Origin of the sequence: Pseudomonas chaetocerotis (assembly GCF_015712105.2) — a bacterium.
GTDB lineage: Bacteria > Pseudomonadota > Gammaproteobacteria > Pseudomonadales > Pseudomonadaceae > Aquipseudomonas > Aquipseudomonas chaetocerotis.
In genome coordinates this window covers 1-57,671 of the sequence record NZ_JACFYX020000019.1, presented here as the reverse complement: position 1 = coordinate 57,671, position 57,671 = coordinate 1, and the positions used below count along the sequence as shown (strand labels likewise).

45 protein-coding genes and 2 pseudogenes (1 of these 47 running past the window's edge) are annotated in these 57,671 nt (G+C 55.3%); 14 read left to right on the top strand and 33 right to left on the bottom strand.

The features are described 5' to 3' along the window. A pseudogene (locus tag H3221_RS25990) lies at positions 1–767 on the bottom strand (cache domain-containing protein) (its annotated part extends 58 nt beyond the left edge of the window); the annotation flags it as partial. A 180-nt stretch (positions 768–947) separates the two neighbouring features. Beyond that, entirely contained in the window at positions 948–1,886 is a 939-nt protein-coding gene (locus H3221_RS24605) for an alpha/beta fold hydrolase (protein ID WP_397428115.1), read from the bottom strand. Positions 1,887–1,997: 111 nt separating this feature from the next. Between H3221_RS24605 and H3221_RS24600 the strand changes: the two genes are divergently transcribed. Next, positions 1,998–2,570, top strand: a complete 573-nt coding sequence (locus H3221_RS24600) for a CGNR zinc finger domain-containing protein (protein WP_224490789.1) — start codon at positions 1,998–2,000, stop codon at positions 2,568–2,570. A 2-nt stretch (positions 2,571–2,572) separates the two neighbouring features. Here the strand turns inward: H3221_RS24600 and H3221_RS24595 are convergent, their stop codons facing one another. Continuing rightward, positions 2,573–4,120: an MFS transporter gene (locus H3221_RS24595; RefSeq protein WP_224490787.1), complete on the bottom strand. Its 1,548-nt coding sequence runs from the start codon at positions 4,118–4,120 to the stop codon at positions 2,573–2,575. A gap of 735 nt (positions 4,121–4,855) precedes the next feature. Between H3221_RS24595 and H3221_RS24590 the strand changes: the two are divergent. Both H3221_RS24590 and H3221_RS24585 read left to right on the top strand, forming a co-directional pair. Then, positions 4,856–5,434, top strand: a pseudogene (locus H3221_RS24590) (tyrosine-type recombinase/integrase); the annotation flags it as partial. Positions 5,435–5,741: 307 nt separating this feature from the next. Further along, positions 5,742–7,136 carry a tyrosine-type recombinase/integrase gene (locus H3221_RS24585; RefSeq protein ID WP_196476675.1) on the top strand — a complete coding sequence of 465 codons (1,395 nt, stop codon included), beginning with the start codon at positions 5,742–5,744 and terminating at the stop codon, positions 7,134–7,136. Positions 7,137–7,242: 106 nt separating this feature from the next. On the opposite strand, the gene H3221_RS24580 is transcribed toward H3221_RS24585, so the two are convergent. The 15 genes from H3221_RS24580 to rmuC form a co-directional block, all read right to left on the bottom strand. Continuing rightward, on the bottom strand, positions 7,243–9,387 hold the full coding sequence (locus tag H3221_RS24580; RefSeq protein WP_196476674.1) for a DEAD/DEAH box helicase: 2,145 nt from the start codon (positions 9,385–9,387) through the stop codon (positions 7,243–7,245). 94 nt (positions 9,388–9,481) lie between these two features. Continuing rightward, complete coding sequence (locus H3221_RS24575) at positions 9,482–11,119, bottom strand: HamA C-terminal domain-containing protein (protein WP_196476673.1); 1,638 nt, start codon at positions 11,117–11,119, stop codon at positions 9,482–9,484. A 208-nt stretch (positions 11,120–11,327) separates the two neighbouring features. Beyond that, positions 11,328–13,379: a BREX system Lon protease-like protein BrxL gene (brxL, locus tag H3221_RS24570; protein ID WP_196476672.1), complete on the bottom strand. Its 2,052-nt coding sequence runs from the start codon at positions 13,377–13,379 to the stop codon at positions 11,328–11,330. Beyond that, positions 13,376–15,697 (bottom strand): BREX-1 system phosphatase PglZ type B, encoded by a 2,322-nt coding sequence (gene pglZ, locus H3221_RS24565; protein WP_196476671.1) that lies wholly within the window; start codon positions 15,695–15,697, stop codon positions 13,376–13,378. Before pglZ ends, brxL begins: the two co-directional genes overlap by 4 nt. A gap of 39 nt (positions 15,698–15,736) precedes the next feature. Further along, positions 15,737–17,410 carry a DUF262 domain-containing protein gene (locus H3221_RS24560; protein WP_196476670.1) on the bottom strand — a complete coding sequence of 558 codons (1,674 nt, stop codon included), beginning with the start codon at positions 17,408–17,410 and terminating at the stop codon, positions 15,737–15,739. A gap of 119 nt (positions 17,411–17,529) precedes the next feature. Then, positions 17,530–18,399, bottom strand: a complete 870-nt coding sequence (locus H3221_RS24555; RefSeq protein WP_196476669.1) for a hypothetical protein — start codon at positions 18,397–18,399, stop codon at positions 17,530–17,532. Between the two features lie 4 nt (positions 18,400–18,403). Next, the gene (locus H3221_RS24550; protein ID WP_196476668.1) at positions 18,404–20,011 is read right to left on the bottom strand and encodes a hypothetical protein; all 1,608 of its coding nucleotides are present in this window, start codon (positions 20,009–20,011) and stop codon (positions 18,404–18,406) included. 3 nt (positions 20,012–20,014) lie between these two features. Continuing rightward, a complete protein-coding gene (locus H3221_RS24545) occupies positions 20,015–20,512 on the bottom strand; it encodes an SMI1/KNR4 family protein (protein ID WP_196476667.1) in 498 nt (165 codons plus the stop codon). Between the two features lie 57 nt (positions 20,513–20,569). Then, entirely contained in the window at positions 20,570–23,881 is a 3,312-nt protein-coding gene (locus H3221_RS24540; protein ID WP_196476666.1) for an Eco57I restriction-modification methylase domain-containing protein, read from the bottom strand. Positions 23,882–24,041: 160 nt separating this feature from the next. Continuing rightward, positions 24,042–27,506 (bottom strand): BREX system P-loop protein BrxC, encoded by a 3,465-nt coding sequence (gene brxC / locus H3221_RS24535; protein WP_196476665.1) that lies wholly within the window; start codon positions 27,504–27,506, stop codon positions 24,042–24,044. 23 nt (positions 27,507–27,529) lie between these two features. Further along, on the bottom strand, positions 27,530–28,075 hold the full coding sequence (locus H3221_RS24530; protein WP_196476664.1) for a hypothetical protein: 546 nt from the start codon (positions 28,073–28,075) through the stop codon (positions 27,530–27,532). After that, positions 28,068–28,847, bottom strand: a complete 780-nt coding sequence (locus H3221_RS24525; protein WP_196476663.1) for a hypothetical protein — start codon at positions 28,845–28,847, stop codon at positions 28,068–28,070. Before H3221_RS24525 ends, H3221_RS24530 begins: the two co-directional genes overlap by 8 nt. A 930-nt stretch (positions 28,848–29,777) precedes the next feature. Then, positions 29,778–30,623 (bottom strand): hypothetical protein, encoded by an 846-nt coding sequence (locus H3221_RS24520; RefSeq protein ID WP_196476662.1) that lies wholly within the window; start codon positions 30,621–30,623, stop codon positions 29,778–29,780. Positions 30,624–30,785: 162 nt separating this feature from the next. Beyond that, a complete protein-coding gene (locus tag H3221_RS24515) occupies positions 30,786–31,433 on the bottom strand; it encodes a peptidase M15 (protein ID WP_182367109.1) in 648 nt (215 codons plus the stop codon). A gap of 43 nt (positions 31,434–31,476) precedes the next feature. After that, positions 31,477–33,057: a DNA recombination protein RmuC gene (gene rmuC / locus H3221_RS24510; protein WP_196476661.1), complete on the bottom strand. Its 1,581-nt coding sequence runs from the start codon at positions 33,055–33,057 to the stop codon at positions 31,477–31,479. Positions 33,058–33,186: 129 nt separating this feature from the next. On the opposite strand from rmuC, the gene H3221_RS24505 reads away from it, so the two are divergent. After that, positions 33,187–34,062, top strand: a complete 876-nt coding sequence (locus tag H3221_RS24505; RefSeq protein ID WP_196476660.1) for a WYL domain-containing protein — start codon at positions 33,187–33,189, stop codon at positions 34,060–34,062. Positions 34,063–34,075: 13 nt separating this feature from the next. Then, positions 34,076–34,657, top strand: coding sequence for a plasmid pRiA4b ORF-3 family protein (locus H3221_RS24500; protein ID WP_162500782.1), 582 nt, complete (start codon positions 34,076–34,078; stop codon positions 34,655–34,657). 405 nt (positions 34,658–35,062) lie between these two features. On the opposite strand, the gene H3221_RS24495 is transcribed toward H3221_RS24500, so the two are convergent. The 5 genes from H3221_RS24495 to H3221_RS24475 form a co-directional block, all read right to left on the bottom strand. Further along, entirely contained in the window at positions 35,063–35,344 is a 282-nt protein-coding gene (locus H3221_RS24495) for a type II toxin-antitoxin system RelE family toxin (RefSeq protein WP_025297453.1), read from the bottom strand. Continuing rightward, a complete protein-coding gene (locus tag H3221_RS24490) occupies positions 35,334–35,579 on the bottom strand; it encodes a type II toxin-antitoxin system prevent-host-death family antitoxin (RefSeq protein ID WP_025297454.1) in 246 nt (81 codons plus the stop codon). The genes H3221_RS24495 and H3221_RS24490 overlap by 11 nt, the downstream gene beginning before the upstream one ends. A gap of 157 nt (positions 35,580–35,736) precedes the next feature. Further along, on the bottom strand, positions 35,737–37,824 hold the full coding sequence (locus H3221_RS24485; protein WP_224490784.1) for an NERD domain-containing protein: 2,088 nt from the start codon (positions 37,822–37,824) through the stop codon (positions 35,737–35,739). 140 nt (positions 37,825–37,964) lie between these two features. Beyond that, positions 37,965–39,332, bottom strand: a complete 1,368-nt coding sequence (locus H3221_RS24480; RefSeq protein ID WP_196476658.1) for a hypothetical protein — start codon at positions 39,330–39,332, stop codon at positions 37,965–37,967. Positions 39,333–39,406: 74 nt separating this feature from the next. Then, entirely contained in the window at positions 39,407–40,285 is an 879-nt protein-coding gene (locus H3221_RS24475; protein ID WP_196476657.1) for a tetratricopeptide repeat protein, read from the bottom strand. Positions 40,286–40,368: 83 nt separating this feature from the next. Between H3221_RS24475 and H3221_RS24470 the strand changes: the two genes are divergently transcribed. The 8 genes from H3221_RS24470 (at position 40,369) to radC (ending at position 47,224) form a co-directional block, all read left to right on the top strand. Then, positions 40,369–41,361, top strand: coding sequence for a helix-turn-helix transcriptional regulator (locus H3221_RS24470; protein WP_224490782.1), 993 nt, complete (start codon positions 40,369–40,371; stop codon positions 41,359–41,361). A gap of 198 nt (positions 41,362–41,559) precedes the next feature. After that, on the top strand, positions 41,560–42,390 hold the full coding sequence (locus H3221_RS24465; protein ID WP_196476656.1) for a hypothetical protein: 831 nt from the start codon (positions 41,560–41,562) through the stop codon (positions 42,388–42,390). Positions 42,391–42,507: 117 nt separating this feature from the next. Next, the gene (locus H3221_RS24460; RefSeq protein WP_031692728.1) at positions 42,508–42,837 is read left to right on the top strand and encodes a hypothetical protein; all 330 of its coding nucleotides are present in this window, start codon (positions 42,508–42,510) and stop codon (positions 42,835–42,837) included. Positions 42,838–42,940: 103 nt separating this feature from the next. Continuing rightward, positions 42,941–43,909 (top strand): DUF932 domain-containing protein, encoded by a 969-nt coding sequence (locus H3221_RS24455; protein ID WP_196476655.1) that lies wholly within the window; start codon positions 42,941–42,943, stop codon positions 43,907–43,909. A 104-nt stretch (positions 43,910–44,013) separates the two neighbouring features. After that, on the top strand, positions 44,014–44,634 hold the full coding sequence (locus H3221_RS24450; RefSeq protein ID WP_182367121.1) for a hypothetical protein: 621 nt from the start codon (positions 44,014–44,016) through the stop codon (positions 44,632–44,634). A gap of 82 nt (positions 44,635–44,716) precedes the next feature. After that, on the top strand, positions 44,717–45,721 hold the full coding sequence (locus H3221_RS24445) for a YqaJ viral recombinase family nuclease (protein ID WP_196476654.1): 1,005 nt from the start codon (positions 44,717–44,719) through the stop codon (positions 45,719–45,721). Between the two features lie 89 nt (positions 45,722–45,810). Further along, entirely contained in the window at positions 45,811–46,716 is a 906-nt protein-coding gene (locus H3221_RS24440; RefSeq protein WP_196476653.1) for a recombination directionality factor, read from the top strand. A 10-nt stretch (positions 46,717–46,726) separates the two neighbouring features. Continuing rightward, positions 46,727–47,224 carry a RadC family protein gene (gene radC, locus H3221_RS24435; RefSeq protein ID WP_182367127.1) on the top strand — a complete coding sequence of 166 codons (498 nt, stop codon included), beginning with the start codon at positions 46,727–46,729 and terminating at the stop codon, positions 47,222–47,224. Between the two features lie 323 nt (positions 47,225–47,547). Here radC and H3221_RS24430 read toward each other — a convergent pair whose 3' ends face one another. From H3221_RS24430 to H3221_RS24415, 4 genes are all read right to left on the bottom strand, one after another. After that, complete coding sequence (locus H3221_RS24430; protein WP_061242395.1) at positions 47,548–47,895, bottom strand: helix-turn-helix domain-containing protein; 348 nt, start codon at positions 47,893–47,895, stop codon at positions 47,548–47,550. Positions 47,896–48,432: 537 nt separating this feature from the next. Next, complete coding sequence (locus tag H3221_RS24425) at positions 48,433–48,660, bottom strand: helix-turn-helix transcriptional regulator (protein ID WP_196476652.1); 228 nt, start codon at positions 48,658–48,660, stop codon at positions 48,433–48,435. Positions 48,661–48,695: 35 nt separating this feature from the next. Further along, the gene (locus H3221_RS24420) at positions 48,696–49,373 is read right to left on the bottom strand and encodes an inovirus Gp2 family protein (protein WP_182367129.1); all 678 of its coding nucleotides are present in this window, start codon (positions 49,371–49,373) and stop codon (positions 48,696–48,698) included. 217 nt (positions 49,374–49,590) lie between these two features. Beyond that, positions 49,591–50,739 carry a hypothetical protein gene (locus H3221_RS24415; RefSeq protein ID WP_196476651.1) on the bottom strand — a complete coding sequence of 383 codons (1,149 nt, stop codon included), beginning with the start codon at positions 50,737–50,739 and terminating at the stop codon, positions 49,591–49,593. A gap of 222 nt (positions 50,740–50,961) precedes the next feature. Here H3221_RS24415 and H3221_RS24410 point away from each other — a divergent pair, with 222 nt between their 5' ends. Further along, entirely contained in the window at positions 50,962–51,627 is a 666-nt protein-coding gene (locus H3221_RS24410; protein ID WP_182367133.1) for a hypothetical protein, read from the top strand. Positions 51,628–51,746: 119 nt separating this feature from the next. Here H3221_RS24410 and H3221_RS24405 read toward each other — a convergent pair whose 3' ends face one another. The 6 genes from H3221_RS24405 to H3221_RS24380 form a co-directional block, all read right to left on the bottom strand. Continuing rightward, positions 51,747–52,328 carry a dTMP kinase gene (locus H3221_RS24405; RefSeq protein WP_182367134.1) on the bottom strand — a complete coding sequence of 194 codons (582 nt, stop codon included), beginning with the start codon at positions 52,326–52,328 and terminating at the stop codon, positions 51,747–51,749. A 1-nt stretch (position 52,329) separates the two neighbouring features. Beyond that, complete coding sequence (locus H3221_RS24400) at positions 52,330–53,556, bottom strand: B12-binding domain-containing radical SAM protein (protein WP_182367136.1); 1,227 nt, start codon at positions 53,554–53,556, stop codon at positions 52,330–52,332. Beyond that, positions 53,553–53,792 carry a phosphoribosylglycinamide formyltransferase gene (locus H3221_RS24395; RefSeq protein ID WP_182367138.1) on the bottom strand — a complete coding sequence of 80 codons (240 nt, stop codon included), beginning with the start codon at positions 53,790–53,792 and terminating at the stop codon, positions 53,553–53,555. Before H3221_RS24395 ends, H3221_RS24400 begins: the two co-directional genes overlap by 4 nt. A 97-nt stretch (positions 53,793–53,889) precedes the next feature. Beyond that, on the bottom strand, positions 53,890–56,094 hold the full coding sequence (locus tag H3221_RS24390; RefSeq protein WP_196476650.1) for an ankyrin repeat domain-containing protein: 2,205 nt from the start codon (positions 56,092–56,094) through the stop codon (positions 53,890–53,892). A gap of 523 nt (positions 56,095–56,617) precedes the next feature. After that, the gene (locus H3221_RS24385; protein ID WP_196476649.1) at positions 56,618–57,145 is read right to left on the bottom strand and encodes a DUF2514 family protein; all 528 of its coding nucleotides are present in this window, start codon (positions 57,143–57,145) and stop codon (positions 56,618–56,620) included. After that, positions 57,145–57,582 carry a cell wall hydrolase gene (locus H3221_RS24380; protein WP_196476648.1) on the bottom strand — a complete coding sequence of 146 codons (438 nt, stop codon included), beginning with the start codon at positions 57,580–57,582 and terminating at the stop codon, positions 57,145–57,147. The genes H3221_RS24385 and H3221_RS24380 overlap by 1 nt, the downstream gene beginning before the upstream one ends. Positions 57,583–57,671: the final 89 nt, after the last annotated feature.

Sequence of the window (57,671 nt, the reverse complement as noted above, 5' to 3'; positions counted from 1 at the left end):
GGCAATCGCCGGGTCAAGTCGCCCTCGCCTGCAGCGATATCGTCGAGGTTGGACTTGATCTGTTGCAGCGGGCGCACGAAACCGCCAGCCAACCAGACCGCCAGCGCCACGATGACGATCAGCAGCATCAGGGCCAGTCCAAGCATATCGATGACCAGCGAACTGATGCGCTGGTGCATTTGCTCTTCGAACGCTTGAACCTGCAACTCGATATCGTCCAGGTTCACGGCCGTACCAATGACCAGATCCCACTTCTCCAGATACTGCGCATAGCCGATTTTCGGCACCGGCTCGTCGCGGCCGGGTACCGGGAAGGCATACTCAAGAAAATGCGTCCCGTCTCTGGCAACCCGCACCAGTTCATTGATCACGTAAAGCCCGTTGGCGTCGCGAAAGTCACGGAAACTCTCGCCGATGCGCACGTCCTTGTCCGACCAGAAAACCCGCACGCTCTGCGAGTCGTAACCCCAGAAGTAATCTTCCTTGGCGAAGTTCATCCGTTTGAGCAGCGCTACAGCTTCGTCGCGCGCACGCATGTCACCCGGTGCCGAAGCCTGATAAATGCCTGCAATCGCCGCGTTGGCGATCTGCACGTAGTTCGCCAGCACCGCGCGACGGTCTTCGTGCATACGCTCACGAGCCGCCTCGGTCTGCTCGTCTGCCAGCTTGTTCAGAATGGCGACGGTCAAGCCACTGAGCAATGCGACCAGCAACAACACGGGTATCACACTCAGCAGGAGAATCTTGGTACGAATGGAGAAACGCATGGGGGAAATTCCTTGTTATTAGCGCCCACCTATATAGCGGCTAGATAAAGTAAAACCTTATGAGTGCCCATTGGAAAATCGTCGAATTCCCATGCGTTTGATTCAAGGCTGCCATGCAGCTCCTGCGGTCTTTAAGTGCATTGTTTCACCCAAGCGAGGTGCTGCATGGCGCGGACACCGCTACCTGATGCTCTTGTCCAGGAACTCACGGATGACCGGGATGATTTCATCGCCATGAGTTTCCAGCGCGAAATGACCCGTGTCATAGAAGCGAATATCTGCCTCGGGTATATCGCGCGTCCAGGCTTGAGCGCCTTCCGGCAGGAAGAAGGGATCGTTTTTCCCCCAAACGGCCAACAGCGGCGGCTGATACTCGCGGAAGAACTTCTGGAAGTCGGGGTACATCGCTACGTTGTTTGCGTAATCCAGCACCAGGTCGAGCTGGATTTCGGCATTTCCTGGCCGGGTAATCTGGAGCCCTTCCAGCGTGTAGCCATCCGGAGATACCGAACTCTTATCGGAGACCCCTTCCAGGTACTGCCATTTGATCGACTCAGGTGTTGGGAAGTCTCGCAGCGCCTCTCGGTTCTGTTGAGTAGGCTCACGCCAGTATTTCTGGATAGGCGCCCAACCGTCCCCAAGACCTTCCTCATAGGCGTTGCCGTTCTGGGAAATAATGGCGCTAACCCGCTTGGGGTGAGCAGCAGCCAGGCGCCACCCTACGGGAGCACCGTAGTCATGTACCACGAGAGCGTATTTATCGAGCTTGAGCTGCTCAGTGAACGCTCCGATAGTCTTCGCCAACTGGCTGAAGGTGTAGGAATACTCTTCCCTGCCCGGCGCTTCGGTGAAACCGAACGCGGGCAGGTCTGGCGCAATCACATGGTAGCGGTCGGCCAGCGCAGGAATCAGGTCACGGTACATGAAGGACGACGCCGCGAAACCGTGCAGCATCAGCACTTTTGGCGCGGCCGGATTACCGGCCTCACGGTAGAAGACCTTCACATTGCCCACCTGCTCATAGCGGTAGTGAACCTGTGTCTTTACATCATCGGCGTGCGCGACGCCCATCAGCAAAGCGGCCGCAAGGCCGGCAGCTGCAATGACTCTGGTATACATGATAACGAACCTCCGTAACCCTTAAAAATTGAATTTGAAGGTTACAAACTATTTTAGTAACCTGTAAACAGCCATTTATCAGTTACAGAACCTTTTCCCATGAACGCAACGATGTCCTCCTCTACCGGCGCACTCTTCCTGGCCGACAACCTCGCCCTGGACTTCATCAACAGCGAGTACGGAATGGGCGAACAGCATCAAGACCACCTCGCCGATGACCACAGTGTGATGAGTTGGCTGCAGCAGGCAGGACTCTTACCCGAAGGCAAGCTACCGCCCCCGCCCTCAGGCTTGTTGACACTTGCCCGGCAACTACGGGCATGCGCCAGAACGGTGGTACACGCAGCGATGCAAGGGGCCGAGACAGACCTCCAGGTAATCAACCAGATTCTGGAAACCGGCCGCCCCATCAAAGAGTTGACCTGGGACAAACAGGCGAAGGCGCTGCGAATCACTACCCGTCGCCGCGACCACAGTCCTGCAAGCCTCCTGGAGCCAGTGGCCGACGCGCTGGCGACTCTGGTCACCCACGATAAATTCGAATACGTCCGCCAGTGCGAAGCGCATGACTGCGTCCTGTTGTTCCATGACCTGACCAAGTCACACCGACGCCGGTGGTGCAGCATGGCGACCTGCGGAAACCGCATGAAGGTCGCCGCCTTCCGCTCCCGGAACAAGGTCTGACATCAACGGCGACAGCGGTAGGGTTGCAAGAACGGAGTCACCAGCAACATCAGCGCCCCTACAGCCACCAACAGCCACAGGGCCGACTGGAAGTGCCCCGCGCTGTCGCGCAGATATCCCACGAGCAACGGACCGGCAGCGCCGACCAGATAACTCTGCAACATCACAAAGGCAGTCCAGGCCCCAGCCTCCTCAGGTGTCGAAGCATTGTCCAGCGGCAAGGTCATACCCAAGGTAAAGGCACCTCCGGTACCAAAAGCCGCAATCGCAGCAGTCCCCAGTGGCATGGCATCAGGCGCAACGGCCATCGCCAGGCTGCCCAGCAAGGCGATGCTGGAACTCGCGGCAAGCAACAGACGTCGATCATCGCTGCGGCTGAGCAAGCCAAACACCGGGTTGGCCAGCATGAACCCCAGGGTATAACTGGCCAGGATCAAGCCTGCCGAGGTGGCGCTCTCGCCACGCTCGATATACATCGGTGCCAACCAGGCAATCAGTGCGTAGAACACCAGGTTGTTGCAGGCGAAGAACAGTGCGATCAGCCAGGCCGTGGGATTGCGCAGCGGCATCCTGGGCATCTGGGTCGAAGCGGTAGAGACCGGCGCTCTCAGGCTCCGATGCTCGATGCCCACCCAGGCCATGATCAGCAGCAGCGCACAGATGATCAGTTGCGGCAGAAGCGGTAGAAGAAGCTGGGGTAGTTCTTCGTAGTAGATCAACGACCAATCGGAGCTACCCAGGTGCTTGAGCAGAACCACATGACTGGGAAACCAGCTCGTTCCGACGAGCGTGAAGTTGTCGTGGTCCCACACCTGACGGAATGCCGAGATCAGGCTGGCGGATACGGAACTCCCGAGAACGATGCGGTGCTGCTGATCCAGCAGCACATAATGCCCGGCGGAGGTCGAGTTGAACTCGGCACTGATGTCCGCCGCGAAGATCTCGGCACCCAACCACCCCTTGTTTCCTTCGAGCTCCACACGCGCAAAGAGGTACTGCCGCGACTGGCCGTCTGCCGGATCGGTCAGCCATCGGACATGCTGCTCCTCCTTGTCAGTTCCAGGCTGGCTGAGAAGCGCCATGACACTCGGCGGCACCGCCGCATTCTTGCGGGATGGACCGACCAACCGCCAGGCCTTGAGGTGCTCACCGGCGCAGGCTACGTAAATCAAATTCATGCGCCGCGCTTCCAGCTCCTCGAGGTCCTCGACAGCCAGGGTAAGACGCATGGGAGAGGATGAGTCGCCCAGCGTGAAATGCACCTGCCTGTCGTGCAGCCCTGGCGGCAAGGGGTCAGCCGGCACTGCATAAGCACTGTGCGTGACATCACGACTGATATGCTCAAGCAACAGCTCGCGGGAATTGATATAGGCCTGCGCCTCATACATGGCCGCATTCATCTGCCTGCGCAGCTGCGAGATTTCATGATTGAAAACGGCCGTAAAGAACATCCCACAAGCAAAGACAAGGCACACCACGACCGAGCATGCGAGCAGACGCAGAAGCTTGCGCGCGGCATTCGGCGTCGAGAGGGAGTCTTCATGAAGCATGGTCAATTGCCTGTAGGTCATCCCGTTAGGCTGAGGCAATTTCCCGCATCACACTATGAGAAAACTCTGAAAAGCAGCCTGGTACCACCGCGTCAGCCAACTCGAACTCGTACCCATGACCACGCTGCTGGTGGTGCTCCCGAACAGCCATTCAGGCGAAATGCCGACAGAGACTTACCTGAGGGGCAAGCAACGGCGTGCGGTCTCCCAGGTTCCGGCGAGCGATAACAGCTTTGCTCTGCATCGCCGCTCAAGCCAACTCGAGGCTGCGCCAGCAACCGCAGCTTTCTCGGCATACTGCGTATGAACGGTGCGAGCGTCGGCAGCCTCCGTGAATGTGGATTGATGAATGAGCCGGGCTTGGTCAACAAGCCAACAAGGCGTGCGGGTTCACGAGTGAGCCAAGCGTAAGCGGCCAGACATCACGAGCCGACTAAACCGCGGATTCAATGCCTAATGACCTAGCAAGGTTCGATGCAGCGTCATCACTTACATCCGGGCACAAGGTCGCTGGCATTACTTGACGCGGTGTTGGAACTGCATGCCAGGCGAGTAATCGACTGCTCGTTTTCCGCCCAGCCGGATGCACAGCTGATTATCAAAGCGCTGTATAGACCCGCCAGCAACGAGGTAATGCACCACTACGGCTGTATCAGGCCGCATCAATTCAACGAAGGGCTACTGCCTGCGGTGGCCGAAAAAATAACCTGTTGCCCGGGACTCGTTGACCACTACAACAGCGGCTCACGCGAACAGGAGGTTGTGAAGCTTCGCTGGGATTGGGAGATACCGATTCCTGAGTTCAATGCCAGCGTCTTTCTCATACCGGCGGATTTTGGAGGCCTACACGAAAGCTCCGGGATCAAGAACGGTGACGAACAGCTAGTGGTGCTCAACAACGTAGCCAAGTCGGTCATCGAGTGGCAGCGTGGGCTTGATCCGGTTTGGGTATTTCCTTACGGACAACCCGATCGAAACGGAAAGGCCACTCCAGTTCACCGGATGAACGATTCGGCATGGAAGAAGGCCAGGGTCAGAGCAGCGAAGAAGTTCCAGGAGTGCTTTCTGCGCCCTGCCCCGGCTGGATTTGCTTCGATCCGCATTCACGACCTGAAGCACACCTTCGGTCGAAGACTTCGGGCAGCAGGGATAACGGAGGAAGGCAGGAAGGCTCTGCTGGGCCACAAGAACGGCAGCATCACCAGTCACTACTCGGCCGCCGAGTTGGGCAAGCTGATCGATGAAGCCAACAGGACTTCGGCCACCGATTCGCGCGGGCCGGCCCTGACAATTTTGAGGAGGATGGCAGGATGAAAAAAGTCCCGCAAAAGTCCCTGACACAAAAAAGCCTGGTCATCACTGACCAGGCTCTAATGTAGGGATTTGTTGGTCGGGACGGAGTGACTCTAACACTCTACCCCTTGCACCCCATACGGTTATTTGGTGGATTTCCATGGATCTTCATAGACATCCACAAACAACACAAACCCTAGTAATTACGGGGCTTTCAGGCTAATTTACCTTCCCATAGCGTCCACTCCCGTCCACCACCAGCCAAGCGTTTCGGTGGCACAAAAGTGGCACAAAATTCGAGGCCGAAGAATTTTACTAGGGGTAGAGAGTGGCCAAGCTGACAATCAAGCAACTGGAGTCTTTCACAGCTGAAGACCACGGAAAGGTCTACCGAGAGGATGGTGGGCTGGTGGCCGAGGTACGAGCCGGAATACGCGGAGTCACGGTTCAGTTCAGCTATGAATTCAAACTGGATGGCTCCAGAACCCGAAAGCGACTTGGGAGCTGGCCGAAGAAAAGCTTGGCGCAAATTCGATCTGAGCGAGACGAGTCCCGAGCACTCGTCACGAAAGGCTTGCACCCTACCCTTGCCGCAAAAGCAGCGCGGATCGAGGCACAAGCTGCGATTGCCAACACTATCGCTGAAGCAGAGCGTGAGGCCGCCGAAAACAAAACAGTGGCTGACCTGTTTGACGAATGGATACGCGACGGCGTCTCCCGGCAGGATGGCAATGCCGAACTGGTGCGAAGCTTCAAAAAGGACGTGCTCCCCCTGATTGGAAAGAAGCCGCTGCGCAGTCTGACAGAGAAAGACCTGCTCACCGTTCTACGCTCGGTCAAAGCGCGCGGCCTGAATCGTACCGTCGTAATCCGCAGCAAGGACATCGGCCAAATGCTGCGCTGGGGAGAAAAGCGTAAGCCGTGGCGCACCCTGATGGCTGACGGAAACCCTGCCGACCTGATCGACGTCAATAAGCTGCTCGACCATGACTACGAAGAACAGCGCGACCGACTGCTTTCGCCGGCAGAAATCCGCGAACTACGCGATATCTTCGAACGCCTAGAGCGCGATTACGAGGACTTACCTGCCGGCCAGAAGTACTCCGGCATTCGCCCGGTCAACCTGCGTGTTCAGTGCGCTGTATGGATCTGCTTGAGTACGCTTTGCCGCATCGGCGAGCTACTCAAATCTGAATGGCGGTACGTGGATTTGGATAAAGGCACCTGGTTCATTCCAGCCGAATCGACCAAGGGCCATAAGGGTAAGCGCCAGGATCACCACGTATTTCTTTCAGCCTTTGCCCTTGAGCAGTTCAAACGGCTGCACAAAGAAACCAGCCATACACCGTTCTGCTTCCCCAGCAAGGACGGCGATAGTCATGTCGATACCAAGACGGTAAGCAAGCTGATTGGCGATCGCCAATGCCGATTCAAGAACCGCAGCAAACCTCTGACGGGGCGCCATCACGACGACTCGCTAGTACTGAGCAAAGGTACCAAGGGTGAGTGGACTCCGCATGACCTTCGCCGGACGGGTGCAACCATGATGCAGGAGCTCGGCGTCACGCTGGAGATCATCGATCGCTGCCAGAATCACCTGCTGGGCGGATCCAAGGTTCGACGACACTATTTGCATCATGACTATGCGAAGGAGAAGACCGAGGCTTGGCGGCTTCTCGGAGAGAGGCTGAGTACTATCATGGTCGCACCTTTGGCTGACTAACCAGTTTTCAGGTCAAAAAGCCCCAAAGCACTGCTTGCAATATCCCAGCACCAGCCAACATCGAACATGCTGGACGGTAGGGTTTAAGAATGAGGCCAAAAGAAAACTACATCTCCGCGATAGCCCAGCTCACCAAGCTCTTCTCGAAGTTGCTCAACTGCATCCTTTCTACCTGTGGTGCCAATGCCCGGAGTTTCCGAAGCAAATCATTCAGGTGCTCTGAAGGCAGGATCAGCCCTTTGATCTGGGTGGATACCTGAGTAGGAATGCCATATTCGTCAAGAGCAGTGAGCAATGGGTCAAGGAACAGGTTCTCCAACTGCTCCGCGAAAAAGCTGAAATCCCCGGGTTCGATACCCTTCTGGGTGAATACGTCCGCCTGGATCTTGCTGATGGCCATGATGTCCCGCGGTAGCCGGAAGCAAACCATGTTCCTGATGAACTTCAGCCGCAGGTTGATCGCCTCACTGGGGGTATCATCTGCCCTGCGATTCTCCACAGCGTGCTGTAGGTAGGAGGCCAGATTTTTCTGCGCGCGAAGCTCATTGATGTGCCAGGCCAAGTGGGAGCTTGATGAAATCCCATAGTCCATCAGGTTGCCGCCTTCCAAGCCGTAAACGAGCTCGCAGAGATAGTTGAGCTGATGTGGCTGCTCTGGAATGCCTTTCCAGGTGAGTAGTTGACGGCTTGCTGCTAACTCGCGAACGATAGTATTCGCAACTTCCAGCTGTCGATCGATGGGGATATGCCGATTCTCAATCAGGGTTGCAGCGGACAGTACAGGGTTGGCGTACGCCTCCTGAAGCCGCCCACGCGAGATGTCGGTGAGGTACTCATTCTCCAGCTGCATCAACAGCCCCATTGGAGAACTCTCGCTCTGGTGACCGATGGGGTACTCGACGGTCAGGCCTTTCTCCGCTGGCGGGGCTTCGAGCATGAATACCTTGCCGATGAAGTATTTATTCATTCGGCCAGCGCGGCCGGAAATATTCTTGAACGTGAAGTAGTCGAAATTGGAGCCCTTCAGCCGTCGGTCATAGATGATGACGTTTTCAGCAGAGGTGTTTACCCCTTCGATCATCGTTGACGTGCAGATGATGTACTTAATGACACCTTCGTTGAACAGCTTGACGATGTATTGCTGTAAGGCGCGCGGGACTCCTCCATGGTGAATACCGACGCCCAAGGAAATTGCCTTGGCGACGTTCCACTGAGGGTGGTAATGCTTGGCGATCCATGCAGCAATCTCCTGCGTCTCCGGCACCTCCGACAGCCCAGCCTCCTCGATTAGGTACTGAGCAACTCGATTGGCACTGGGTGGCGCTTGGCAGTAAATCAGCGTTGGGGTATCAAGTGTCTTGACGAGCTCAAGGAGTTTTTCTTTCCGCTCCTCCGAGCGCATGCCCAGGCTGAAGTTCTGTATGTCGACTGCGACCGTACTGAAGTCGGACGGGATGAAGTTGTACTCATAGCTATCAAGCCCGGTGATCCGCTGAATGTGCGGACCAAGCATGTAAAACTGGGCGCGGGTCTTGGCGAGCTTGTGAAAAGCTAAGCTCAAATCGACAGCACGGGTACTCTCGTCCTTGTCGCTGGTCAGGTCGATTTTGTAAAACTCATCGACAACAAAGAATTCAACATCATCTAAATCTTTGCGCTGGATGACTCGTTCTTGGGTCAGCAGGTAGACATTGGTCGTTCCCGCCTCTGCTTCCTGACTGGGATGGGTAATCAGGTTGAACTGCTTGAATCGTTTGACCAGGCGGCGACGGGTTTCGTCGATCAACGCAATGGTTGGAACGATCACAACGACTTTCTTGAAGCAGCGCTGTGCTAGGACAGCATCGACCACGAGGCTTTTCCCAACGCTCGTCGATGCGCTAAGCACCACGTTCCTGCCCTGCATGATGAGGCTGAAGACATGCGCCTGTAGGTGATGGAACACCATCCCCTGTTCGACCCCCTCAACCCGATGCGCCTCGTAAGCTAGACGGTCGGACAGGGCGATGCTGCTTAAATAAGGTGTGATGTAGGGGAATAGGCCTACCGTGCGCACCATATTGAGCAACAACGATTGCTCGACGACATCGAAAAGGTCGAATTTATCGAGAGCGCGGATGACCAGGTCACGCCCCTCCCACTCCGGATCACCTCTGTTGACCAACCTGTTAATAGCCAGTAGCAGATCGACCCTGAATGAGCTGTTCTCGTTGAGATGAGCCAGGTTTTCTTTGGCTGTTTCGTAATTCATGACCGCTTCATTCCTTGGGCCCCACAGGGGGCTACGCTCATAACGTTTCCCATAACCTCTATCCCTTTGGCGCACAGCTACTAGCAGCGAACCGTCAGCTCAGCGTCTGTAAATTTTCAAGTGTTTGGCAGCGGTCGTTGAAGGCTTTAATTAACTTTGCAACGCTCTCCATGGGCACTAGGAAGACTGCAATCTTTACCTGTTCAAGATTTTCAGGGAGTTGTGCCTTCAGGGCACTGTAGTGGTCAACGATCTCACTCTTGAGGTTGTTTACGTAGTCGGCCAGCCAGCCAGAGGCGAGCGCTACGCTGTCGTAGGTCAATAGGATGGGAAAGCACAGGACGTTGAGCATATCGTCCACAGGCGAGTTTCGATGCAACGCCTGATTGAATGTTTCGGCTTTGGGCAGGTGGTGATGAGGTTCGCGTAGCGCAATGATGATCTCGCGCTCAGCGGACAGAGCGGCATCCGAGATGGTAGCGTCCAGGACTTCGCAGATTTGCTTCAGAGTAGAGTCCATGCTGCCGGCCTGAATCAACCGCGCAAGTCCAAGCCACAGTTGGTCGTCTTGGCCAGGTTCCTGGACAATGTGGGCATTGCCGAATTCGGAAAGCTTGCCTGCAGCCTTGTAGAAGACCTTACAGGCAATAGGCTCGCTATTTGCTCGGCCTCGCAGAATGGCGTGGAGAATGAGTTCCGCAACGAGTCTGTCTCGCGGCAGATCATTATCGTTAAAAGCGCAGATCGACCGTGCAATGATGGCCTCGGCATTGTGCGCTTGGATGTTCACAATCTCGCTGGCCTTGAGCGAGAACTCTGGTAACCATTCGATAAGGTGCTTTGCCAGGCCATCACATCGCCATTTCTTCAATGAATAGCGCACGTCGAAAGCGGTGACCGAACGGAGTAACTCCTCTTCAGTACTGGCGTGAAACTCCACCAGAAACGGGTCAGGCCGGGCCTTATAGGGTTTTGAAGTAGAGGTTGCAACCGCATCGGCTTCGTCCAATCGCTGCCTTAGGAGGGCCAACGTAGTCTCGCGATGAATGATTTTGGTCGCGGCATCGGTCTTTACATCGGCAGTCGCGGCCTTGTCAGCTAGCTCCAAGAACTCATCGTAGATGGCTTTTAGCTGGTTGTAGTTGGGCCGATTGCCATAGTGCTCGGCCAGCTTCGCGAGCTTGTTGACGTTGATCGCGGCCAGAGCATCAACTTCGCCGTAGACCTGCCACACGAAATTCTCCGCCCAGTAGGAGAAGTCTCGGTTTTGAGGAGAGCGGGATTTCTTGAACTTCTTGAGAAGTGCCGCACCACGCTCCGTGGTAGCGTCAGGCAAGACTCGCTTTCCCAGCTCTGTTTTGAAGCCTTCCAATATGGTAGCGACGTCCCGCTTAGTCACTATCCGGAAGCGTGCTATGCCTGGTCGAACATCACACTTAAGCGACTTCTGCAACAGGGAGGACTCCGCCTTCTTGCCCTCAAGATCGGTCACCTCTTTCCAATTCCACTTGTGGTTACCCTCAGTGGTTTTGACCTGGATGTACTCGTAGACATTCTGCCCCGAGTACTGGAACACGGCAACGATGTCGTCGGCTGTCTCGCACTCGACCTGTACGTAGGTGCTGTCGCGAAGCATCTTGAAAATGAAGCTGACTGCAACGTGATCTTGATACTTGAAGCCTTGCCTTGCCGCAGGCCCACCCTTGTTGGATGGACTAGATATACGCACCATGACATCCCTGCATAGCTAGAAATACCACTTGAAATCGGGTAGCCGCACAAGCTCTAGCAGGATGGGCATGAGGGGCGGTCCCTGTGAGTTCTGTGACGTTACCACTAAGAGCTATTAGCCGACCATCTACGTCTAGGAAAGTTAACCTTGGCGTTATAAGTGCTGCTCGACGAGTTACACGTATAAGCACCAGGCCAGTGAACTCAATCTACTCAACAATCGCCTTCAAAAACGCATCCCTAGCATCCTGATAAAACTGGATATCAATCTTAGTGGCCATGTCATCAGACAGGTCATAGAGCTGGCGCCGACAGGTGACCGGCATCAGTAGGGCACTAGCCCCCTTCTCTACCGCCAACTCGGCGATGCTCACTGGGTTAAGCACAGGCTCGATAGACCCACCCAGGTTGATCTCTCCCACCACAATCAACCCGCCCCGAGCAGACTTCTTCAGCAGACTGCTGCACATCGCGATAAGCGCCGCTACACCGAGTTTGGAACCGCGCTTGGCGGCGTCAAAAGCACGTAACTGTACAGTGAACTCATGTGCGCGAGGATCGCGATCACCAATCAGCTGGGAGGCGCGAGCGTAGAGATTTTGCTCCGCGTAACGCACCGACTCTTTGAAGGCTGGCGGCACTGGATTATTGAGGATCTTCACCCCAGAACCTGGCCCTTCGTTGACCTCAATCCGGTAAAGCCCCGCGTTATCATCGATCTCTGCCCCACCCTCACTGATTGTCCAGATCTGGCCAGGCTCGAGGGGGTCGTCCCCAATCTCGTTATCAGCACGCAGCTCAGGGGTCGCAACGAATTTCTCGACACCGTCATCACCAATGAAGTAGCTGAAGTGGGTGTTTCGAAACTCAGCAGAACCAATACGCTTCTGCTGCTCTTTGACCCGGCGGCGCACCTCAAGAGCAAGGCGCGCTGCCCACTCAAGGTCTTCATCTGAAATCGTCTGAGATGAATCGGGATAGAGCAGCTTGAGAAGTCCGGAGACCGTCTTGTTCACCGCATTGGTATCTCGGCCGCTCAAAGCGCCGCCGAGATGGACTCGGTTCTGCAGCGCACTGACCCTACTCTCGTAGCGAAGACGGCTCAGGCACTCAGAGAAGAAATCACTCACTAACCCGAAATGATCGGTGGTCAGATCGCGATTCATCTTGGGCACATCCCAGCCAGGTAGGAAGCAGTGAATCCGATCCATCCAGGCGGTGTCATCACGCATTTCCTGAGGCAGCGGCCCAAACAGATGCCCCACTCGCTGCTGGTGCTCAACGTCTACATCGAAATTTCCCACGAAGACCAGCGAACCATCGGCACGGATGCTCTCCTTACCGCGGCTGAATTCGCCAGACTCCATGTACCCTTTCATGATGTTGATGCCTTCCTTCGAGTCGAAGGAAATGCCGCTGATTTCGTCAAAACAGACCACGTCGTACTGGCACACCAGACCTCTCTGGCCGCTGGCGTTATTGACGAACATCTTGGCAATGGTTGCCTTGCCACCTGAGATCAGGTGCGCATAGGGGGAGACCTGCTGAAACAGATGACTCTTACCCGTACCGCGCGGCCCCAGTTCAACCAAGTTGTAGTTCCGTTCAACGAACGGAACCATGCGGAGCAGTAGCGCATCCTTGGCTCGGGCATCCAGTCTCTCAGGCTCGAGGCCGATAGATCTCAGCAAAAAATCCTTCCACTCCTCACTACTGAAAGACTTTCGCGCCTCGCCAAGGGTGTCGAGCACGTCGCGCTTCGACAGCTGAATGGGTCGCAGATCTTGAACGCCAAACGGGTTGCCTCGCTCCTCCGCTATTGCGGGGTCATACTCCAGGGTAATTTCCGCATAGAAACCACCAGTGAGCAGGCGCTCGTTATCGTCCACTAACTTGTCTGCGATGCGAACGTTTGTGAGCTGCACACTAGGTAGGCTTGCAAGGTAACCGTTTTCCTTCTGGCTGAAGCGTGCACTCACAAGGTCAATCAGCTTCACCGTGCCGTTCTTGTATGCACGTGCCTTGAACAGCTCCTCCTCGCCAGCCTTGACGGTCCGGGAGGAGAGCTGACGCTCTACGATCTCGATACCCTCTTCGATCTCATCAGGATCGGTGCTGGCGCAGTATCGACCCAACAAAAACTCGACAACATAGGTCGGCACAGGGAATTGCCTGGCAAACGTCCTAACCAGATCCTTGCGGACGATATATCCCTCAAAGGCTGCCGCGGCTTTCGAGTCAAGAGTATCCAGTTCGATCACGCTTCATCTCCAACCAAGGTCGCCTGCTTAGCAAGCACATTTCCCGCGCTGTCTAGAACAACTACTACGACTGCCTCCCCCTTCCGGTCATCGTCCTCCACCGGCAGGCTGCACTTGCCCGCCTTGAGGCTTTTGGCACGCACAAGCGAGCTTGCCGGATCCGCAGGGCTGCTGCGCAGATCGACAATCAGATCGGTAGCACTGCTTTGTACCTCGACACGACAGGTCAGGCCCAACCAGTACACCTTTGTGATAGCCGCAGCGCTCAGCTTCAGCAACGGCGCAGATGTACTTAGCACTTCAATGATCGGCGTCAAACACTCCTGCAGACTCAAGCCGCCGTGATCATAGTGACGCCCAGCAAGGAAGGCACTGGCCCCAGGTGCAACGGCAATGGTTTGCTCTGGATTCCAGCGCCAATTGACGGTGGGCAGAGTGGTCTGGACGGTGCCCTTGATTTCAGCACAGCGAGCCCAGCGCACTTCTGCAAGATGCTTGGGTAGATCGACTTTAGCCATCGGCTGTGGTGTCAAAAGCCAACCGTGATCCGTGACGATACGGATTTTTCGCCAGCCGGCCTGCAGCAGCTCCTCAACGCGCAGGTATACGTCCTGCAGCAGAGAATCAATCCGGCCTGCCAGACGCAGATTGTCTGTGTGGCCTGCTTCATCGATATTGCCAGTTTGCACCCAGGCCAATCCTTGCGGATCACCATTCTCCTCAGCCCCCAGGACTTGCCAACCGCCCTCTTCCATTAACTTTCGGAAGTAATGAGCACTCAGCGGCTTGTCCTCAGCCTTCAAGCTGGGCTGGAAGTCAGTATCGGTTGTACGCCCCGTTACCTGATGATGAATCGGCATCACGGCAGCTTTAGCCGTGGCCGTCACCGAAGGCAGCGCAGCCCAATTTGTCCGCTGCCTAACATCACCCAAGCTTTGCAGACGAACTGCCAAACGCTGCGCTACGTCATAGCGCAGTCCATCGACAAAGAAAACGACCTCACTGGAGGTTTGATAGGTGGCAACAGCTTCATTGACACCGTCGCTCCCTGGGTAGCCTTTCGCTCTCACCAGCTGCTGGAAGTTCAGCGCCGTCTCGTGCAGCCAGGGCGTATACAGGCTGTTAAGGATATCCCTCACCAACAACTGAACTGACGGCTCTCGGGCCATCGCCAGGGCTCGGAGCTGAGCATCGTCAACGACCCAATAATGGCTCCGATAATGCTCGGCCATTTCCTCGGGGGTAGTGCCGGACAGACCACTGTCAGCAACTGTTTTAGCAATCAGCACCAGCGGCTCGAGCAACTGGGCAATAGGCGCTAACCCCATCTCGGCCCATACCCATGACCGACGCACACCGTGGTGGGCATCAAGGTCAATAAGCCCCTTACGCAGCTCGTTGCTACCGCAAGTGGAAAACGAACGCAGCTGCGCCAGCAGATCGTTTTCCTGCTGCTGGTTATAGCTTGGATAGGTCGAGACATCCGCTGCTAGATCTGGCTGGCAGCGCATCAAGACACTCGGCAACCTTGAAAAAGCAGCGGTGTTCTCAATGAACCGTTCCCAGACGCGTGCCCAGGGCCCCAACCGGGCGCAAAGATTCTCTGCCGCGACCAGATCGCCATCTTTCTCGGGATGAACTAAAAATTCGCTATGGCAGATGCCGACAAAGGCATCCCAACGGGCTCCAGCCCAACTGGCCTGCACAGCCTTGCTGTCACTGAGCCAGGTCAGCACATCTCGTACGCTGTCGGTACTGAGAAGCTGGTTGAAGTCACTGGCCTCCAGTCGGCGCCCATGGAGTTGTGAAGCGTCAGTATCGAGCAATGGTTCAAGCGCACGCAGCATTGCTGTCTGGGTTTTGGCGTCCTGCGCAACATCCAACCCCAAGCCACCAGTGCGCGAAATCAGAAACGCATTGACGGTCCAGTCCTTAGCGTTCACCTGGCTCCACAGCACGCCGCGATACTGCAACTCGGCCAAGGGCTGCAGCTCCACAGGGCATGCTGTGATCGCCCTCAAATCCTGCCGGCTCACCCCTGGCAAATAGATGATCGGGGTCTGGCCAACCGGAAGGGAAATCTCAGGCAACGCATCTGCGATCACACACTTGAGCCATATGGCCGGGCCTTGTCGGTGATCGGGCTTATAGCTTCCGAGTGAAAAAAGCTCCGGAAGCGCGCTTTGGAGTTGACCAAGCACAGGCAACCACTCGCGTTCCTTGTCAGGCCAAAGGATCGCTGTAGGTGCAACCTGGGAACTGGCGTTGTACTGCGCTGCAGTACGAAGGCTCGCAGCCAAAGCCTCAAGTACGTTCATCAATTAGCTCACAATCAAAAACTGAAAATGCCTGAGTAGCTACGCCAAACGCCAGCTATCAGAAAGCGCCTTCAAAAGATCCTTCTGGCGGGCTTCAACCTGCGTTGGTGCCCACTCATGCTGGTGCAGCACTTGGCTCGTCAAAGCATACGGCGTCACACCAGTGCTACCCGCAAAATACGCGGACTTTTTCTTGGCAAAGTCATAGTTCAGGGCCTTGGAATTTCTAGCACGCGTCAGAGGCACCAGGTTCGCCAAGCGATGCAACCATTTCATCCGCACAACGGCGTCCGGCCAAGTGGTTGCCCACTCGCTAGCAGGATCGACAGTTTGAGGCAGGATGTGCTCGATTGTCAGGACATTCGGTGCATAGTTCGCCGCCATCGCGGAGACAAATGAGTCCAAGCGCAGGATCAAATAGTTGCGACGTCGGGCGGTCATCTCATAGACGTTCCCATCCAGAGCTCGCAACATCTCAGCGCACTCACCCGGTGTTAGCTCGACTCGGTCGACGTAAACCCCTTTCAGAATGTCCTCGATGACCAGGGCATAACGCTCAATACGCTGGTTCACATTCTTGGCAGTCAGGTGCAAGAAGGCTGCCAGGCGTTCAAGCCGAGAAATGAAGTCCAACACAGCCGCCGCATCATTGCCTTCTCGCGCCAGGAAGGCTATCGCTACAGGCAGCCAGTCTGAGTTGTCGATCCTGTTCAGCCAGGTGAAAAGCTCATTAATTTTATCGGCCGAGGATGTCGAGACGTACCGGCACTGCTTGGCGATCAAATAGGCCTCGGCATAAGGCGCTACCACCTCATCGACCAGGGCCTCAGAGGATGTCACCTGGCTCAGCACGTGATCCTTGAATTCCTCAAGCAGCATGCGACGAGCCTTAAAGCGGGCATAAATCATCCGGATATGGCCAAAGAGCTCGTTAAAGCCATCGCGGCCGGTCGCGACCTCAAGGTCTTCCCAGCGATCATTGAAAGCTTCACGCTTGTCTTCCGGAAGCTTACCGATGACCTCCGCTTTGATGATATCTGTCGGTAGAAGATCCAAACCTCGATTATTCAAAACCGAGAAGACCCTGAATGCCGATTGCTGACTCGGGGTGGTGACTGTCACCAGAAAGCAACGCATCAGGAGAAATGAGCCGAAGTTCACCAGAGCGGATTCTTCACCTCGAAATTTTTCCTGAAGCCGCTCGATCAACAGGCGAGCATTACCCTGAATGTTTCGCTGCGACTCATTCGCAAGTTGCGCAGGATCAATCTGCACCAGATCAGCAAATCGCAACCCCTGAACATATTGAGCGAAAAACTCTCGATCTTTTTCTCTCAAGGCTAAACGCGGCTTTGGATTCAGCTTCAACGCCACGTTACCTGGTTCACGAATAAAACTATAAAAGGACGTATGGTTGTCCCCGGACAACAGGGACGTCAGGGTTGAAAGCAAAGTTGTTAGGGTTGTTAAACGCTGCTGTCCGTCAATAACCTCAGCTGCGGGCTTGCCCTCATCCTTGATAAGAACAATCGATCCCAGAAAGTAGCTATCCTCGGCCTCATTCCTAAAAAAATCATAGAGATCATCAAATAGCTCACCCACCTGATCTTTTGTCCAAGCATAAGGGCGCTGATAAGGTGGGATGACATAGTCGAATTCAGAGCTAAATATTTTTGACAGCGGATACTCGGCACCACTAATTTTTTTGCTCATCTAAAACTCTCAGGTCATCCCAGGCTTTACAGGAAAAAATAGTCATTGGATCCAGCTGAAAGTCTGCCCAAGATACAGTTCTTTTCTCGAGCTACTCAGCTTCTAAAATTAATCGTATTTCACAGTAAAAAACCTGCAACCCCTACCCCCGCCAACGCAATGGTAAGCAGGCTCATACCAATGACCATGCGTTTGCTCAGAACCGAATGCTGCAAGCCCAGCTCGTTCAAACGCAGCTCCATAGCTTCAGCACGCTGTAATACTGCAACCATCTGCTTGTTTACAGTCACCTCAACTAGTTGCGGAAGAGTTGTTTCAAACTGCCGCAAGCGTTCTTCAAGCCCCTGCAGAATCTTGGCCTGGGATGCGTCGGACTCATCACGAACTTGTTGGAGCTGCTGTTCAATTTCCCGCAGGAGCTGTCGATTGACTTCTGCAACTCGTTCTTCAGTGGCTTCAACACGCTGGACGCATCCAACCAACTTACGAGCTTGATCGGCCGTGACGCCTTTAGCCTCCATAAGTCCTTGGTTGGCTTCACGTATTGCTTCTTGTTGAACTTCAAGCTTCTTTTGATGCTCAAGAATCTCCAGATTTTGCTGCTTAAGCTGCTCCGCCTGCCCCTCAAGAATTTTCTGCTGGCGCAACAAGACTTCTTGCTGGTCACACAGCACCTTGGAAATAGCAGTGTTAAATATCAAGAGCTGTGAAGAATGGCGATTCAGATTCGCCACTGTGGTGGTTAGCCTTAGCTGAGCATCCTTGACAGTATCCTCACTGTTGTTCCACCAATTACTAATAGCATTACTGTTGGCTTTGGCCATTCTTGCCCAATGCAAACGGTCGGCGGCGCTACTAGCTTCTTGTTGAGCACCGATAACTGCCGAAATCAATTCCTTAACACAACTTTCCCCAATCAAACTCTCTGGCAGATCTGCGGAGGATAGGGCATTAACAATCTGGAGTTCCTTACCTGTCAAACTGCTCATAGATCTACCTTTTATTTAAAAAATCGTCCAGCATAGCCTCAGTTTCATCAAGATACGAAATAGCCTCTTTCGTTTCTTCAACCTGTGCCTCAGCACTCGACACAACATGATCCAGGCTAAAAGCTGTTGCCTGTGAGGCCATACCAGCAGCAGCAAGCGTCTCACCTGTCCGCTGATAGCTCTTGATCGACTCGGCATACTTAGCAATAGCGGCAAGCGAGGCCTCTGCTTGGCTAACCATATCGCTGGCAAATTTATCGGAGAGCTTTGCGTCAGCGGCAATGGAGTCCAAGAGCTTCTCGTCATACGCGTAACGATAACGCTCGAAGAGATTATCCAGCTGGTAAGCCAGAAACGCGGACAGCAGCCCCGTCATGATGCCAATCAACACCCCGGAGACCGCATCGGCGACAGGAATCAGAAAAGGTAGAGTCTTTAGAAAGGTCGCCACACTCTCCTGCAGCAAAAAGCCAACACTGGTCACCACAACGGCGGTCAGGACCTTCAATCCTTCCTGCAGTGCCTCACTGGATGTCATGCCTTTAGGTGGGAACATGATCATCTTGAAAGCTTTGACCAGCCCCAGCAACCCCTCGCGTATGATGGTAACGAAGCGCTTGGCGGTCGAAAGGAAATTGTTGATCAAGAAGGTGATCAGGTTGCTCATAAAGCCACTGACACCTCCCTGAAAGGCTTGGGAAGCAGCTGCGGGGATTTTCTTGACTACGGAGGCGATCACACGCTGAAGCCGTTCTTTGATTTCCTCAAACAGCGTCTTTCCTGCTTCAACGCCAGCCTTGATCAGTACTTTGAATTCGTTAAAAAGGCCATTGACTAGCTCGGTCAGCAGTAATCCCAACGACTGCCTGAGCCCCATAAGAGCAGCCTGCTTGCCGCCGGTTTGAAGTAGCTCCGTACCTTGTTTACGAAGCAGATCCTTGTTGATGCTGGAATTAAGATGCTGGTCAGCTCGACTTTGTGCTGTAGCACAAGACTCTTGATCTAGCTCAAAGCGATCAGCGTTTGTCACGCCGTCGTTAGTCGTCTGTGCAAAGTCTTCAAGGGAATGCTCTCCCTTAGACCGATTTAGACTTTTATCCGTAACAACCAAGTTCTCTTTCGAGTGAACCACTTCTTTCATTCGATCAAGATCAGTACCAGTCTCAAAGGCCAGGTGTGCTGCCTTATTTTTCCAGACACTTTTCTTGGAGTTAACATGATCTATATCGGCGTCATACTGCCTGTCGGTTGTCGAAGTACTTGGAGCGAGTTCTTTATTTGTGTAACCGTCTATGCCGCCCGAAGCCGTCTCAACTTTCTCAATCGTCGACGCAGGTATGGATCCCAATTTTTTTTTGTTCGCCGAGTACTCTTCTCGAGACTTTGAGTAACTCGCCTGATCCCTCTCAGCTACGTAGCTATTGCTACCATCACCCGCATCCGGCTCTCGCCCGAAATTATGTACCGTCGTTACGTTGCCGCCATTACGATCCTCAAACATGGCCATAGATAAGCCAAAAGGGCCGATAATTTGAGATATGACCTGCTGCTGGCAATCGGAGAATAGTTTTTGCAAGCGCTCTTCGCGCATTTCTACAAGCGTCCGCTCCATGGCTTACCTCAAGGTATCGCTAACGAATTTTCCAAACGACTCGGCTAAAATCTCTCTACTACTATCATCATGCCAAACTTGGATAACTTGCCCTTTAGCGCCCTCAGCAGCTGGCTCCAGATCCAAGCAAATACAATCCCCCTCATCATTTGCAGCAAAGGGAATCCACAAATCACTCCACCAGGCTGCTGTAACACCAGATTGCGGCTCAGGCTTGAACCCTTTGAAGGCACCGGTGTTCAGCAAATTGCTCCAGAGCTTCGACTCCTTTGCAATTTCACCGCTGGAGAGAAATCGATACCCCTCGAACAAGGGTTCTGCTCGCCCTGCTTGTCCGTTATGCACTTTTAGAAACTCGAAAAAATCGGCAGGCAATTGCACGCCTATAGTCTTTTCGAGCTCGCGAATCTGGGCATCGGTAGCCGGGGGGTTAAGGTCTGCAAGCAGCTCGGGGTTGTGAGCGCTTAGGTGGTTTTCCAGTTGCTGCCAGAGCTGCTTCATCTTTCGCCTCCTGCGGTGCATAAGCCCTGCCAGCGAAAAGCTGACAGGGCTGCAGTTTTATTTTTGTGCGGCTTTTTTCTCGGCCAAGGTCAGGTGATGGTCGTTGATGCGGGCGCCTTCTTTTTCGCCGTACTCAAGGCCCAAGGTGTACCAGGGGGCGCTGGGGACGTCGTTACCGCGATCTTTTTTCCACTCGATATTGAGCTTGGGCTTTTTGTTGTGGCGCAGGACTTCTGCGGTCATAAAGGGGCGGATGTTGAGGCGCACACCGTCGTTGAGGTCGGGGTTCCAGCCAATGGGCTGCTGCTCCAGAGGCTTCCAGCGTACGAAGATGTCGTAAGGGGCTTCGCCTTCGAGGATACGCACCAGGCGGGCTTTCAGATCCTGCGCTGCAGCCAGGCGGGCATCGGCGCCGTCCACCTTCTCACTCGCGGCACGCTGCTGGTTGCTGATCCAGGTATCCAAGTAGGTGTAGATCAGCCGTTCCAGGTTATTACGGTCGAGCTTGTGGTAGTTGACCAAGGCGCTAAAGCCGTCCTTGAGACCATCCCAGATCTGCCAGATAAAGGGGCGGTGATGGAACAGCTTGCAGTGCTGTTCGAAGAACTTGTCGCGCAGCCAGGCATCGAGGCTTTTGGCGTCGACCTGCTCCAATAGCTGGTTGCGAAGTTGGGGAGTCCAATCCGTACCGAACGCTGCGTGCATGAGGCTTTCCAGACGATCAGCAGCCGCTTTCTCGCCGCGTAAAGGTGAAAGGCAGACGATGCCATCGTCATCGGCAAGGGCATTCAGCGGAGCACAGCGAGCAATCCAAGCGTGAGCCTCATCGCAGAGCTCCATCTCTTCGTCCAACTCAGCCGGCCAGTGGTACCCGAGCAAACGGGCGACAGCAACCTGTAGCGGTTCGTTGGAAGGCTTTGGATGGCCGTGAAAGATCCATTGGGTTGGATCATCGGAGTATGGTCTTGGCAGACCGTCAGGGTACCGCTCGGCAGCGACTTGCTGCCATTGAGCAAGATCAAAAGGAACTTTGACCAAGGTGGCATTTGTCACATTCAGCTTTTGATCAAGTCGGCGAACAGCTTCGGTGTATTCAACAGAGGCACAGAAGCACCATATTGCGGGAAGATCGCGTTCATCTTTGGGAACTAGGACGGCAACATTTTGATGAAAACGCTCAGTCGCGAAGTGGTACGGAAAAAGCCTCTGCATACGATGTATTGCCACGCCTGTTTTCCCAACGGCTTTTAACCCTTGTGTAGGCCTTGCAGACTCAGAGTTGAGCAATGCCCCCGTTCCTTGCTCCCATCTAACCACCCCGGTCATACCCGCAAACTCGACGAGGTCATCAGGAGTGTTCTGCATGTACTCCCATGACCGCTTACAAATTGCTTGAAGCTCCCAGAATCTACTAGTAAAAAATGGATCATCACCCGTTTGCAGACCAACCAATCCCTCTGCGTACTTACTCAGCAGCGGGAGATCGCTCCCCTCCCCAAAAGCGACTCGAGTATCTGGATTCCTTAGCTGACCGTGTTGGCTAATGTCTACAATTTCATCATTTTGCAAAGCCTCCGCCTTCTCCAAAGCAGAACGTGGCATGCTCGCATCCAGACCACGCAGCAAAAAACTCTCCGCAGGCTTGATATTGGTCTGAGTGAGTAGAATGACATTAACCACCTCTCCACTGATTGTATCGAAAGCCCCTGAGCCCAAACGAGCCAGAAAATTCCAGCTCACCGCCTTCAACAGGTTTTCCCGCTGCTTCCTGTAGCTGGTTAAAAACAACCAGTTCTGTGGCATTACGATTTGTATCGTGCCCTTTGCCGCGGCCAGTTCCAAACAGCGCTCAAGAAACACATTAGCTAGATCATTCTTAGCCGTCTCGTAGTAGCGCTCACAGAAATCCTTGAGGAGGTCAAACTGCTTACCGCGCGCCAGATATGGCACATTAGTAATCACCAACTGATAGCGCTGCCCTAGCAGTTCAGCAGCCCTTGCCAACCCTTGCGCCGTAATGGCCGCCTCTTGAAGGTCGTCCTCACCTGCATCTCCGACTGTGAGTGCCTTGCTTAGAAGAGGCTGCACCTGACTCCAATCAGCCGTAAGCAAATCGCCTTTTAGACTGCGAGCAGGATCAATCAAGGAACCCAGAATCGGCGCATCACGGAAAGTGTCATAGAGGCGGGCCATACCGGCTTTGAGCTCAGGATTATCGCCCGCCAAAGCCAGCCACTGCTCACGCGGTGTCTGAATTTGTTGCCCAACACAGGCAATATTGAGCGCCGGCAGGCTCCGGTAACCGCCAGCACTCGGATAACGCCAAGCCTCCAAAGCCACCGCAAAGGCCGCCAGCTCGACGCAGCGCTGATCCAACTCCAGGCCATGGAGGTTCTGGCTGATCACCGCATCAATGGCTTGATCCGCTGACAGGCCTTCGGCCGTCATGCGCATCGGCACCAGCATCAACAGGGTGGCGACGAGGAAATGGCCCGAGCCGCAGCACGGGTCCAGCATCTTGAATTGAATCAGGTTTTGCGGCCAACCGTCGAAAGTGCCTGCGGCGGGAACCTGTGCATTTGCGGTCGAATCATCTTCGGCAGATGCCGGCACCGTGCGCAGGTAGGTGAGTGGCAGCAGATCACGGTGCTGCGGGTAGTGGGTCACCCACCAGGCGCCCAGGCTGTTATCCAGCAGGAACTGCACCATGTAGGGTTCAGTGAAAAGCTGGGTTACGGGCGACAGCTCGTCGGCACCGATCTTCACGCCCGAGGCGTTCACTTCATCCTTCTTCTTGGCTTGCCAGTATTGGTAAACCCAGCCCAGGCTATCGGCTGCGTGGAAGGTGTCCTTGTCCAGGTCAGCAATCAGCTTTTCCAATGCACGTATGTGGTTAAAGGCCAGGGGCACCGCCAACGCGGGTGAGTCGGCACGAAACACCTGAGGCAGCATGCGCGATGCCAGCTTGCCGGCCAGTTCCCAGCCATTGGCGCAGCCTTCATCCGCTGACAGCTCCTGGCACTCTTCCAGGGTAAGCGCGGTATGCGAGTCGTACATCAGCAGGTGGTTCTGCTCCAGGAAGCGCGCGAACAGCATGCGGTGCCAGTGCTCGTAGGCAATCTCCACACAAAGGCGCTGCGTTTCCTGCTGGCCGGTACGGGCATCGCGCAGATCCCCCAGCTGACGACCATGGGCACGCAAGCGGTTGCGCAATGCACGCTGCTCGTCATCCAGGTAACTGGCCGCGCTGGCGTCGCCAACACTGAGCCGGGTGAGTGCCTCTTGCGCAGCCTGTTCGGCAATATCGCGCGCCCTAATTACCGTCGTTTCAAGTTGTTTGCGAAGCTTTTTGTCGAGGAACTCGCGCATGGGTACGTCCTTGCCACAGCCAGTGCTGGGGTATTCAGTCGGCCTGCCCTATCAACCCGCAAGCCAAGTAATCATTCATTCGATTTTGTTGGCTCCGTTTGGGTGGGTTACGCCGCGCTGCGCCTAACCCACCCTACGGGCCACTATGCTGCGGGTGTCATCAGACCATCACGGGGCCTTCCGCCAGCTTGGCCAGCAGCTGAGCCTCGATTTCCGTCAACCATTGACGTAGCTGCGCTTCGTTTTCGAAGGTGCGCTTAGGCAAGCTGACATGCTGAACCTTGGGTTGCAGCAGCTTGACCGCTTCTTGGCGGGCGCTTTCAAACTTGGCAGCCAGGCTATCTTTGCGATCAGTCCATTGTTCCAGGCTGGTGGTTTCCAGACTATCGATGACTTCTTCACGACTACCGAGGCTCAGCTCTTCAGGCTCAGCCAGGCCGCGACGAGCCAGCAGCTCATTCTGCTGGGCAGCAGAGAGCTGCTGCCAGTGACTGTCTGCTGCCAGCTCAGCCTGACGCTTTTGGTATTCGGTTTGGAAGGCGCGGAAGTGGTGATTAATTGCCTCACGCAGCTGGCTGACGGTGTTGCTGATAAGGCTCTCGAGCGGATTAGGCTCGGCCAATAAGCTGCGATTGCTCTTGATGGCATCCACCTCGCCACTGAGCTTCTCACCAAAGGCCAGCCCCTTGCTGAGCCGCAGTAGGGTTTGCAGCAGGTCCCAATCACTGCGGCGAGAGCGCAGCTGCTCACCCAGACTGCGCCAGGTATCAAGCAGCGGCTTGATGGCATCCTTGTTATCCAGCACCAACTTGAGCTGGGTATTGCCACTCTCCTTGGCGATCTCATCAATCAAACTGGCGTCCGGACGCGCAGGCGCAGGCGCCTCACCGCCTGCCGCATGGTGCAGCTCGCGAGCCAGGTTGATCAGTGCAGGCAAACGGGCCTGCTCTTCACCTGGTGGACAGTCGATACCCAACGAGCTGATCAGGCCACGGATCTTGATCAGATCCACCGGACGGATCGTCACAGTCTCCGGACGGAAGGTGCTCTGGGTGAGTTTCTGCCGCTCCAGGCTTTGCGCCGTCAGCGCATTGCCGCTTGCATCGGTGGCACGCAGTACACCCGCTGCAACCAGGGCGAACAACGCACCATCGATAGTGTCCTGCTGCCAGCCGTAGGGGGCTGCAGCAAACTGATCGCGGATCTCGTTGCCTTTCTTGGAGGCGCCGATGTAACGCAGGAGCGAGGCACAGACCGGGTGCTTTTCGGTATCGCCACTAAAACCCACGGCTTCCAGGGCGTTCTGACCTCCGTCTTTGCGTGCACGGTCGTAGACCTTGGCCCAATGTGGGCTGTCGGCCATATCGAATTCGCGGTAGAGACGCACTACAGAGGCTTGAGCAGCGGTTTGAATACGCTCGGCAATACTGTTGCCGTCGACTTCCGCACCTCCGGCTTGCAGTACCTGTACACCCGAAAGGATTTCCTTAAGGAGCTGGTCGACCTGCTTCTGCGCATCGCGCTGGCGGGTCTCCATCGCCTTGCGGGCATCGTTGCCCGCTTCGGTATTGGGCATGCCGCGCAGGCTCAGAGTCGCATCGGCGGCTTCCTGGTGGATGATGGCGTTGTTCAGCTCGGAACGATTGCGCGCGGGGATGTAGAGGTACAGCGTCGGCAGATCGGGGTTGGCTTTACGCGCCTCTGCAAGGAAGGATGACTCGTTCAGGCTCCAGCCGTCCTGTACCCAGAGGTAGATTTTCTGGTTGGCATCTTTGGGCACCTCTGCATCGAAGCAGGCGATAACCTGGCGGTTCTCTTTGCACGCCCCCTGGGTGACACGGACCTTGGCCAATTCGGACTTGATTTGCTTGTGCAGCAGGTCGATCCGGAAATTCTCGACACGTTGCATATTGCCGCGCAGGTCGGCCTCTTGCTGGCGGAAGGTGTCGTACCACTGAGCACTTTCTTGGGTTTGCAGACGGTACTCGACACCGGCACTGGTCTCCATGGCCATCAGTTGACCATTCTTAGCCATGGCCTCCAGCTGAACCGGGATGCGCGCACGGAGCTCGTCTTTGCCCTGGTTGAGGTTATCTACCAGAAGGTCAGCCAGCATGTCGGCGGTGGCGCGGACACCACAGTCAGCAATCGAGTCTGTCGGCAGCTTGCCAATCAGCAGAATCAGCGAGAGCAGACGCGACTGCAGTTGCTGGTCGTCATTACCAGCGGACAGCTCGGCAATGCGCTCATAGTCTTCCTTGGAGATAACGCCGGTCTGCAACAGATTGGGCGCGATCTGCTGATAGATAAAGTCGCCGGGAACGATATTGCCCAGCTCTTTCTCGGCCGTGGCCTTGGCGGCCTCGTGGATGACTTTGAGCTGGTTACGCAGCTGTGAAACAGTGCCAGTGGTATCGACAATACGCAGCACCTTCTCCCAGAAACGGCGGCGCACGGGCAACAATGGGTAGTCGGCCAGCATGACCTTCTCGTCATCCTGGTGATACTCCACCTTGGTGCCCCGCAGATGACGAGAAATCTCGCCTAGGTGCTTGGTCAGAAGCGCCTGCAGCCCGGCACGAGCGGTCTCGACCTTTTGCAGGATGACCTTACGGATGACCGACTCCACGTCGGTGTCGCTGAGCATGATAGGAATCTGAAAACGGCCCATCAGACGCATCAAGTTCGGCATACCAGAAAGCGCGTTCTGGCCGGTCGCAATGAACAACAGGCGATTACCGAAAGCAGAATGTTTGCAGCAGGTCTCTACAACCTCCTGGATCATGTGCGCACGGTCTACATCGTTACCCACGTATTGCTGGACTTCGTCGAGCACAACCAGGGTGAGCGGGAACTGGCCTTCGCGATCCAGCGCATCGGCGATAGCCTGGACCATTTGGTCGTTGGTCACATCGGTGACTGTCGGGAATTGACCTTTGAGCAGTTGATGCACACCTTGCGTGTCGCTGGCCATGTCCGGGTAGGTCTGGAGCAAAGCATTGGCAATTAGTGGCGAGACGTACAGCTTGCTCAGCTCACGCTCCCAGGGTTTGCCGGCATCTTCTACTGCCTGTTTAACGGCATCGAAGTAGCCTTGCTCTTTCAGCCAGAGGACAAAACGAGCCTGGTGGTACTGCTCCGGCAGGCCCGCCGACTTGAAGATGATGCCCAACAGGGCGAGGCGCACATTGTTGTTCGCACCAGCACCGAGCGTGCCGGATGCAGCATGCAGGCCGCCATAGCGACGCGACTGAATGCTCAGTTCTTTGAATGCGTCTGCAACGTTCTGCGGCAGGTTGGCAATATGGCGCGCGGTAAGGCCGTCCGGAAAAGCCTGGTCGACCCACAGGGTGCGCAGCATCTTGGCCATGTGCGACTTACCCGAACCGAAGAAGCCGCTGATCCATACACCCGGCTGCTCATGATTGCTGCTCAGGTTGCGCAGGTAGGTGGACAGGATCTTGTCCATACCAGCCTGGTACTCACCTTCACAGACGAAAGTCTTGAGCTCATAACGAAGGGTGTTGAGCGCCTGTTCGGACAGATCGTCCTTCACTTCGGCGACCCCGTTGTTGGCCAGGCGGTTTTCCAGCGGATCGTTCAGGTAGATTTCGCGGTTAAGCATGTCAGTCCCTTAAAGCAAAACAGTCAGTTGTCAGCCGTCAGCGGCGTGGCGTGGTAGCCCCAGCCGTCACGGGCGTCCAATAAGCGATAGGTGTTGTCGATGTACTCGCCCGGGAAGAGCACCAGCAGCCTACCGGGCACATGCGCAGAGAGCGCTTTGACGAAGCCCGCGACTGAGCCAAAACCAAACAAGGCACCAGCGCCAATCAGCGCTACAAGGGTCTTCTCATTCGCGTGGTCACCCAGCTGCTGCTCCAGTCGCTCTAGCAGGTCCTGAATGAAATCGGGGTAGTTACCAACCAGATCGCTGGGGTCAGTGAAATAGGCATCCCGGTACTCTTCTGCAGCCATCCACTCGGGAAATGCATTGGTGATATCCAGCACCAGCCAGGGGTGGCCTGCGCCTTCCGTGGCCACTTTGAATTCTTCGATTCGCGCACGCAGCTTGAGCTCGTCTTCCTTGTGATAAACGGCAAACAGAACTCGCTGCTCATCTGCCAGGCCCGCTTGCCAAGGCAGGCTGATATGGCGAGCGTAGTTTTTGATGAGCTTATTGAGGCGACTACTCATGGAGCCAGGCCTTTTCAGTGGCGGTGAGGAAGTCGGGGAACCCAACTTCAATGACCTCACCCGATTGTTTGAATGTGATCAGCCCCCGCAAGGATGCTGTACGTGCAAGCTCTATCAGGCGTTCAGCTCGGCAATCCAGCAGCTTGCACCACTCACTGGAGAACAAGCGCTGCCCGCTCAAACCGTTGAGATAAGCCTGAAACAGGGCATAGGCGACGTTCACCTCGGTTACCTGTGGCTGCGCCCTACTCTTCTTGACACGCCCACGCAGAAATCCGGCCTGAGTCCAGCTGCCGTTGATGTTTTGCGCATAGGACTTGAGCGACGCGGGACTGAAACGATTGGGATCTTGAGCAGCCAGCACCGCCTCAGTTTGTTCTCGCTGCAGAGGCTCACCAGGCTGCAGCTCCAGCATCAGCGGTACAGACACACGGAACAGAGGATCACGAGCTGCAGCGAGTTGAAGCGCAAGCAATGGCTGCGCCTCTACGCGCACATCCCAAAGCAGGCGAAAAACGCGAAACAGTGGAATATCAGGCGACAGGCCGTAGAGATCGGCCAGGTGCTCAGCCGTCAGCTTGCGCGCTCGACTGGTGGGCTTGTCCAGGCAGTTCAACTCCGTGATTTGCTCACGATACTGCGGGCGGCCATCGCTGGACTGCGTGCATGCGAAAAGGCTGCGCAACTCCGGCAACATCATGGTGCGGGAGTCATGCGCCCCGCTTCTGCCAAACTTGAAGCCGAAATTGATCAAAGACTGCTGATTAGTCATGGCATCACTTGTGGGTTCCCAGCTCACAGCACCCGCTGAACGGGGGTTGAGGGAAGGAATGATCTGCAAAGCTGCCATTATCTCTGACTATCCAATGTTGGTCTTGCTTCAATCCATTAATCGTCAAACTTGATATCAGTTCGACATTAACCCGCATCCTGCCTAATCAGCCAGGAATTGTCATCTGCCGCGGCTCAAGCTGCTTGGTGCTGCGCTCGACGTCTGTGGTGGTGAGCGCCAGGCTTGCTGACGCAGAAGTCAGGGCTTCTATGCCCAACAGTCACCACTGCGCCATCTACCACAACCACATAAACGCTCTGGGCCTTCTCGGCCAACTGCCGTTCAGCCGAGGAAAGCTTGAGCAACAGCCGCTTCAAGCGCGCTCGGTCGAAGAAGTACACCTGCGCTCCACGATTCCAGGTATGGCATCCAAACTCGAGAAGCCACTGGACCTGCTGCTGCCGAATACCGCGTTGACTGCATCGTTGTATGGCATGTGTGGTGTACTCCATTGCCCGTCTCCTCTGCGCCGTGACCATCCATCCTGTTTGAGTTAGGCCTCCAGGCCAGTGGCTCCATCCAGCCCATCCAGTGGGCATAGCTGCAGGATATGTCGCGCAACTGGACGCACCAATAATGGGCTTTCATACAGGTCAAGTATTCAGGCAGGTTGGCAGCTCCTGAGGATGCTTTCGGTCAGAAACGGGGCAGCCTGCCGGGGAACCCGTGCGGATTGATGACGCACATGGTTCAACCCGGTAGAGGTGTCGAGTCTCTAGCTTTCGAATAACGGAATTGTCGTTACGTAGCGCGATGGCGCAGCACCACCTGTGATCTGACGGTGGAGTGGTGCAGAGTACGGCCATTGCGGGCTCTGCCATTTGCAGGCAATCACTGGTACACAAATCAGGAAAGCTAGCCTGTCAGGACTTAAGCTTCTTCATCATGCTTGACGCGGTACTTAACGAAGGCGATGTACTTCGCAAAGCCGAAGTTGATAATGGGCTTGCGCTCCGAGCCGGCAAGCCATCCCATGACAAGGAAATAGGCCCCCTCGAGCTCATCCAGACTTTTGAGGCGGAACGCCTTCAGCATTTCCTCTTCAAGGTTCTCATCTCTGACGAGCAGGCTTGGTTCGGTACGGTAATCCCCACAGTTGAGCCAGACCTCGCCATCCTTCCGGTTGACGTTGGTGACCAGCCCCCAGAATAAGCGAACCGTACCGAGCTCGATGCCAGCAAGCTGTCGCTGATGGGAGAGCAACTTACGGACCTCCCCTTCCAGAGCGACTCGACCACCGTCGGTGGTGATCCGGATCGAAACATCATCCTCTGGGTAGTCAGGGTTCTTGATCAGGCACGACAGGATCTGCCGGAGTGATTTGTTGATCGGGTAGTCTGCAGCGTTTGCGTATTTCCGCTGTAACACGCCCCATGGAGAATCGACGGGCTGCCGTTCTTTGGGCTCTGGAACCAGGATTTCCTGGGGTTTGCGCTTATCTAAATCGACATTGATGCGCGTCGTGTCTGTACCCTCATCTGGCTCAACCCCTTCATCGTCAACAACCAGTACCACCGTCTTGATCTGGCAACCGTCTTGGTGGTGCGCGGCGAAGCAAGCAACACGCTCCCGACCGCCACTGACTGAACTTCTTACAAACCAGGCACTGGCCTCGCACTCTGAGCACTCGATATTGCCCGCGTACTTCTCGGCATCCTGCTGGTACTGAAATGGCGTCACGGGACTCTGATCAAGACGGTAGGTAACAGATTGCATTCACACTCCAGATGATTGCTGCCCAAAAGCCGCTGCCGCAGCGGATACCCCGAAAAATATGTAGCCTTTCGAGATACATCTAGCGTGTTTACCTGTACAGGTAAAGTTTTCAAGCAGATGTCTTAGCACGCAGGCCACTTAAACGGTTGATCGTTCTGCAATCTAGTTGAGACTCGCCAACCATGGGCGAACGATCGCCTTGCGCTCATCCAAGCTCAGCGTGGCCACCCCGCCCTTCACCAACGCTGTCTTGTCACCGGTATGGGGGTTGGTAACGTAGGTGCTGATGCTGGGTAACGTGTTCGGGTTTGCGCTCCACCGAAGGTTAAATGCCGCAAGTCTGGGAAACCAGAACTGGCTTGCGTACGGCAGATTGTCGTGAATCCACCAGGCCAGCGGCGTCCAGTCCTTGCGCTCCTCATACCAGGGCAACAATGCCGGCACCATGATGCAGGCAGTCGCGCCCAGATGTCCTTCGGCGTCCGGATAATCCCAAATGTGCTCTGCGTAGTTTTTTTCGTTGGCGGCACAGCTGTACTGGTTGTTGTTCTCGGCGCCCTTGGCGTTGACTGCCGGCGCTCGGTAAGCCGAGCGAATGACAATCCGCCCAAAGCGCTCCTGCAGAGGCTCCAACAACTGTTCGCAAAGTCCTCGCCCGGCTTCGATGGCGCGGTCCGGATAATCCGGAATATTAGGGATGCCCTCGATCTGGCTGATTTCCGAGTAGAGGAAATCCCGCATGAAAAAGTGCTTGGATAGCCGGACGCGCCCCAGGTCCTCGAGCGCCTGTACCGTTGCTGGTTTCTTCATCCTGTTTTGCTCCTTGCAATTCACTTGCGTGCTGCGGCAGGGTTCAGGCCTGCTGCTCAGCGGGCATCTGAGAGATCAGGTTTAGTTCCAAATCCGCCCGGTCGACCCAGACCTCATTCAGCTCGCCTTTGACCGCTACGCCCAACTGACGGAAGTCGCTGACCTGTTTGACCAGGTTAGCCTTGCCACTGACCAACTGATCGCAGGCTTTCTTGTAGGCATCCTGCGCTCTGTCCAAGCTGTGGCCGATGGCATCCATACTGCTGAGAAAGGTGCGCAGCTTGTCGTATACCTTGCCGGCACGCTCGGCTAACTCGGCTGTGTGCTTGTTCTGATCCTCGAAACGCCACAACTGGCGCACGATGTTCAGGCTTGTCAACAGCGTGGTTGGCGTAGCCACCAGCACGTTCTGCTCGATGGCCTTCTGGAAAAGTGTTTCGTCCGCCTTCAGCGCCTCGACGAAAGCCGACTCGATGGGCACGAACATAAAGACCATCTCAGGCGCATTCAGCCCCGGCAAATCAAAGTAGCTACGATCAGAAAGCTCTTTGATACGCTGCCCAACGGCCGTCACGTGCTCGGCAAGCGCCATGCGTCGCTCAGCATCGTCCTCGGCATTGATGTAACGGGTGTACGCGTTGAGCGAGACCTTTGCATCGATGATCAGGTGCTTGCCTTGAGGCAGGTAAACGATCACATCGGGACGCTGGCGATTGATCTCGCCTGTAAAGCTGACCTCCCGCTTGAAGTCCTTACCGTTAACTAGGCCGGAGCGCTCCAGGACATTCTCCAGAATCAACTCACCCCAATTGCCCTGCGCCTTCTTCTGCCCTTTCAGCGCTGTGGTGAGGTCCTGAGCCTCCTGGGTGATCTGTCGATTCAGCTCCTTCAGGTGATGCAGCTCCTGGGTCAATGCTGCTTGCTGCTGTACATCCTTGTGGTGAATGTCTTCAACCTTGGTACGGAAACCCTCGATCTGCTCGCGGAAGGGCTTAAGCAGCGCATCCAGTGATTGCTGACTGTGCTGCGAGAACACCTGGCCTTTGGCTTCGAAAATCTGGCCAGCGAGCTGCTCGAACTCCAGTTTGAGCTGGTCGCGGCTTTCCTTTAGCAGTTGCTGCTGTTCGGCAAAGTGCTGCTGCTTCTGATCGAGCGTACTGCTCAGCGTGGCATGCTCCTTGGTCAGGGCTGCAAAGCGATCCTGAAGAACATCGTGAACTTGCTGCAGCCGGGTACTCGCCTGCTTGAGCTCATCATGCTGCTGAAGCAGTTGGCCATATTGAGCACGAGCGGCGCTGGCCGCGCTCTGCACCTCGACCAGTTGAGCGGATTGATCGCGATATTCGGTGCGCAAGCGTCCAGCCTCTTGCTGAGCAAACTCGACCTGCCGCTGAAGCTGCTCAACATGAGCCTTTTCCGCCCGCAAACCAGCACTCAGCTCGCGGAGCTCATCGTCTTTCTGGTGAGATGCAACCATATGCTGCTCCAGTTGCGACTGACAGATCTGCAAGGCTGTAACCGCTTCAAGGCGGCGCAAGACCTGCCAGTAAGCTGCAACACCCGCCAGCACAACCAGCAACAAACTGCCGCTGATTACCATCCACGACAAGCCAATCATGTTCATACTTCGACACCCCCTCTATCCGCCAGCCCAACGGGCAGCTTGAATGACCACCTCAAGGTATGTAACTTGAGACGACGCATCTAGAGTGTTTACGCGTACAGGTAAAGTTTTCGAGCAGATGGAGAGGCCATGAAACGCAAGCAATCAATCGAATCGGTGCGCTGGGATCTGGCGTTGCGCTACCGCCTGATCGAGACGGTGGCCTGGTGGGAAGGCCGTCTGACCACCAATCACCTGATTCAGAGCTTCGGCATTAGCCGCCAACAGGCGTCGAAAGACATCAACTCCTACATCACCGATTACGCGCCGAAGAACCTGGAATACGACAAGCATCTGAAGGGGTACGTACCCAGCAGGCAATTCAAGCCACTGTTCATCGGCGATAGCGCCAGCGCCTATCTGCACCTGCTCAACCAGAATCACGACCGTGCCCCGCACATCGAGGGCCTGGCATTGGCCTATGCGCACACCGAGGTGCTGCAGGTGCCGGATCGCACGGTACGCCCGGAACTATTGCGCCCGCTTCTACGCGCCTGCCGCGAGGGGCTACGTCTGGAGTGTGAGTACGTGTCCTTTACTACGCCGGACGCAGAGACACGCTTGATCGCTCCGCACACGCTGATTTACACCGGCATGCGCTGGCACGTACGCGCGTACTGTGAGAAGAATCGCGATTATCGGGACTTCGTATTGAGTCGCTTCCGCGGCGTGCCTGAGCTCATGGATGACCCGTCCTCCAATGGACGCGACCAGGATGCGGGCTGGAACACTCAGGTGGCGGTAGTGATCGAACCGGACTCACGACTTAAGCCGGAGCAGAAGGTAATCATCGAGACCGACTACGGGGTGCGCGAGGGTCAGTTGGTGATCGAAACGCGCGGCGCCCTGGTGCAGTACGTCCTGCAGCGCTACCAAATCGACCCGACTAAGGTGCACGCCAAGGCAACGGCGCAGCAGATCGTGGTCGCCAACCTAGATGAACTGCAGCCCTGGCTGTACCACTAATATCGGAGCCACCATGGCCGTTCAGACCTCGCTATACACCCTGCATATCCAGCTGGAGCCGCTGCAGTTCGATCCGCCGATTTGGAGGCGGATCCAGGTAACGGGCGACTGTTCGCTGCGCAAGCTCCACCACTTCATTCAAGCTGCGTTTGGCTGGACCAGCAGTCATCTACATGAATTCAGCGACGGACTTAATCGCTACATGCCACTGGACGCCGAGTTCGCCGGCATGTTCGAAGACGCGCTGGATGACCGCAAAATCAAACTGCGTCGGGTACTGAAAGATAGCGACCGCCTGCGCTATCTCTACGATTTCGGCGACAGCTGGCAACATGTGATCGCAGTGGAGGCCATCGAGCCCTGTGACTTCAGCGGCACCTGGTGCGAAGTGCTAGACGGCGCCCGTGCCTGCCCACCGGAGGACGTGGGTGGGGTTCCGGGTTATCAGCACTTCCTGCAAAACATCCAGCTCCCTGACAGCGACGAAGGCCGCAATGCACTGGAATGGGCAGGCGGCAGCTTCGATGCAGAGCTATTTGATCGCCGCGCAGCTGCCGCGGCAGTGCAACGGATCTGCAACAACTTCTGGGGCTAGGCAACTTGGCCAGCAAACTAGCAGCCCTCTCGAAGCCAAATTTCAGTCCTTCAGAGCGCCGGTTTTCAACAATGACAGCCTCGCACCATCAATTTGGACGGATCCGAATCATGAAATTAGACGGCCCGTTATCACGCAGATAGACGGCAGCTGCCCAACATCACTTGAATCCGGCCGAACTCAATCAGATTGCACGGCCGCCGTAAGCGATCCGTGCCAAGCCAATCATCAGCAGCATCGAACCCAGCAGCACGAGGTATTCACTCAGTGAGCTCAGAATGATCATGGAAGGCCTCCTCGGTAGTAACGAGATGACCATAACCTCGATCCCCACGAGCCGCGACACGTAAAGTTTCCGCCCGTAAAGGTTTCGGACACGTCCGAACCTGCACTAGCCTCCAGTCACTAACGGCCCTTGGCAGATTGGTAAGCGGCCCCACGCTCGCGCTTGCCAACGGCAACCACCACGACCACCACGCGCTCATCTTCGACGCGGTATACCAGACGATAGCCCGATGCACGCAGCTTGATTTTGTAGTGCCCCGGCATATCCCTGAGGGCGTCGGCCTGAACCTTGGGATTATCCAGGCGCTCGCGCAGTTTCTTTTTGATCTGCTCGCGCACCGTATGGCCGAGCTTCTGCCACTCCTTCAGGGCTGAGGGCAGGAACTCCAGCTCATAGGTCATCCAAACGCACCGGGACAGACTCCTCGCCCGAGCGAGCCTTCACTATTTCGACCAACTCCAGATCATCTAGGCGCTCCATCATCTGCTCATAGAGCTCTGCCGGCACCATGTATCCCATGACGCGATTGTGGTTGAGCACGGCGACAGGCATACCACCTGCACCAGCCAGGATGCCCGACGGATTTTTCTTCAACTCAGAAACGCTGACAGCGACGTCAGCCAAGATACTCTGCATATCCAAGCCCTCCAATAAGACCTTAATTTTGGTCATTATTTAGAACCATAGCAAGCTTTGCTGCGCTGGATTGATGAGCAAGTTATGCTCAGACCAATGCTGCCGTCAGTGCCTAAGACAAGTCCTGTTGCCAAGGCCTACGCCAGGTAGACGCCGCTTAAAGTAAGCCCCGCCAAACCTCGCTTCGCTCGATCACTCGGATAAACGCCTGAACGCTGAATCCGTCCGGATAAAGTGTGGCGATCGCCTCCTCTTCCTCCGCGTCCTGATCGAAAGCCCTCAGGTAATGCTGCTCATCACATAGCGCGACTTCCAGGACTTCTCGGGATACCACCAGAGCGCCATCAACAACCTCCCCATCCAGCTCAATCGAGGTGTCTACAACCCAGGTGTGCAAGGCCGGCGACGGATCGGAAATCGCCAGCCCCAGCGCGTCACGCAAGTCAGAGTCCGCTAGCAATGCTGGGAGCACCGCTGGGCTTTTACGCTTCAGCTGCCTGGCAGCCTTGCGTAACGTATTCGTGCGGTGGAGCCAGACTTCGTGACCGTTGGAACGGATAAAACCTGACTTGACCTCGAGCAATAGCAACACGCCTTCGAGGCACGCCAGCACATCAATCTCTCCTACATCGCCCTCATCCATGCGAGGCGGCTGGTAGCCCACCACCACCCGGAAACCTCGCTGCCGAAGAGACGCAGCCAGTTCGTGTTCGACACGTTCTGTTTCGGAGCGAAGCTCAGGTCTGCGCGGATCTACGCGACGCAAATTGTTTACCGCGGCCGTGAGGCTGTTCTGTCTTCCCGCAACCCAAGGAAACTGAAAGCTGAAGCGGCCGATTTTGTAGAACGGCCGCTCGTATAGCCTTGGCGTCGGTTGATTAGGCGCTTGCTTGATCTGCTCGGACAGCGCCTGAAGATCACTGGTCCAAAACTGCAGAATGGCTTTGGCGGCCTCAGGATCCCCCATGGGATGCTCATCACTGACCGTCCACGCACAGATCCGCGCCACTTTCTCCGGCAACTCCGACCAGGTCATGGGAAAGCGATTCTCTCCCTGCAGCAGCCCCTCAAAAGCCAAACGCCCCAGTGCCGCTATGGGATCACCGGAGTCAGCCAGGTATCGCCGATAAGGTTGCAGATAGGCCTGCTCGAAAAAGGCATTAGTCAGCTCACTGGCAAGCATGGCGTGATGCAGCGTGACCTCCGCCCCATTGTTGAGCCTGATACTTTCGCCGAGACCAAAAACTACCTGCAGATAGAGCTGGCTGCGAATCGCTTTGATGTACGCGAGCTGGTTGGCCTCATGGTTTTCAGCACTACCGATGACCTGCCCCGCCAGCTCAGAAGCCGCAAAGACATCGACCGCGCGGCACATCCAGTAGCACCATAGCAGCTGGCTTTTTCGCTCAGTACGCTGCCAGCGCAGGGTACCCTCGTCTGTTTTGTTGAAAATGACTGATTGTCCAGGCTGAAGCTGGTAATCGCATTCACTATCGAAGCAAAACCAGTCGATGGAGCGCTCATAGTCAATGAGCTCGCGCGTTGCATCGATCATCACGCCGAGCGCTTCCAGGTTCTGAACGCACTCAGCGCCCTCCCCAGGCTGCGGAAACAGCATTGGCGACAAATGTTGTCTCAACGAACGGCCAAGCACATCCGTAGAAAGCCGAAAGTCAGACTCGCTGCAAGTCTTCAGCTTGCGCAGGATGATCCGCTCGTAAGCAAGCCAATCCATGCCTGCTGGATCGTCACCAGCCTCCCCGAGACGGGCATACGCCAATACGCTGAGATAGGAAAGCAGCTCCAGAAGCTTCAGAGACTGCAGTTGGCGCTCAGCGCTCTTAATCATGGCTTCAAAGGGTTCCAGCTGCAGCAGCAGACGCTCGCAAACTCCGAAGAAGGTCTGCCACTCCTCGCAAGTGCAGCGGGTTTGCAGATGAACCCAGAGAGGCGAATCCCCGCGCGTAAAAAGCTTGGAGTAGCGAATGGCCCAGCGCAGCTGATCAGGGTGGTGAACTGCCAGGTGATCCAACAGCTCAGTACTGATCACGTCATCAAAATGCAGTACACGTGCAAGCGCCAGACTGGCCAGAGCAGCTCCCTCTACATTTGCGGGCTGCCACCAGAAATCGGCGTCAGCCAGCCCAGAGGCGCGATGCCTCTGGGTGTACTTTCCGCTTGGTCGTTGATCGAGAAAGTCATGCAGACACTCATCAAGCGCAACGCCGCATGCCAGGTAGCGCACATACCCTGCGAACTGCGTCTGGTAGTAGTCCCTGCACCGCAAGTTAGGCCCCACTAGCAATCTCCGGGGCAATAGCAGCGGAGGCTAGAGCCACCTGACCAGCGGCCGATGAGCCCGTGCAATGCCTAACGTGCAAAAACTCAGCCTTCCTGCTCAGCACGTAGCACCTCAGCCCAGAAAGAATCGATATCGATCGTACGCGCGCCCTGATCGAGCCCAAGCCGGCGCAAATCGAGTGTCCAGCTCAGCGATCGAGCAGAATATCCCGCTGTAGGAACAATCGCCCCCAGCTCCTCCAAAACAGCAGCGAGCTTACTGGTATTGGGCGGATTGGCGCCGGTCACCTGAAAGTAGGCTGCCCCCATGCCTTTTGGGGCAGTGCCATCACGAACATCGGTAGCGCTGTTTGCAAGGGGGAACGCACTCGAGCCAAAGTCAGTCCAGAGCTGCATCAAGGTTGAAGAGATGTCCGCCAAGGTAAAGGTCGGACCACCCTCGATAGCAATGCCACTGTCCGTCAGTTTGTAGCGAAAGGGATTCCCCTTGCTTAGCGTCTGACAGTCGTTCCAAAAACTATCGGCCTCATCTTCTTGGGCGCGGTCCATGACCTGCTCGGGAATCGCCGCGGATGCGTCTGCCTGAGTAGCATCCAGGTCATACCCAATCATGAAAAGCGCCGCCTCGAGCGCCCGTAGACGAGTATCAAAACACTCAATCTGATTGAATCGACTGTTCTGCGCCGCAGCCTGGTCCAGCACGTCACTGAGCAGCCAACTGGCCTTCAGATTCCAGGCAGCATGGTTAGCCCCTGACTTTAACCTCGGAAAGAAAAATTCTGACTGGCCTGGGTTACGCCGTTTAGGGGACGGGTCATTAGCTGCGCTCTTTGCAGGAGCCCACGGGAAACGAAGCTCTTGTGGCACCTCCGATAGCTCTGCGGCCTGGCAAAACTTCACCACGGCCCAACCCAGCGCAGCAGCAACCCGGCTGTCATAGATAACGAAGCCGTCGCAAATGAGTGAATAGACCTTGGTCATCCCGGCATTGAACCTGAGATCTTTGGCAACTAGCAGAAGATGATCGGTGCTTCCTGCATCCAAGGCTTGCCTGGTGCTGGATAGAATCTGAGGGAGATTGGCTTGGTTCGCATGCAGCCAACGTACGTTGCCAGCACGTACTCCACCCCATGTCATGACGTCGACGGCAGCAGTTACAACCGTGTGATCGCTTCCCTGGGATCCCAAAGCGCTCTGAAGATCCTGACTGAGCGCCTGAAGAATGGCTGCGCTGGATTCGAAAGTGGTACCAGTCGGCTCTCCGAGACGCTGATTGCCCGGGTGCGGCCAGTGATACTGGGCATAAGCATCATAAAGGCTGTCGCAGCGCCAGATGCATCCCAAACGACGGTTCGTGTATTGATGCGCGAAGGTATCGCCGTCGAGGTTCTCACTCATCCATTTGACGAAATTCGCTACGGCGGGAGTCTGTAGGTAGGTGCTCTTTTCCATTCGTGACGTCCTTGAAAATAATCTTGAATCAACCTGGTTGCTGCGCCAGATCAAAGTCTGAGGCTTGGAATAAGTCAATTGTTCTCAGCAAGGCGCAAGCTAGAAACCTCATCTGCACCCCTCATCGCGATCGCTGTGCTACTCCCCTGGTCGATAGCGAAATCACGCCAGAAGCGGTACAGCCGACGCTCGGGATCAGGTGGTGAATTGAACGGAGAACTGTAGAGTTCAACAAGCGCTTCGCTCGCGCACCGCTCACCGAGCATTGCGGACCATTGCAACCAGTAAACCCCGGAGGCCATGTTGTGCTCTGTCGATGATTCATTCAGTGCCAGCCGTCCACGATAAAAACCTGCCAGCACATCCCCCTCTTCGACCGCCCGCTTGTACCAGAGCATGGCCCTGCCATGGTCGACCATGACACCTTCGTCACCCTCTTCGTAGATTGCTCCCAGCGCCAGCGCAGCCCCTGGCACACCATACTCGAATGCTTGCTCGTAGTAGTCGATGGCAAGAGCAGGATTCGTGACCATCCCCTTGCCGTAGTAAGCCTGCTCGGCCAGGTTGAATAACGCTTCGCCATTGCCCTCGACAGCAGCTAGCTTGAACAGCCGCCTGGCCAATATCGGGTCAGATGCCAAGCGCGTTCCATTTAGCCATAACCAGCCCAAATCATTCATTGCATCGGGGTCGCCATCAATGGCCGCGGCCCTCAGGCAAACGTATGTTTGGTGAATCTTGATCGGGTCAACCAGTCCTAGCAGGGAATTGGCCGCTTTGACTTCATGCAGACTTACAAACCTGGCCTGCCCTGCCAGCTCCATTGTCCGCAAGGATGGAATCCCAACTCCGCTGTAGAGGCGCTGCATTTCACTAGGCTCGACAACCGCAACCTGCTCAGGCATCGGGAGCAATGACTCCAGCAGATTGAACACACAGACCGATTTGCTCATGCTGCAGCCCTATCGTTGATCGCAGGGCTATTTTCCGTGAGTCTTGCGACACCTCATGTCGTGTTGAGCACAAGGATGCAAACGTGGATCAGCTATTTCGCCAGGACCTGATTCTGGGAATTCTTCCCGGCAAGGAAAACGCGTTGGGCAGCACAGCCATTCGCGAGCGCGTAGCTCGACAAGGTCTGAATGTCGACCTGAGGACGATCCAGCGAGACCTGAGCGATCTGAAGGAAAAATACCCTCATGTACACAGCAGAAAAGACGGACGCTCGACGCTGTGGTGGGCGGAAAAGTCCCTTTCCCGATTGTCGATGCTTCCCACAGATGCCATGAACCTAGCCATGATCATGGATCACGCCACGCGTTTTGGGATGGCTGCGCAAGTCGAACGACTGGCCCCGCTTCGTGATTACGCTGTTTCCCTGCTCAAAGGCAACCGGCCCAGTCAGGATGTTTCCAATAAGATCACCAGCAACACGCGCTTCATTACCCTGCAGCCCAGCGTGGTCAAACAAGAGGTGCTGGACGTCATTCAGCAAGCGCTTTTGGACGGCATGTCAATCGAAGCGCTCTACCAGAAGCGTGGCGCCGACGAGCCCAAGCTGCTCCAACTAAAACCGCTGGGGCTGTCCTATCAAGATTCGAACATCTATCTCTCGTGCGTCTTCAAGGGGTTGCCTCAAGGCAGTATTGCTGCGCTGCCCCTGCATCGTTTCAGAACCGCACGCACGATGTTCGAGGATATCGCTGCGCCAGAGGACTACGACATCAATTCAGTCCCCGCAATGCGCAGCCTGGTGGGTCTGAGAACGGATCATCCTGTCCAGATACGACTCCGCGTCAGCCACACTTTGAGCGAGCGCCTGCAGGAGAACCCACTCACTGAAGACCAGACTCTGGAACCGGAAACGACGGACTGGTGGCTTATGAGCGGCAGCATCCACCTCAGCCAGGGTTTGGACTTGTGGCTACTGAGCCAAGGTGAACATCTGGAAGTTCTCGAGCCCACCGCCCTTCGTGCGCAAATCGCAGCGTCGGCTAAGCGCATGGCGTCTCTTTACGCCGGCGAGTGATTGCGACACAGGACGTCGCCCTTCGGCAGCACCATATCTCCACCTTAAAAATGGAGACCTGCTGATGAAAACCTACTCCGCCTTTTTACAACGTGTCGTGGCGAATGCTGGGCCGCGGGCCAATTTCACGATCACCGTCCAAGCGGTGAACTCGGCCATGGCACGGGTAACAGCAGAAGCTCAGTACCCTGGATACAAATGCATCAACGCTCCAGTGCAAGTGCGGTAACTGTCCCCGTCATGCGACCTCGGGATTACCTCTTTTACCTGCTGGGCAGCGGTGATGACCCGCAAATCGCCGTATCACTCGTTGCGCAGCAGTCGTGGCCCCCGATTCAAGAGGGCTGCTACGAAATTGCCTTGCTCGCCGCTACTGAAGAGGAGGCACTTCGAGCATGCAAGGAATTCCTTGAGAGAGGTAGCAGTCCCCACGAACGCCACAAGCAGAGGCAATCGCGCCACAACTTCCACGCAATCGCTCTGGATGCCACCTGGCCAACGCAGCGATTCCACGAGGTTCACTGGCTATGCAGCCACAGGGCCTCGCCAGCCGATCTGCAGCGCCTCAAGGGGATCGCCGACATCATCCATGTACATTACCTCCGACCAGCTCCTGTAGCGAGGCCCTTCGGCATTCGCGTCTATCAGTGGACGAAAGAGCAAGACATGTTCGACTTCTGGCATGCCCTGTACACTGCCCTGGACAACCCAAATTTACTTGGGTTGGACTGGACCAGTTATGCCACCTGGAATCCGCAACAACTGATCGGCAGGTACGTCTCAGCTCAAGCGAAATCCGCCCTTCAAGCATTGCAGCATTTACGAAACCGCGTGCGACTGCACCAGTCAGATCGTGCACAGGAGGCACTGCTAGTCGTTGAAGGCACGCCTACGCTTACGCTCGGCGAATACGCACAGATTGTCGGCAGTCTGGCGGAAGTACTGGGATGTGAAATCGCCCCAGTGCTTCATCTCACGGATCTGCATGAAGGGTGCAAAATGAAACTGCTGATGTTTTCTCCGCAGTGACGGGCCCCGCTACTGACTGCAGCGATCAGATATAACGAAATTTCAGACCTGAATCATTTAAGGGAAGACGGGTGCGTATTGCCCTCTTCAGCCCTTCCCTTCTCAGGAGCCTGAACGATGTCGATTAACTGCCCTTCCTGTAACTCTGCTCGCGTCACAGCACGCAACCATGCCCGCAAAATCGGTGGTGCAGCCGGCGCTGTAGGTGGAGCCGCGACCGGCGCGGCGAGCGCTGCCGCCGGAGCACAAAGCGGTGCGGCTCTGGGCGCGGTCGCGGGCCCCATCGGGGCGGCCTTGGGTGGCCTGGCTGGTGCCATCCTGGGCGGCTTGGCTGGTGGCGCCGTCGGCAGCCTCGCCGGTGCACGCATGGGTGAAGAAATCGATGCCCGCGTGCTCGATAACTTCGAGTGCCATGCCTGCGGCCACGTCTTTTCCCTCGACCAGTAGCCCTCCTACAAGGCGCGCCACGCGCCTTCATTCAATCCGATTCCCACCCACCCGGCACAAGACTGCCGGGCAATAGCCAGTTTTCTCTGGCAAGGAAATCTTTATGGCTCATCTCATCGAGCATATGGCCTATGTCGGTGCAACCCCTTGGCATGGCCTGGGTAATCAACTCACGCAAAAACAGCCCCTTGAAATCTGGCAACGCGAAGCCGGTATGGACTGGCAGATCCTAGAAAGTCCAGTGCATTTCAAGTCAGACGCGATTGGCCATCTCGGCGCGATCCACTCGTTCCCCGAGCAGAAGGTATTGTTCCGTTCGGATACCAAAGCTCCGTTGTCGGTGGTCTCCCAGCGCTATCACATCGTTCAACCGCGCGAAGTGCTGGAGTTCTACAGGGATCTGACCGAGGTCTCCGGTTACGAGCTGGAAACCGCAGGCGTACTCAAAGGCGGGCGCAAGTTCTGGGCGCTAGCGCGTACTGGACAAGGCGCGGCACTCAAGGGTAACGACCAGGTCAACGGTTACCTACTACTGGCCACTTCCTGCGACGGAACCCTGGCTACCACCGCAACGCCGACCACAGTGCGCGTGGTCTGCAATAACACACTGACCATCGCCTTGGACGGCACCAGCCGAGCGATCAAGGTGCCGCATAACACCCGCTTCGATCCAACGGTAGTGAAGAAGCAACTCGGTATTGCCGTCTCGCAATGGGACGACTTCATGTACCGCATGCGCGCGCTGGCCGAGCGTAAGGTGCAATGGCATGAGGCACTGGGCTTCTTCATGAACGTCATGTGCGAGACCAGCCCGACCGGTGCGCTTCCGGAACAACTGCCCAACGAGCGCGCCCTGCGCAAGGTACAGGAACTGTATGAAGGTCGTGGTCGTGGCAGCCAGCTGGACTCGGCACGCGGCACCGCCTGGGGCCTGCTCAATGCCGTCACCGAGTACGTCGACCACGAGCGCCGTGCACGCAGCAACGAGTACCGCATGGACTCGGCCTGGTTCGGTCAGGGTGCGCAAATCAAGCAACGCGCGCTGGATTCTGCGTTGAGGTTGGCAGCCTAACCCCTGCCCTGAAGCCTACCCAGCCCAAGCGGGCTGGGTGGCTGTTCGACCTCGGACAGAAGTTCGTCAATAATCACACACCACCATCTAGAAGGATCTTCACGTTGAAACAGATAGCTATCGTTGCGTTACTCGCACTCGCCATCAGCGGATGCGACAAACCCAAAGAAGAAACCGCACAGACAAATCAACCTCCGGCAATGTGCGCCAAGGATACGGATTGCAAAGGCGACCGCATCTGCGAAAGCGGACAGTGCATGTCCCCTACATCGCAGCCTACCGCAGCTACAAAACCTGAGTTACTTGCACCAGCTGCCCCCAGCATTGCCTACGAGGCGCTGCTGATTTCAGACGATGCAGCGGGCCCCTTCAGCATCGCCTACATGGATCTCGGCACTGCACTCAACTACCAATCCAGAGCAGGGGCGGTCAACCTCATGGAGTCGGTTGTGCAAGACCCCGAATCCACCGGCTACGTCAAAATCGAAAAAGCCTATGCCTTTGGTCCGGACAAATTCGTTCTGGTTGTCTCAACCGGCGAAAACGGCAACTCCTGCCCGGCAACCACATACGTCCTTAGCTACGACACCAAGAGCGAAATTGTCGATGGCAAAACGAGCATTGATGGCTGCTCTGAAACCGTCGAAGCCTTTGCTGAAAACAACAAGCTAAGCGTTAAGAAAGAAGGGGCAACAACCGTCGTCTACAACGGCAAAGTCATCTAGAGACACCCACCTCTTACCCTCTAAAACCACGCCCGGTCAGCTTCGCGCTGACCGGGCTTTTTTATGTCTGTGAGGTATGCACATGAAAGCCACTTCATTGAACGGCAACACTCGCAAGCCCCGCCCTGCTCTGCGCCTGGTGAGTACCAAGGAGCTGCCTCGCGAGGACTGGCTAGCGATTCGCAAACAAGGCATTGGCAGCTCCGATGCTGCCGCTGCAGTAGGTCTGAACCCGTACAAATCGCAGTTGGAGCTGTGGCTGGAAAAGACCGGCCGCGACAGCAAACTACCGAAGACCGATCCCCACGATGAGGAAAGCCCGATGTACTGGGGTAACGTCCTGGAACCCATCGTGGCCTGGCACTACAGCAAGCGCACGAAGCACAAGGTACGGCGGATCAACGCCGTGCTGCAGCATCCCAATCCGGAGCTGCCCTGGATGCTGGCCAACATTGATCGAGAGGTGATCGGCACGGACGAGGTGCAAATCCTCGAATGTAAGACCGCCGGCATAAATGGAGCACGCCTCTGGAAAGAGGGCGTGCCGGAGTATGTACAGCTACAGGTGATGCACCAACTCGCCGTGACTGGCAAGCAAGCTGCTGATGTGGCTGTGCTGCTGGGTGGCCAGACGCTGGAGATCCATCGCATCGAGCGGGACGAGCAGATGATCGCTCGCCTGATCGAGTTGGAGCGCCAATTCTGGCATTACGTGGAAAGCGACACGCCACCTCCAGCCGATGGTACGGCCTCCGCTGAAGCTGCCCTGCGCTGCCTCTACCCAGAGGACAGTGGACAGACCGTCGACCTCAGCCAGCATGCCGGCCTGACCGCGGCCTATATCGAGTTGAAAGCCGTTCGGCAGTCGATTGCTGATAAGGAAAAGCGCGAAGCCGAACTCAAGCAGATGCTGCAGCAGGCCATGGGCGACGCCAGCCGGGCGGAGTTCTCCAATGGCTATGTCAGTTGGCGCAAGGCCAAGGACAGCGTAGGGCTCGATGTCGCCCAACTGCTCAAGGACAAGCCATACCTGCAGGCCAAGTACCCGCTATTGAAAACCGGAGCACGGCGCTTTCTCGTCGGTTGACTCCCTCACCCTCTCACGCCCTTCCCCCTTGGCCGGTCCATGCAGTTCGCACTGCGTGGCTGGCCTTTTTTATTTCCAGGAGAACCACCATGCTCAAAGGTCTGGCTATCACCCCGCCGGTACTCGGGCGGATTTCCATCGGCAAGGTCATCGAGAAGAACGGCAAGCGTCTGCCGGAAAAGGATGATCAGTTCACCATTACCTCTCAGGTGCAGGGCAAGGATGGCTGGCTCCTGCACCCACTGAATGACGAACTGCGCCAAAGCGATGGCGACAAGCTACGCAGCATCCCCATACGCCTGTTGTTCAACGAACCAGAGTTAAATTTCCGCGCCGACTACACCCTGTTCGATCGGCAGTCTGGGCGTCCGTTGTGTGTCGGCAACGGTGATACCTGCAAGCGCGTCACGCAGGACGGCATGCAATCTCTACCCTGCCCTTCCCCAGATGCCTGCTCCTTGGCCAAGGGCGGAGCGTGCAAGCCCTATGGCCGACTCAACGTGGTGATTGGGGACGAGGATCCGCTGGGCAGCTTCGTCTTCCGTACCACCGGCTTCAATAGCATCCGCACCATCGCCGCTCGGCTGCATTACTTCCAGGCCATCTCGGGCAATCGCCTGGCCTGCCTGCCACTGGAACTGCGCCTGCGTGGCAAGTCCACTCGCCAGAGCCACGGCACACCGATCTTTTACGTCGACCTGACAGTACGCCACAGCACGGACATGACCCAAACGCTGCAGGCCACCCATGAGCTCGATGCACAACGACAAGCAACTGGCTTCGATCAGGCTGCGCTGGATGACGCCGCGCGTCGAGGCTTTGCCAATGGCGCCTTCGAAGACAGTGAGGAAGACGCGGGCGCCATTGTTGAGGAGTTCTACCCCACCGACAGCGGCAGCCCTACCAGCACCTGCCAAGCCGCACCGAGAACCAGCCTGAGCGAGAAATTGGAATCAAAGGCTCAACGGCTCAGCGCCCCCTCTCCTCAGAACTAAGGACACCATCATGAAACTGCACAAACTGAAGGCCAGTGAGCCAAGCGGAACCTACCTGGTTGAATCGCCAATCACTGAAGCTGACATCCTGCTAATGGCTAGGCAACTCGCCAATCAACGCCTTCGTCGGGGGCGGGCACTGACCTCTCCACGGGAGGTTTTTATCCATTTGCAAGCACTGCTCGCCGATTACGAACACGAGGTCTTTGCTCTGCTTTTGCTCGACAGCAAGAACCGGGTGATCACGTTTCACGAAATGTTCCGAGGCACCCTGGACGGCGCAAGCGTTTACCCGAGAGAGGTGGTCAAGATGGCACTGGCGCACAACGCGGCAGCGATCATCCTGGTCCACAACCATCCTTCAGGTGATCCCGAGCCAAGCCATGCGGACCGCAACCTGACGCACAGGCTGCAGGAAGCGTTGAACGTGGTTGGCGTACGAACGCTCGATCATGTCGTGGTAGGCAAAGAAGGCTGTGTATCTCTAGCCGAGTCTGGCTACTTGTGAGGAGACCATCATGAAATGCTTGATATGCAGCTCCTCGGTAGTTCTGACCCTAGATGCTGCAAGTGCCATTGCACGCACTCTTGGAATCGCGGAAAGCTTCATCAGGGGCACTCAGCGAGCTACCGTCAGCGCCAGCCCAGCAGCCCCTCAGCCACTGGCGCAAGTGCTGAATATGATCACTGACGGAACATCAGCGGTCTCGTCCGAATGGGAGGGTATCAACACCTGGATTCAGGACATGCAGAAGTATCAGTTCATGGGGCACACGTGTCTTTGCTTGCGCTGCGGAGCATTGTTCGATGCCCCCCAATCCAGCGCTTAGCTCAACTACGCGCCAGCCTTTCAACCAAACGCTCTACAACCTCCATCACCAGTTGCCTGTCGTCTCCACCCAGGGAGGAAAGCAAAGCATGGAGACGACGCGCCTGGTCCTCTGGACGGTCACTCGCTTCTGTCAGGAGTTCAGCTGTTTCGCAGCCGAAGACACCAGCCAACTCCACCAGTCGCTCGATGTTGGGCATGACCACGCCGCGCTCAATCCGCGACACCGCTTCGCTGCCTATCCCCAGTCGCTCGGCAACCTGCTCCTGGCTGAGTCCGGATTGCAGGCGCTGCCGAGCAATCGCCCGTCCCACTACATCAGCCAGCCTTTTCGATTCGGTCTTTGACATCACACCCTCCAGTCATCCCAGATGGTCGTGTCACAACCTGTTGACATGAAGGACCCATAAAGTCGAGACTCAACCTTAAGGGTTGCCATTCATCTCAAATGGCTTGCTCGTTGGAAAAAACCCGCCCAGTACCGCCCCCCTTTCGTCACAGAAAGTGCCAGATGTTTACCTCACTTGCTGAGGCGAAATGCTCAATCATGCAGATGAAAAAACATCGGCATAATTAAAAAATGGAGTGTAACTAATGCTGATAGTCATACTTTGGATCACCCTGGCCATAGTGCTCGGGTTTACCGCCAAAGCAAACGGAAGGTCATTCTGGATCTGGTTCATTCTCGGGATGATAATTGACCCAATACTGGCTTGGATTGTTTATGTAATTGTCGTAAAGAGCCAATAGCACTTGAAAGCTTCTGAAATCCCTCAGCTCTCCTGAGGGATTTTTTTTGCGTCAGACCGCATAGCTTCGAGGCCAAGCTGTAGAGACTCTTCAATTACGACGGCCGTTTGGCAATCTGTCCATTGGTCAAATGGTATCTAGCCAGCCAACCTCAGCCGATCTGGCCGCCCTGCAGCACTCTTTGCCAAATTGCGCTCTTGGATTTTAGCAACAACCCAGTCCTGCACCTCATCGTCTACCCAGCCGACACATCGCTCCCCCAAGGAGACTGGTTTCGGAAAGGCCTCTTCCGCGATGTACTTGTAGACGGTCGAGCGAGCCAGCCCCGTTACCTGCATTACTTCTTTCAGTCGAATCAGTCTCATGATTGAAACTCCATTGGTTTGTCCCATGAGATGGCTCATTCCTGTGTAACTTGAATGCGGCGTAATTGACTCATGCCGAAGTTCCGCTCTCCATCGCCGTACCGTTTAGTCTGCAACTTGGCGAAATAACTGAGACGGTAGAAGACACCATAGAGCTGTAGACTTGATCGCGGCCCACGGCGCATCAGCGCAGAAGTAGGGCACTCCGGAAAGTGAACACCCGTCCGTGCTTGCCTCCAGTCGATACTCAGCGCGACACCCCACGCCTTACAGATACGCCCAGACAACATCTCGTCGTAGTCCCGATCCCCATCACCCAAGCGCCCGTAATTTCCTAGCGAAAAATAGGCGTCATGATTGAGCAATATGGCCAAATGAAAATGTGGTTGGTCAGCTTCGTTCCATTCACGCACCCAGACGTAACGCACCATTGGGTCATAAGCTCGCTTACCAGCAGATTGTTTAACCCCTTGAGCGTGCTTAAGCTGGGCCTTTATAGACTCGATGAAACGTGTAATCGCGTTTTCTGAAATGCTGCAACTCTTTGGGCTGTGTAGGTCAACACGTATGACAGTCCATCTAGGGTGCTCAGCTAAGCACCACATAAGCAAATGATGGATACGATTCAGGTAGTGTAAGTGCAATTGGTCATGCTCCATCTGGATTGGCAGGCCTAGCCATTCGATGGAGTTTTTTGGAGGTGTCTTGAACATGAGGCGTGTCCCTGTGATTAGTCTCACAAGAACCGACTTATCTGTAGAGCGTTAATTTGCTCATACGTCACTACTAAATATTAACTAACCAACGTTGCCCATCATACGCCTGACCGCCATAACAGAGCAGGCATAAGCCTGACGTATAAAACAGACAAATAAAGTCTAAGTTTTCACTCTGAAGTTATCAACACCACTCAACCCAGCAAACCAACAGTCACTCCCTTAAAGCGGAGTGACTTGAGTATATCGAATTAACTTGTAACCTTACCATCCCCGGGCGCCCAACCGGATAGCAACTCACCCCAAGAAGTGACTCCTCCCTAAAAATACCTTTCGTGGAAAACAGCTGCAAAACCTCGCCTTGCAATTGAATCGCCACCCGCTCTAAAAGCACTTCAATCAAACTAGAATCTTTTAAACCGCCCTCACTCGGTATAACAGAGTCTATGTCATCCATGTGAAAAAACTCTCTTAGCACACCCCCAATAACTCTTTTCAGCTCCCCCTCTACTTCAGCTATCTCACTCGATAGCGCAACACATAGACAGATAAAGAGATAGCGCCTAAACGCAGCATCATCTAGCCTCAGCAATTGTAAGTCAGCATAACGATGTTTAGCACTACTCATATTAAATCCACACACTCTCCTCAACTCATCGAAACCTGAGCCACCATTCCCGGCAAACCAGCCTAAAACCCCAGGAATATCCATTATTGAAACGTGCTCAACAGAAAAATCTTTAATTGTTGATGGACCCAGTAAAAAATAAACATTCTCCTTAGATAAAATCTTACCTTTCGGAAAATCCGTATTTACACAAGAAATGAAGCCTTCATCATCCAACATTGAAAGCAATCGTCGCACGGTAGACTCATGAAGGCCAACATCTTCAGCCAGAGTAACAGCGCTTACACGTATCAGCACCGACGCCCCCACTAATGTTGAAGGTCGGCCCTTCGTCTCCCCTGATGCAACCCACAGCTGTGCCAGCAGACATCGTTCTGTAACCGACAACTGACTAAACACTCCTGACTCTGAACTCAGAATCTTTAGACAGACCGTCTCACTTAGAGCCAATCCCTTCGGCGCCTTAAATTTTATGTTCAATCGGTAAGTTTCTACCGGACGCCCAAGCGTCTTCTTCTTACCTTTAGTAAAGGCCCTATGGCTCACCAAGGCTTTAAGGCCTTGGCTCACTCCGGTCTTGCTATATCCGACCGCCTCAGCAAGCTTAGCCACCCCGCCGTCCCACACCTCTCCATCGGCAACCAGTCCTCTTTCAAGCATGAGGTAGGCAAGGTAACGCGCCTTGGGTTCCACTCCTCTTAAGGCCGAAAAAACCTGATAAAGCCTAGCGTTCATGCTGCTCTCCTGCAGAAAATCGGATCAATTTAGACAGTACTTTATCCTGGATTTAACATCTATAAAAAGCTTGAACTATACCCCAATTAATATCAGGATAAACGCTGCCTAAAAATCACTTGTGATTTCACTTGTGACCTATAATTCTCAAGCGAAACGCTCAATAGAAAAAATTAATTAAAAAAATAAATAAAATAGATTTATGAAATTAAGGAGATGCAAATGCTTGAGGAAACAGAACGCTTAGCCTGGATCGACAGCCAACGAAAAAAGAGAGGCGAGCTAATGGAGTGGCTGCTACGTGATTATAAAATGCAACTTCATCTAGACGAAATTGACTCAGTTGCTAAAGAGATCAAAAAGGAAAAAAACAATAGAACCTCTTTTACAAATCTCAACCTAGATATAAAAAAGAAATCTTTAAAAGAAAAAGAGAAGGCTGCCTGGATTGCGATAGAATTTGAAATTAAAATCTTAACCAACAAAGAGTTCAGCAAATTAAAAAGTCGATGGTCTTCCTATTTAAATAGAAAGCACTCAAAAAGCATCGGATGCAGCATCTCTCATGATTCTCACGAAAAACTAATGGAGTTAAAGGGAAAGCACAAGCTGAAAGACACCATTGAAGTTATGATATCCCTTATCCACTGCAGACAAACTGAAATCATCTCAACAAATATAATAAAGCCAAAAACAACACCTCTTCTGGATCACTTCAAAACATTAGAAAGGGTCGAAATCAAACCCCAACCAAACGCAAGCGACATTTTTCTATCCGCACAAAACGACACTGGCTTATTACAGGGGATAATATCCAAACAAGCCGCTAGCATTGAGATGCTTTTAAAGCAAATTGATACCCTCAAGCGAAATCGACAAAACACGTGACAAAAGTCAGCCACATCAACAAAACTTCCGAGTGAGACCGCGTCAACAAGATCTAGCGTAGCACTGCAATATTCGTATCGATTGAGCAAGCTCTTTTCGCAGGGTGGCAATTGCAGGGGCTATTCAGGTCTGTCAGATAAGCAGAACGGCAGTTGCCTAATTCTTTGTTCCAACTCGACGGACAAAGCTTCCGCAGTAAAGGAAGTAACATCAACGGAAATGTCTGCATGCGACCTTAGCTCTTCAAGCACGCACTCACGAAAGCCTGGATCAAGTGTTTCCATGTCTTCTGCGGTTGCGCCGCGAGCGCTTAGTCGTCGTTGTCGCTCAGGCTCGTCGAGCACAAGCAGGATAGTGATATCTGGCTGGGGCAGGCTCTTGCTCAGCGCACCCAGATCAGCCGATACGCCACGAGCTTTTGCGTAGGCCAGTGTCGAGGCCCAGTAGCGATCCATAAACACCCACTCGCCACGTTCAACCAGGCTGCGTGCATGCCTCCCTTCGCTGGAAACGCTGGCCGCATAGAACAGCGCCTTGGCAAGTTCATCATGGGCAAATGCCTCCAGAATAGCTGGGCGGCCACTACGCAATGCGGGTCCAGGGGTACTCATTGCGTGGCCCGAAAAACGCTCGGCCAGTCTGTTCATAATCGTAGATTTTCCCACGCCGTCGAGGCCCTCAATAGCAACAAACCCAGCCATTTCAGTTCTCCTCCAGCAGCTTGGCGATACGAGCCATTTCGGTATATTCCGTTTCAGAGAAACTATTGCTGGCGACTACAATGGGAATAGCCTGGTCATCGCTTTCCTTGAATCCATAGAGCTGTTTCTGCTCGTATAGTGGTGTCCCCCTGAGCAACATCAGTGGCCAGGCCCTTATCCGAGGCACCCGCCGCTGCACACACCAATCAACACTGCTACGGAAGCTGTCTAATGTTTGATTGGGCAAGCCGTAAATCAGTGAAACCTCAAAGTCTATTTGCCGTTCATGTAACTGACGGATTCGGCTGCAGATGATATCCAGACGGTTGGGCCTTTTGATCGCCCGGTACTCGGCCTCTACGGTGGTCTGCAGACCGAACTCCAGGGTGACATTGAGTCCCTCAAGCGCATCCAGAAATTCCGGGGTACAGGTCTCGAAGCGGCATTGCAGAGAAAGGTGCGCAGTTACACCCGCCGCTTTAGCGCTGTTTAGGATCTGAATGGCTCGCTTGGCATCATTGTGAAAAATCGGATCCAGCACCGAGATGCGCTTTACCTTCGCAGCAGCAAACATCGCGAGCTCTTTCTCCAGCCGATGGCCATCAAACCATTGGTGCTTGAGGCGTATGCCTGGCTCGCGGTGCTGGCAGAACGAGCACCTGAACGGGCAGCCGCGCTGAGTCTCCCAACGAATACTGCTCTGTAAATCAGCTGTTTCCAGCAGGTACGGTGAGGGTAAGGTCAACAGATCGTGATCTGCTTTGCGGCCCAGATCGGTGGTGCCGGCGATATGGATGCCACAGTCATCGGGTGTGGTACCGCTGGCCAGTGCAACCATGGCCATCTCGCCCTGGCCACGAACGAAATACCTTACTAGCGGATATTTGCTTTCCAATTGGCCCTTGGCCATATAGGAAATTTGCGGTCCGCCAAGGACAACCTCTGCCCCAGTGTCCTGAATCGAATGAGCCAGGACGCGAACCTCTGCGTCGTTCCAGACAAAGGTACCGAAGCCAACCAGGCAGCCAGGGCCGGCCTGTCTAATGGCCTGCAGCAAACGGGCCTGCACCTGTGCCAGTGAGAAGGAAGTGCTGTTCACTTGTGCGTCGACAATCTGAAATGACGCACCGGCTGCGCGCAAAGCCGCAGCGATAGAAGCGATCCCTAATCCGGTTTTACCGTCCTGCGGCCGACGCCAATCCAATGAAACCAAGATTACCGGCCTCATGGCGTCAGCTCCTGGCTGGCGTGCCGGTATCGCTCAGCGTGGCCACGTAAGCGTTGCCTTACATCACGGCGGAAGTTCTGGAATGCGCGGCAATCTCCGGGCGTGCTAGGCACAATAACCATGCCGCAGCCATTGGGCGGAAAGAGCTTATAGTGCCGGCCTTTTGCATAGCTCCAGCCAAGTTGAAGCAGGTCCAATACGAGTTTGTTGATGTCCTTGTTCTTACTGAAGTACATGGTGGTTCCTCTGGTGCGTGGCTTTGTGCGCACGATGCAGCAGAGGTGACTTTCGAAGCCCGACAGCCAGCCGAAAGAAAAATCAAAAAATGTATCGTCAGTTTGTGGCGTGCTCAGGCAGCAGCGTCAGCAAGTACTCGATCACCCTTTGCCGCTTGTAACTGACTGCGACCCAAAGCGCATTCCTCTCATCACCGGGGCGGTCCTCGTCCAGTGAAAGCCAAGGGTTTCCACCAGCCGCGATCATGGCTTTGAGTACATCAAGATCACCCAACTGCGCTGCGAACAATGTAGGCGTCCAGAGGTCGCGATGGCCGTTAAAGTCTGGGTAGCGTCGATTTGGATCTGCTTTCTTGTCCAATAATGTCATGACCACCTCACGACGCTCATCGGTGGTCCGGCTGTAATGCTGCTTTACAGCCTCGAAAATGAGCTTCTTTTGCGGGTCAACGAGCATCGCATGCACATCAAGGCGTTGAGCCGGTAGCTCACAATCCAGAATGGCACCGTTCTTGGCATCGAAAGAATCGGCCGGAACGCGCCCTTCCAGGTAGGCTCTCAACTGCGCAGGATCATTTACATGGACACTGTCATGAAGCAGTGCCATGGCATAAACCAGAGCGCTTGGGGAGTTGAAGCAAGGCAGCTCCATATCAGCGCCAAGCGATATGAGTCGCCCAACAACTTTTGCATCAGCCATATTCATGGCGATCTGTAATGGCGTCTCCCGCTTGCTGGAAGCTGACCGGTTTGCAGTTTCTGGAGCGATATCCAAGCTCAGCAGATACTGCAGAATTTCGGGATCTTTTCGGTCATGTCCTCGACGCAGCGCCATGATCAGGGCGTTTTCGCCTGATTCCGGGATGAAAACATTTGGATCCCCGCCTGCCAGAGCAAGCTCTTTGACATCTTCAAGCGTCCCCATCAGGACTGCATCCATCAACGGCGTATAGCGGACGCGTCCATCGGACTGGGCGCGCTTTCGGTTTGGGTTTGCCAGATCCTTGGGTGATAGGACAAACGGACCAACTACATAACGCATGGCCGGCGGGATTCGCTGCGTAGCCTTTTGTGGCGCAAACAGTCGCTCAAACTCAAAGGAGATTAGGCGCATTGCCTGTTCATCCAGCTCTCGCTTGGGTGGGTTGTTCAAACCCAGCAAAAAACATTTGTCCCAGTAGTGGTTTGCCTGAACCTGATCACCCACGCCAACGGCGTAGCACAAAGCTTCATGGATAAGCGGATGCTGGTGTGACCCAGCCCGCCACCAAGCCGCATGGCATGCGCTTGCGTAGAGCTTTAGCGCATTGTCCTTCTCGCCAAGATTTGCGGCCAACCTTGCCGAGAACCAGCGCCAAAGATACTCATGGGCCGTATAGACCTCAGGTGAGGTGCGCTCACAGAGCGAGCGAAGCCAGTCAAGGCGATCACGGATGGCCTTGTGGTTTTCCACTGCATTGGCAAACAAACGTTGGATGGCGTTGAGTACAGGAGCAATCTGGTCACGTATAGGCAGGCTATGCCAGTCTGCTGCCTCACGCTTCAGTAAGACAATGAACTGCTCCTCTGTCCTTAGAGGCAGCTGGCCTTGCATAAAAAAGTCGCGTTTGACTGTGTCGCGCAGATCGGCGGGCAATGACTGTATTGCGACCACCATGATCAGCCAACCGGATAGTCGCTCTATCTGCTGGCGGGGCAATTGGCACTCGCCGACGAGTGCCATAACCGTATCGCGGTACGGCCACAGGCTTTTACCGATAGCGTTACCCTGCTGCCAGCGTTCTAGAGTGCGCTCGTCCAGATCCGCGTGATTGGCAAGCCGCGCCAACAATTGTTGTGCAGAAAGTGAGCTTATTTGCTGTGCAGCGATAAGCCAGGAGGCAAAGGGGGAATCCCACCACTGCCGCATATCCGGTAACGGTAATTCCTGATGTATGCGGCGAACAAAGCCCGAGATCTCAGGGATTACCAACATCCTAAAGATGGCAGACCGTGCGCGATCCTGAATCATCCCGGTGGTATCTACCTTTCGCGCCAGTGAGCGCAGCAGTTTGCCGTACCTGGTCCAGGCCGACTCGATCAGATTGCTCCAGTCCGCCCCAGCATCATCCCGAATGGCCCGTAGCCATTGAGCTTGGCAGTTCTCCAATAAGTTGAAGTTACCAGCCGGACGTTCTTCGAGGGCTAGATGATCGATATCCCGACCCAATCCTTTGCTTTCCAGAAAGGGGCGGTAACCAGTAGCTGTTAGCAATGCCCTAAAGAGATTGCTGGGGGTAGGCAAAACCACCAAATCATTCATTTCGCATCCTTGCAGCACCTTGTTTACGAAGCCCAGCGCCCAAAATGTACACAATAGATGCTACCGGAGACCTGACCAAATGAGTGCCTGGAGCTGCTGACACTATCAGCTGATCCCTATAATTTTGGCCGTTAGCCGCCAGCGCTCTAAACCAAACTCATCTCCTACAGTAGGAGAGCTAAGGTCCTTTACGCCTTCCCGCCGCGCCATTCTTCAGCGGTGGCACAAAAAGTGGCACAAAAATCCAAGGCATCGCAAAATCACTAGGCATAAAAAAATCCAGTCACCGCTAAGTGACTGGATTTTTTAGGGTTTTTTGGTCGGGACGGAGTGATTCGAACACTCGACCCCTTGCACCCCATGCATGCGCCACTAGCCACGTAAGCTACTGATTATACTAGAAAACCACTCATATACGGCTAGGCAAACTAAAGCCAATAACGCATCAATGCAAACGATTTCATGCGGCCTGCAGCGCAGGTTTTGCGCCGACAAATCATCCCGCCTCGCCCGTCCTGGGCAACTACTCTCCCCTCAAACCGTCATGCGATTTCTCGCAAGCAGCCCCGGCTATTCCTCGCTGGTCGGCGATTCCAGCATAGAGTCGAACAGCCTCTCCGAGCCGGCCGAGCATGTCGGTTCGCACTCTGGCGGCGTCTTCGGCTGTCTGGCCGAGCTGGGCAGTGATGGAATTGCCGGCGTCACGACTGCGCTGCTCAGCGGCTGCGAGGCGCAACTTGAGCCGCTCAAGAGCACTGCCAGCACGCTCAGCATCGCCACGCGCTGCAGCCAGTTGTTTCTTGGCTTCTGCATCTGCTTTCTCCGTAGCGGCCTGGCGCCGCTGGTTTTCCTGAATGAGGAACATCGCCGCACGCCGGTCGCGCTCAGCTACTTGGGCGCGGTAGTTGCTGTGGGCGGACCTCTCGTTGGCCAGGGCCGCCTGCAGGCCCGCTACGCGCACCTGCTGGACGCCGCCGACCGCCATCGCAAGCACCACCCCAGCGATCCACGGCCAGGCCCAGGACGGGACCAGCTTCAGCCAGCCGGCCATCACGGCACGTCCTTGAAGAAGATGTGCCGACCGATCTTGCGTGTACGGGTAGCACCATTCACCCACGCCGGCGGCTTCTTCATCGTCGTGGAGTAGTAGTGCGTAGCGCCCCCAGTCGGGTCGAGCTCATGGCCATCGATCACAGCCACCGCAGCCTCACGACACTGCATGAACTGCGCGGCCGGGATGGGCTTTTCACCGCGCAGGTAGGCGCTGTTCGGGTCGTTCTTGTTCCAGCAGCTGAACTGCCATGGCGCCTTGCATACGCCTGCATAGCCTTCGCCCCACCAGTCCGGTTTGCCGTCGTTGTGCAGGTCCATCTCTACGCGGTTGCGGATGCACCAACCAACGGCGATCTGGCCGCCCTGCCCTTCGCCGCGTGCCTCGCCCCAGATGGTCCGGGCAAGCACGTCGATGTCTTGTTCACGTTGGGTCATGATTTCTCCAGGCACAAAAAAGCCCGCACTCGGCGGGCCTTGGGATGGGTTGCGGGTTATGCAGGCGGCGCGTGATGCCTGTCCGTGTA

Coding starts and splice junctions, on each gene's coding strand:
- H3221_RS24605 (WP_397428115.1), bottom strand. CDS start 1,886: ATGTATACCAGAGTCATTGCAGCTGCCGGCCTTGCGGCCGCTTTGCTG.
- H3221_RS24600 (WP_224490789.1), top strand. CDS start 1,998: ATGTCCTCCTCTACCGGCGCACTCTTCCTGGCCGACAACCTCGCCCTG.
- H3221_RS24595 (WP_224490787.1), bottom strand. CDS start 4,120: ATGCTTCATGAAGACTCCCTCTCGACGCCGAATGCCGCGCGCAAGCTT.
- H3221_RS24580 (WP_196476674.1), bottom strand. CDS start 9,387: ATGAATTACGAAACAGCCAAAGAAAACCTGGCTCATCTCAACGAGAAC.
- H3221_RS24575 (WP_196476673.1), bottom strand. CDS start 11,119: ATGGTGCGTATATCTAGTCCATCCAACAAGGGTGGGCCTGCGGCAAGG.
- pglZ (WP_196476671.1), bottom strand. CDS start 15,697: ATGAACGTACTTGAGGCTTTGGCTGCGAGCCTTCGTACTGCAGCGCAG.
- H3221_RS24560 (WP_196476670.1), bottom strand. CDS start 17,410: ATGAGCAAAAAAATTAGTGGTGCCGAGTATCCGCTGTCAAAAATATTT.
- H3221_RS24555 (WP_196476669.1), bottom strand. CDS start 18,399: ATGAGCAGTTTGACAGGTAAGGAACTCCAGATTGTTAATGCCCTATCC.
- H3221_RS24550 (WP_196476668.1), bottom strand. CDS start 20,011: ATGGAGCGGACGCTTGTAGAAATGCGCGAAGAGCGCTTGCAAAAACTA.
- H3221_RS24545 (WP_196476667.1), bottom strand. CDS start 20,512: ATGAAGCAGCTCTGGCAGCAACTGGAAAACCACCTAAGCGCTCACAAC.
- H3221_RS24540 (WP_196476666.1), bottom strand. CDS start 23,881: ATGCGCGAGTTCCTCGACAAAAAGCTTCGCAAACAACTTGAAACGACG.
- brxC (WP_196476665.1), bottom strand. CDS start 27,506: ATGCTTAACCGCGAAATCTACCTGAACGATCCGCTGGAAAACCGCCTG.
- H3221_RS24530 (WP_196476664.1), bottom strand. CDS start 28,075: ATGAGTAGTCGCCTCAATAAGCTCATCAAAAACTACGCTCGCCATATC.
- H3221_RS24525 (WP_196476663.1), bottom strand. CDS start 28,847: ATGACTAATCAGCAGTCTTTGATCAATTTCGGCTTCAAGTTTGGCAGA.
- H3221_RS24520 (WP_196476662.1), bottom strand. CDS start 30,623: ATGCAATCTGTTACCTACCGTCTTGATCAGAGTCCCGTGACGCCATTT.
- H3221_RS24515 (WP_182367109.1), bottom strand. CDS start 31,433: ATGAAGAAACCAGCAACGGTACAGGCGCTCGAGGACCTGGGGCGCGTC.
- rmuC (WP_196476661.1), bottom strand. CDS start 33,057: ATGAACATGATTGGCTTGTCGTGGATGGTAATCAGCGGCAGTTTGTTG.
- H3221_RS24505 (WP_196476660.1), top strand. CDS start 33,187: ATGAAACGCAAGCAATCAATCGAATCGGTGCGCTGGGATCTGGCGTTG.
- H3221_RS24500 (WP_162500782.1), top strand. CDS start 34,076: ATGGCCGTTCAGACCTCGCTATACACCCTGCATATCCAGCTGGAGCCG.
- H3221_RS24495 (WP_025297453.1), bottom strand. CDS start 35,344: ATGACCTATGAGCTGGAGTTCCTGCCCTCAGCCCTGAAGGAGTGGCAG.
- H3221_RS24490 (WP_025297454.1), bottom strand. CDS start 35,579: ATGCAGAGTATCTTGGCTGACGTCGCTGTCAGCGTTTCTGAGTTGAAG.
- H3221_RS24480 (WP_196476658.1), bottom strand. CDS start 39,332: ATGGAAAAGAGCACCTACCTACAGACTCCCGCCGTAGCGAATTTCGTC.
- H3221_RS24475 (WP_196476657.1), bottom strand. CDS start 40,285: ATGAGCAAATCGGTCTGTGTGTTCAATCTGCTGGAGTCATTGCTCCCG.
- H3221_RS24465 (WP_196476656.1), top strand. CDS start 41,560: ATGCATCAACGCTCCAGTGCAAGTGCGGTAACTGTCCCCGTCATGCGA.
- H3221_RS24460 (WP_031692728.1), top strand. CDS start 42,508: ATGTCGATTAACTGCCCTTCCTGTAACTCTGCTCGCGTCACAGCACGC.
- H3221_RS24455 (WP_196476655.1), top strand. CDS start 42,941: ATGGCTCATCTCATCGAGCATATGGCCTATGTCGGTGCAACCCCTTGG.
- H3221_RS24445 (WP_196476654.1), top strand. CDS start 44,717: ATGAAAGCCACTTCATTGAACGGCAACACTCGCAAGCCCCGCCCTGCT.
- H3221_RS24440 (WP_196476653.1), top strand. CDS start 45,811: ATGCTCAAAGGTCTGGCTATCACCCCGCCGGTACTCGGGCGGATTTCC.
- radC (WP_182367127.1), top strand. CDS start 46,727: ATGAAACTGCACAAACTGAAGGCCAGTGAGCCAAGCGGAACCTACCTG.
- H3221_RS24430 (WP_061242395.1), bottom strand. CDS start 47,895: ATGTCAAAGACCGAATCGAAAAGGCTGGCTGATGTAGTGGGACGGGCG.
- H3221_RS24425 (WP_196476652.1), bottom strand. CDS start 48,660: ATGAGACTGATTCGACTGAAAGAAGTAATGCAGGTAACGGGGCTGGCT.
- H3221_RS24420 (WP_182367129.1), bottom strand. CDS start 49,373: ATGTTCAAGACACCTCCAAAAAACTCCATCGAATGGCTAGGCCTGCCA.
- H3221_RS24415 (WP_196476651.1), bottom strand. CDS start 50,739: ATGAACGCTAGGCTTTATCAGGTTTTTTCGGCCTTAAGAGGAGTGGAA.
- H3221_RS24410 (WP_182367133.1), top strand. CDS start 50,962: ATGCTTGAGGAAACAGAACGCTTAGCCTGGATCGACAGCCAACGAAAA.
- H3221_RS24405 (WP_182367134.1), bottom strand. CDS start 52,328: ATGGCTGGGTTTGTTGCTATTGAGGGCCTCGACGGCGTGGGAAAATCT.
- H3221_RS24400 (WP_182367136.1), bottom strand. CDS start 53,556: ATGAGGCCGGTAATCTTGGTTTCATTGGATTGGCGTCGGCCGCAGGAC.
- H3221_RS24395 (WP_182367138.1), bottom strand. CDS start 53,792: ATGTACTTCAGTAAGAACAAGGACATCAACAAACTCGTATTGGACCTG.
- H3221_RS24390 (WP_196476650.1), bottom strand. CDS start 56,094: ATGAATGATTTGGTGGTTTTGCCTACCCCCAGCAATCTCTTTAGGGCA.
- H3221_RS24385 (WP_196476649.1), bottom strand. CDS start 57,145: ATGGCCGGCTGGCTGAAGCTGGTCCCGTCCTGGGCCTGGCCGTGGATC.
- H3221_RS24380 (WP_196476648.1), bottom strand. CDS start 57,582: ATGACCCAACGTGAACAAGACATCGACGTGCTTGCCCGGACCATCTGG.